The sequence below is a fragment of the Sphingomonas sp. CARO-RG-8B-R24-01 genome, from assembly GCF_022662295.1.
GTDB lineage: Bacteria > Pseudomonadota > Alphaproteobacteria > Sphingomonadales > Sphingomonadaceae > Sphingomonas.
Window position 1 is genome coordinate 227,712 of sequence record NZ_JAKNQI010000006.1, and the last position, 53,785, is coordinate 281,496.

Consider the following 53,785-nt stretch of genomic DNA (forward strand, 5'->3'; position numbering starts at 1 on the left):
GTTCGAGCGCATCCGCCTCGTCGCGCGCGGTGACGAGCGCGAGCGCGCTGTCGCCATCGAACGGGCGCATGATGTCGCGCAACTCGCCATCGACGCGCGCGGCGATCGCCGCCTTGGCGAGACCCGGACCGATCGCCGCAGCGATGTCCGCCGGGGTAGTCCCCGGGGCTACCTCGCGGACGGAACCGTCGGGTAGCGAGATGCGGAACAGCGCGGACATGAGGACAGGGTCTTTCCGTGATGGAGGGAAGCCGCGGCTTAAGCCGGGTGCGCCGATATAGGCAAGCGCGCGCGATCCGTCACCCTGTCGTGGAATCGGTGCCCCCGGCACGCGAAAAGGGGCACGCCCGGCGCGCCCCTTCCCGCTATCGGCGCAGCCCTGTCCGTTCAGGCATAGGCGCGACGCGCTGGCTCGACCTGGAACCGGTCCGCCTGCGACGCGAGCTGCACGACCTCATCGGTCAGGTTGCGCGCCGCCGCCGAGGTCTGCTCGACCATCGCCGCATTCTGCTGGGTCGAGGTATCCATTTCATGCACGGCGCTGCTGACTTCGCTGATCGCGCTCGCTTGCGCTGCATTGTCGTTGGCGATCTGCTCGGCAAGGCGTGCCGCCTGCTCGCCCGAGGTCAGGATGACGCCGAACGCGCTGTCGACTTCCTGCACCGCATCCACCGCCGCACCGATGTCGAGGCGGGTCACACTCAACTGGTCCCGCGCGCGCTTGGCCTCTTCCTCCGCGCGCATCGCCAGCGCACTGACGAGATCCGCGACCACCGCGAAGCCGCGTCCGGCATCACCGGCCCGACCCGCTTCCACCGCTGCGTTCATTGCGAGGACGCGGGTCTGGAACGCGATCTTGTCGAGCCCCTCGATCACGTCGTCGATCCCCTTGGCGCTGTCGAGCACACGAGTCATCGCCTGGACCGCGACATCGGTACGCGACCGACCCTCGAGCACTGCGGTCTTTGCCTGCTCGGACGTCTCGACCGACTGCGTCGCGGCGCGCGCTGTCGCCTTCAGCCGCGCATCGACCTGCTGGATCGCAGCGGCGGTCTGCTCAAGGCTCGCCGCGTTGCTTTCGGTCCGGCGCGCAAGGTCGCTCGCGGCCTGCGCGATTTCGCTCGAGCCGGTTTGGATGTTGCCGGTGCTCGACATCACCGAGCCGAGCAGCGTGCGCAAATTCGCAAGCGCCTCGTTGAACGCGGTCTTGAGCGGCTGATACACTGAGGGATAGTCCTCGACGATATCGGCGGTCAGGTCGCAATTCGACATCCGTGCGAAGTTTTCGGACATGCGCTGGACGATCTCGGAATTGCGCTGCGATTCTGCGTTGAGGGCGATCTGCTCCTGCGCGGTCGCGCGAAACGTCTGCATGGCCTTGGTCATCCGTCCGACGCAATCCTTATAGTCGGTAAAGGCGATCGGGGTATCGAGGTCACCCGCCGCAAGCCCCTCCATGCGCACCACCGTCGAGACATAGGGGACGCAGACCGCTTCCCGGAACAGATGCGCCAGAACGGCGCCCACGCCAGTCGCGCCGAGCGCGACCCACAATGCAACCGACGGCGACGCAAGCGCGGTCGCCAGTGTCGTCACGCCCAGCAACGCCACGAAAATTCCGTAAGACACCAACATTTTCATACGGATAGGCGCATCAGCCCGGAACCAGTTCATAAGAAATCCTCACGCTGTTGATGGCGTGCGACGCCACGCTGCCTCCATCATAGAAAGCGGGGTCGCCGGACGCGGCGCGGAGGAATCTTTTTTGCGTTAGGCGACGCCGAACGGCACCACACGATTGCCGCGATAATGACCGATCTCGGCGCGTCCCAAATACGGCACGCGCATTTCGCCGCACCAGCGCGTGATCATCGTCTCGATCGTCTCGCCCCACACCGGTTCGTTCGCCTGCACCTCGGTGATCTGCCCGAGCCGTACCCCGGCGATCCCCTTCAGCTGCGTCGCATGCGCCATGGTGAACAACATGCGGTCGATCCGGTACAGCGGCTCGGATACTTCTTCCACGATCAGGACGTGGTCCGTCAGGTCTGGCAGCCACGGCGACCCGATCAACCCGGTCAGGATCGCGAGGTTGAACGCCGCTGCGGGGCGCCCGTCCAGCCCGGGTTCCAGGACCGATCGGTCCTTCCTGGTCAGCCACAACAGCGCGCGGCTGAACCCGATCCCGCCGTCTCCGCTGCCGGCCGTGGAGACCATCGGCCCATGGACCGGCTGCCCGATCCGCGCGGCATAGAGCGCCCCGAGCAGGAACCCCATGTCCGAGAAACCGAGATAGGTCTTGCGCCGCGCCGCCGCGCCAAGCGCGGGGATCGCGGCCTGCAGGATCCGGTTGGAGCCATAGCCGCCGCGCGCGAACCAGATTGCATCGATCGTCGGATCGTTCGCCAGCTCGACGAAGGCCGCCGTCCGCACCGCGTCCGACCCGGCGAAATGCCCGTCCGACAGGAAACATTGCGGGTGGACGACCAGATCGACCTCGGGCGCGACCACCGCCGCAAGCCCTTGCGCGCGCGCCGCGAGCGCCGCGTCGATGCCCCGCGCGGGGGCCACCACTCCGATCTTCATCACATTTCCCGTGGCGATTTCCGTTGACCCGCGATAGCGCCGCAGGATGACCAACGGCAAACCCTACTTCTTCGTCGGCATTGGCGGCAGCGGGATGATGCCGCTCGCGATGATCCTGGCCGGGCGCGGTGCCACCGTGGCGGGCTCGGACCGGACGCTGGACGCCGGACGCCTGCCCGCGAAGTTCGACGACCTTGCCGCCAAAGGCGTCACGCTGTTCGCGCAGGATGGCTCGGGCGTCACCTCGGCCGAACAGATCGTCGTCGCCTCGGCCGCGGTCGAGCCGAGCGTCGCGGACATCGTGGCGGCGGAGCGCGTCGGCACGGCGCGGTTGAGCCGTCCCGAGCTGCTCGCCTCGCTCTTCAACGCGAGCACGCTGCCGATCGGCGTTGCCGGCACGAGCGGCAAGTCGACCGTGACGGGGATGATCGGCTGGATTCTCCACGCCTGTGGGCGCGACCCGACCGTGATGAACGGCGCGGTGATGAAGAATTTCGTGGCCGACGATGCCCCCTTCGCCAGCGCGCTGGTGGGCGATGGCGAAGCGTTCGTCAGCGAAGTCGACGAGAGCGACGGGTCGATCGCGCTCTATGCGCCGAAGATCGCGGTGCTCAACAACGTGAGCCTCGACCACAAGTCGCTCGAGGAATTGCGTACGCTATTCTCTGCTTTCGCGGCGAAGGCCGAGACGACGATCCTCAACGTCGGCGATCCCGAGGCAGCGGCACTGGCGCGCGGGTTCGATCCGGCGCGGCTGGTGACGTTCGCGATCGACCAGAGCGCGGACCTGCGCGCGACCGCCCTCGCCCCTGCCCCGTCCGCGATCACCTTCGACCTGGTGGCCAAGGGCGAGACGCAGCGCGTCCGCCTGTCGGTGCCCGGCGCGCACAACGTCTCCAACGCGCTGGCAGCGCTCGGTGCGGCCCGCGCAGCGGGGGTGCCGCTCAAGGAGGCGGTCAAGGCGATCGAGGGGTTCACCGGGCTCAAACGACGGTTCGAACTGGTCGGCGTTGCGGGCGGCGTCACCGTGATCGACGATTTCGGGCACAATCCCGACAAGATCGCCGCGACGCTGGCCACGCTCCACGCCTTCCCGGGGCGGTTGCTGGTGCTGTTCCAGCCGCATGGCTATGGCCCGCTCAAAATCATGCGCCATGAACTGATCGCGATGTTCCGCGATCATCTTCGCGACGACGACCGGCTGGTGCTGCCCGATCCGGTCTATCAGGGAGGCACCGTTTCGCGCGAAGTGACGAGCGCCGATATCGTCGCCGGGATCGGCGACCACGCACGCTACATCCCCGACCGCGCCGATGCCGCGACCTGGCTGGTCGAGCAGGCGTGCCCCGGCGACCGGATCGTGGTAATGGGAGCCCGCGACGATACGCTCAGCCAGCTCGCCGCCGACCTGCTGGCCCGGATCGCCACCAAGTCCGGCGCGCCTGCCGCCTGAAGGAGAAGCTCATGTTCCGACGCCTGTTCCTCGACCATCCCGCCACCGTCGGCGAAAGCTACACCGAGCATTTCGGCGTCGCGTCGCGCTTCGGGATGACGATGATCGTCGGCGGGCTGGGCGCCGTGGTCCATGCGTTCGTGCCGGCCTGGTGCAAGACCAGCGGCAGCAGCACGGTCGCCAAGTTGCATCGCCGGATGGTCGTCAAGCGTGGCGAGGTCGCGCAGGTGCGCAGCGTCGATTACGTGATCTGACGCGCCTTACTATTCAACGTCTTAGTTCCCCGGCGAAGGCCGGGGCCCAGGGTTGCCAGACCCTACGCCCGTAACCCTGGACTCCCGCCTGCGCGGGAGAACGACGGTCAGTGAGACCACGCCTTCCCCCATCCGCGAGTAATGCAATGACCATCACCAAAGTCGAACGCCCCCGGCTCGCGTTCCACCGCACCAAGGGCACCGGCCCGACGGTCGTCTTCCTGCCTGGCTACGGGTCGGACATGACCGGCAGCAAGGCGCTTGCGCTCGAAGCCTGGGCGGCCGCGAACGGGCGCGGGTTCGTGCGGTTCGATTATGGCGGCTGCGGCAGGAGCGAAGGCGCGTTCGAGGACCAGACACTCGCCGACTGGCGCGACGACGTACTGAACGCGCTCGACCAGCTCGTTACGGGCCCCGCGATCCTGGTCGGGTCGTCGCTGGGCGGGTGGCTGATGCTGCTTGTCGCGCGTGACCATCCCGCGAAGGTCGCGGCGCTGGTCGGCGTCGCGCCCGCGCCCGACTTTACCGACTGGGGCTTCACGACCGAGGACAAGCTTGCCTTGCTGTCCGAGGGCCGGCTCGAACGCCCGTCGCCCTACGGTCCCGCGCCGACCGTCTACACCCGCGCCTTCTGGCAGTCGGGCGAAGCCAACCGGTTGATGGCGGGGGTCATAGCGGTCGATTGCCCGGTGCGCCTGCTGCAGGGAATGGCGGATGCCGAAGTGCCCTACAACCGCACCGTCCGGCTTGCCGAGCTGATCCGTTCAGCCGACGTGCAGGTGTCGTTGATCAAGGACGGCGACCACCGCCTGTCGCGCGAGTCCGATATCGCGCAGCTGATCCAGGCGATCGAGGATGTAACGCCCGCCTTATGATCCTGCTGCTCCTCGCCCAAGCCGCCGCCACACCGATGGGGCCCGCGCCCGTCGGCCCCGCCTCGACCGAACGGACGCGCTACGAGCATTGCCTCGACCGTGCGAATAGCGATCCGGCCGGGGCCGAGGCGGAAGCCGGGCAATGGAAGCTCGGCGGCGGCGCGTTCCTTGCGAGCCAGTGCCTCGGCATGGCGTACAGCCGCGAGCAACGCTGGCCCGCCGCCTCCGCCGCGTTCGAAGCCGCGGCGACCGCTGCCGAAAAGGCGAAGGATGCGCGCAGTGCAAACTACTGGGCACAGGCCGGCAATGCCTGGCTCGCCGCGGGCGATCCCTCCAAGGCCCGCACGGCGCTTGATGCCGCCATCGCGAGCGGGACGCTGACCGGGCTCCCACTTGGCGAAGCGCATCTCGACCGCGCCCGCGCGCTGGTTGCGGCGAACGATACCGAAGGCGCGCGCGACGATCTCGACCGGGCGCTCGGCGAAGTGCCGGCGGATCCGCTGGCCTGGCTGTTGTCGGCGACCCTCGCGCGGCGCGACGGCGACATGCCGCGGGCCAGGAAGGATATTGTCGAGGCGCTGCGGCTCGGCGGCGACGACAGCGACGTCCAGCTCGAGGCGGGAAACATCGCAGCGAAGGCGGGCGATGCGACCAACGCCAAGGCCGCGTGGCAACAAGCGGTCGACCTGCGGCCCGATAGTCCCTCGGGCAAGGCCGCGGCGGCTGCGCTGCGGCAGTTCAGCGGGGCACCATAGCCCGCCGGCGAGTCCCTGCCGTCAACGTACAAGAGCCCTCCCGGGCGAAGGCCGGGGCAAAAGGGAGGTGCCCAATGGAACAATGCGCCGCCTTCTCACATCGACGTGTCGCGCTTGGGCACCCGCCTTCGTCGGGGGCGCATTCTCTGCAGCCAGATCACGCCCCAGCCTAGCGAAGTGCAAAGGGCACCCCTATCTGACCAGGCAACCAAGGGAGCCCCAGCACGATGAAATATCTGCACACAATGATCCGTGTCGCCGATCCGACCGCGACGATGGATTTCTTCAAACTGCTCGGGCTCGAGGAGGTCCGTCGGATCGACAACGACAAGGGCCGCTTCTCGCTGATCTTCCTCGCCGCCCCCGGCGATCATGACGCGCAGGTCGAGCTGACCCACAATTGGGATCCGGAAGAATATGACGGCGGCCGCAATTTCGGGCATCTCGCGTACCGCGTCGACAATGTCTACGAGACCTGCCAGCGGCTGATGGACGCCGGTGTGACGATCAACCGCCCGCCGCGCGACGGCTACATGGCATTCGTCCGCACGCCCGACGACATTTCGATCGAGCTGCTCCAGGATGGCGGCGCGCTCGAACCCGCCGAGCCGTGGGCCTCGATGCCGAATACCGGCGTCTGGTGATGGCGACCGATCTCGAGATCGTCTGCGTCCCCGCGCTCAGCGACAATTACGTCTGGCTGATCCACGATCCCGTCTCGAACGAGACGGTCGTGGTCGACCCGAGCGAAGCCGACCCCGTCATAGCGGCGGTCGGCGAGCGGGGCTGGACGATCTCGCAGATCTGGAACACCCACTGGCATCCCGATCACACCGGCGGCAACGCCGCGATCAAGGCGCTCGGCGCCAAGGTCAGCGGCCCATCGGCCGAAGCCGAACGGATCCCGACGCTCGACTACGGTTTGCGCGAGGGCGACAGCGTGCGCATCGGCTCCCATGTCGCGCGCGTGATCGAGACGCCGGGTCACACCGCCGGGCACATCGTCTTCCACATGGTGGACGATGCGCTGCTGTTCAGCGGCGACACGCTGTTCGCCATGGGCTGCGGCCGCCTGTTCGAGGGCAATGCGCCGCAGATGTTCGGCAACATGCAGCGCCTCGCCGCGCTCCCCGACGAGACCGTCGTTTATTGCGCGCACGAATATACCGCGTCGAACGGCCGCTACGCCGCCGCCGCCGAGCCTGACAACGCCGGCATCACCGCGCGGATGCGCGACGTCGACGCACAGCGCGCGCTCGGCAGGCCGACCGTTCCGACGACGATCGCGCTGGAGCGCGCAACCAACCCGTTCCTTCGCGCGTCCTCTGCACAACAGCTCGCCGAACGGCGCGCAGAGAAGGATGCTTTCCGCGGCTGATGGGAGTAGGATCACCGCCGGGGGCGACATCAGGAAGAGGATGATCGCGATGCTACGCTTGCTTTTGCCCGCCGCGCTGCTGGTCGCCGGCGGAACCGCCGTGTCGGCAGACAGCCGCGGTTTCCAGGAACGTCAGGCGGCAAAGGACCAGGCCGACCTCGCCAAGCAGCTGGCTGGACTTGTCCCCGGCAGGCCGCAGGAATGTATCCAGCAGCGCAACTACAATGACACGTCCCGAGTCGGCGACACGATCCTGTACAAGTTCAATCGCAACGACATTTATCGTACCGATACCAACGGTGGATGCTTCGGGTTGCGCCGGGGGGATGCGATCATCACCAAGAGCTACACCGGGCAATTGTGTCGCGGCGACATCATTCAGACGGTCGACCTCGTCTCGCGGGTGCCGAGCGGCAGCTGTACGTTCGGGCCGTTCGTCCGGTACCGCAAGCCGTGATCCGCCTAGCGCTGGCGATGCTCGCAATGGGCGCGACGACGGCTTCGGACACGCGTGATCTCGACAAGGCATTGGCAGGGCGAACCGCGGGCACAGCGGAAACCTGCCTGTCGACGAGCCGCCAGCTGACGCCGCAAGCGATGAACGATCATGTCCTGCTGTACCAGGACGGACCGCGGATCTGGCGAAACGACCTGCCGGCCGCCTGCCCCGGGCTCGATACCGACGCCATCATCGTGACCGAGATCCACGGCGGGCAATTGTGCCGCAACGACATGATCTACACGTTGCAACGCGGGGGCATCGGTATTCCGGGGCCACGGTGTCGGATCGGCATGTTCGTACCGTGGAACAAGGTGAAGACGACACGCTGACCGGCTCGCACCACGACTACCCTGCCCCGGGTTTACGATACATTGAAGCGTGCCCAATTCTACAGCACGAATCGGCTGAGGTCGGTATTGCGCGCGATCCCCGCCAGATGCGTCTCGACATAGCCCGCATCGATCGCGATCGTCTCTCCGCCACGATCCTCGGCGTTGAAGCTGATGTCCTCGAGCAGCTTCTCCATCACCGTCTGCAATCGCCGCGCGCCGATGTTCTCGACGTCGCCATTGACCAGTGCCGCCATCTTCGCGATCGCGCGGATGCCGTCGTCGGTGAAGGTGATCGTCACGCCCTCGGTCGCGATCAGCGCGACATATTGCTGGGTGAGCGATGCCTTGGTGTCGCTGAGGATCGCGACGAAATCGTCTTCGGTCAATGCCTTCAGCTCGACCCGGATCGGCAGGCGCCCCTGCAGCTCGGGCAGCAGGTCGGACGGCTTGGCGACATGGAACGCGCCGCTCGCGATGAACAACACATGGTCGGTCTTCATCGGCCCGTATTTGGTCGACACTGTCGTTCCCTCGATCAAGGGAAGCAGGTCACGCTGCACGCCTTCGCGGCTGACTGACCCGCCGCGCACGTCGCTGACCGCGATCTTGTCGATCTCGTCGAGAAAGACGATCCCGTTCGCCTCGGCATCCGCCAAGGCCACGCGGCTCACCTCGTCCTGGTCCAAGCGCTTGTCGGCTTCTTCCTCGACGAGCTTGTCCCAGGCGGCGGGCACGGTCAGCTTGCGGCGCTTCATCTGGCCGCTGCCGAACGCCTTGCCCATCATCTCGGACAGGTTGATCATCTGCGCGCCGCTGCCAGGCATCTCGAACGGCATCTGCGGCGCGGCCTCGAGCTCGATTTCGATCTCGGTGTCGCGCAGATGCCCGTCGTGGAGGCGTTGGCGGAAGGCTTCCCGCGTTGCCTCGCTCGCGCCCTTGCCGGTCAACGCATCGAGCAGCCGTGCCATCGCCGCTTCCTCGGCCTTGTCCTTGACCGCGCTACGGCGGCGCTCTTTTTCCAGCCGGACCGCTTCTTCGACCAGGTCGCGCGCGATCTGCTCGACGTCGCGGCCGACATAGCCGACCTCGGTGAACTTGGTCGCCTCGATCTTGATGAACGGCGCGTCGGCCAGCTTGGCGAGGCGGCGGCTGATCTCGGTCTTGCCGCAACCGGTCGGTCCGATCATCAGGATGTTCTTCGGGCTGACCTCGTCGCGAAGGTCATCACCAAGCCGCTGGCGCCGCCACCGGTTGCGCAGCGCAACCGCAACCGCGCGCTTGGCGTCGGCCTGCCCGATGATGTGCGCGTCGAGCGCGCGGACGATGGCCTTGGGGGTCAGGGAGTCGTTCATGGGTCTCTCTCAAGCCCGTCCCCTTCGGGAAGGGGTAGGGTCTCTCTTAGGCCCCTCCCCTTCAGGGGAGGGGTTGGGGTGGGGCAGTTCCTGGTGTTCGGCCGGGGGGCATGTTTCCCACGTCGCCACCCCAACCCCTCCCCTGAAGGGGAGGGGCTTTATAGGTTAGCTCGTTTCGAGGCTTTCCACGGTCAGCCGGTCGTTGGTGTAGACGCAGACCTCCGCCGCGATCGCCATTGCCTTGCGGCAGATCGTCTCGGCGTCGCTCTCGTAATCGACCAGTGCGCGTGCCGCCGCGAGCGCGTAATTGCCACCGGACCCGATCGCCGCGACGCCCGCTTCGGGCTCGAGCACGTCACCGTTGCCGGTCAGGATCAGCGTAACCTCCTTGTCGGCGACGATCATCATCGCTTCCAGGTTGCGCAGATATTTGTCGGTCCGCCAGTCCTTGGCCAGCTCGACCGCGGCGCGTAGCAGCTGCCCGTGATGCTGCTCGAGCTTGCGCTCCAACCGTTCGAACAGCGTGAACGCATCCGCGGTGGCGCCGGCGAAGCCCGCGATCACCGATCCGTCGCCGAGCCGCCGCACCTTCTTGGCGTTGGGTTTCATCACCGTCTGGCCCTGTGTCACCTGGCCGTCCCCGGCGACGACGACACGACCATTGCGACGCACGGACAGGATCGTAGTGCCGTGCCACACCGTTTCGTTTCCACTCATGGCAGCGATATGGGGCGGCGTTGGACGGGGTGCAATCGGTCGCTTGCGCAAGCGACCCTGGGTCGTCGATAACCGGCCGCAAACCCGGGGGAAAACGCACGATGTCGCATAACGGACATAAACCGGATCATCCGCTCGAACGCATGATCTTCTTCTCGGACGCCGTCTTTGCGATCGCGATCACGCTGCTGATCATCGAAGTCCATCCCCCGCATCTGCCGTTCGGGTCGCCGTGGCAGGCGTATGTCGCGGCGCTGCTGGCGCTGCTGCCCAATTTTGTCGGGTTTTTCGTCAGCTTCTTCGTCATCGGCGCGTTCTGGACAGGGCATCACCGCGCGTTCGGCCTTGCCGGCCATTATTCCGATCGTCTGGTCGGTCCCAATCTCCAGCTGCTGTGCGCCATCGTGTTCCTGCCGTTCGCGACGGCCTTCATGAGCGCCAATGCCGGCATGCTCGTGCCATCGATCGTCTATGCGCTTACGCTGGTCGTGAGTGGGTTGCTGAGCCTGCGGGTGACCCGCTTGGCCACGGCGACGGATATCGTACGGGACGATGTCCCTTCGGAAGCCGTGACATTGGCACGGACGCGCAGCTTTGGCGTCGTTGCAGGCGCGCTGCTGTCGTTAGGGATTGCGTTCGTCGATGCACGGTTCAGCCAGGCCGGCCTGCTGTCGATCATCGCGTTTCAAGCGCTCATCCGCCGCATCGTGCATCGTCGATACGCCGGACGCTGACCCGCCGACGCGGTCGGCCGCCAGCGCGCACGGCGGCCGATCCTGCAAGAGATGTTAGTTGGACGCGCCCGTCTGTGCGTTCATGGTACCACGCGACGCGACCATCGAGGGTGCCGGGCCGGTCGCAGGGCGAAGCGCCTCCCGTTCCGCAGCGGTCATCGGTGCCGACATGTCGGGACGGAAATCGGCGATAGCACGATCGTCGGCATTGCGCTTCGGGTCGAGCAAGTCGGTCGGAACATGGCCCTCGGCAGCGGACCCCGACAGCAGCGCCGCAATCCTGCCCCGCGTCAGAAACGCAGCGATACCCGCGCCGGCCGCGATCGCGGCCGCACCGATCGACCAGGCGGTTGCCGTGCTGATGGTCCGGGATGGACGCTTGGGCTCGGGCTTGCCGGCCGCATGCGGCGGTTTTTTCGGGTGATGTTTGTGCGTCTTGCTCATGATGGACCTTTGTCGGATGCTGAGGGTGGTCAACGGTCCATCGCCGGGAGCGTTCCGGTACGGCGGGAACGCGGTCCCTTCGGAACCGCGCTCCCTACCCACTCAACGGCAGCGGTTGTCGCTGCCGTTCTTGTCGATCGCCTTGCCCGCAAGCGCACCGCCCGCACCGCCGATCAGGGCACCGAGTAGGCCCGAGCCACCCGGGGCAATCGCCGCGCCCAGAACCCCGCCAGCGATGCCGCCGACCACGAGCCCGGTCGTGCCGTCGTTACGGCGGCAATAGTAGCGCCCGTCGCTGCCGCGATAGACCCGATCGTTCTCCGAGAGGCGACGCTCCTGATAATGGCGGCGATCGTCCCGATAATAGCGCGACGCATCATAACCGTTGTAGGACGGATCCGGCCGGTCATAATCATATTGCGCGTAGCGGTTATCGCCATAACCGCCCGGGCGGCCGCCATATTCGTCGCAACCGGCAATCAGCGTTGACGCAGCCAGCAAACCAAGAGTGAGTGCACGCATCGGATATCTCCCTGTTCGTTACGCTGGAGAAATGCATGGCCCGCCGAATGGTTGCCGCTCCACCTTTTGCATGACCCGGCAATGGCGCGCGCGTGTCACCGCCCCCACATGGGTCGGATGGCAAAACTCGGCGACTGGATCGATCCGCAACCCCATGGCATTCATGTCAAACCCGCCGACGTGTGGGTTGACCCGTCGCGCCCGACGCCGCGCGCGCTGGTGACGCATGGCCATGCCGACCATGCGCGCGGCGGGCATGGCGCGGTGTGGGCAACGCCCGAGACGCTCGCGATCATGGACGCGCGCTACGGCGAGCAGGCGGGGCATCCGGTCGCTTACGGCGAGACGCACGATTTCGGCGAGGTGCGCGCGACCTTCGTCCCCGCCGGGCATGTGCTGGGCTCCGCACAGATCGTGCTCGACTATCGTGGGGAACGGATCGTCGTCTCGGGCGACTATAAGCGTCGGCCGGATCCGACCTGCGCACCGTTCGAGCCGGTGCAGTGCGACGTGTTCATCACCGAGGCGACGTTCGGGCTGCCGGTGTTCCGCCACCCCGACACCGGGGACGAGATCGACAAGCTGATCGCAGCCCTTCACGCCAATCCCGACCGCTGCGTGCTGGTCGGCGCCTATGCGCTCGGCAAGGCGCAGCGCGTGATCGCGGAACTGCGCGTCCGCGGACATGCCGCGCCAATCTATATCCACGGCGCACTCGAACGGCTGTGCGCCTTGTATCAGGCGCATGGCGTAGATCTCGGCGAGCTTCGCCCAGCGACGGCGGCGAGCAAGGCGGAGATGATGGGGCACGTCGTCATCGCCCCGCCGGGTGCGCTGGCGGACCGTTGGTCACGCCGCCTGCCCGACCCGATCACCGCCATGGCCTCCGGCTGGATGCGGGTCCGCCAGCGCGCGGTGCAGCGCGGGATCGAGCTGCCGTTGATTCTGAGCGATCACGCCGATTGGGACGAGTTGACCGACACGCTGACCGAAATCGCCCCAAAGGAAGTGTGGGTCACGCACGGGCGCGAGGATGCGCTCGTACACTGGTGCGCCACCCGCCAGATGAAGGCGCGCGCGCTGGCGCTGGTGGGGTATGAGGATGAGGACGACTAGGCTGGCGTTACACCTTGGTCCGTATCGCTCCGCCTTCTATCCGCACTGATGCTCACCGTCCGCCACTGCGCCCGCGGCTTCACCCCGCCCCAAGCGCCCGCGCGCGGCGGCGCTGGACGGAACTGCCAATGCCGAGCGCCTCGCGGTATTTGGCGACGGTGCGGCGCGCGATGTCGAAGCCCTTGGCCTTCAACTGCTCGACCAGCGTATCGTCCGACAGGATTGCATCCCCCTCGGCCGCGATCAGCGCCTTGATCGCGGATTTCACCGCCTGCGCCGACACCGCATCCCCGCCTTCGGAGGACTGGATCGCGGAGGTGAAGAAATATTTGAGCTCGTACAGACCCCGCGCGCACGACAGATATTTGTTGCTGGTCACGCGACTCACCGTCGATTCATGCATCTCGATTGCTTCGGCCACCTGGCGCAGCGTCATCGGCTTGAGGTGCGCGACGCCATGGAGGAAGAACGCCTCCTGCTGCTTCACGATTTCGGTGGCGACCTTGATGATCGTCCGCTGCCGCTGGTCCAGCGCTTTGATCAGCCAATTCGCGCTCGCGAGCATGTCGCCCAGCCACGCCTTGGACGCCTTGTCGGTCTTTCCCGCTGACAGCTCGACATAATAGGTGCGGTTGACCAGCACGCGCGGCAGCGTGGCGGCGTTGATCTCGATGCCCCAGCCGTCATTGCGCTTGGCGACGTACAGATCGGGGACGACCGGTTGCGCCGGCTCCCCCCCGAAGCGACAGCCGGGCTTCGGGTCGTAGCCACGCAGCTCGCGGATCATGTCGGCGAGATCTTCGTCGTCGACATGGCAGATCCGCCGCAACCGTGAGAGGTCGCCCCGCGCGAGCAGATCGAGATGGTCGAGCAACCGCGCCATGCACGGGTCGTAGCGGTCCGCCTCCCGCGCCTGGAGCGCGAGGCATTCGGCAAGGTCGCGTGCGCCGACACCGGTAGGATCGAACGTCTGGATCGTTTCCAGCACCGCTTCGACCCGAGCCAGCGGCACCCCCAGCCGGGTCGCGATGTCGAGCAGCGGCGCAGTGAGATAGCCGCACTCGTCGATCTGGTCGATCAGATGCGCGGCGATGAACAAGTCAGGTCCGTCGACCGCGGTCCCGGCCTGCGCAAGCAGGTGATCCGACAGGCTGAGCGTGGCGGTCGTGAAGGAGTCGAGGTCGGGGCCATCCTCGCTCCCGGCGCCACCGCTTGTCGCGCCGTTCAGCCCTAGCGCACCGTCCATCCCCGCGCCGCCGGGCTGGTCCGCGACGCTGTCGTGGTGGAAGCTCTCTGCGGTAAAGTCGACGTCGAGCGATGCTTCCCCGGTGTCGCCACCCTGCATTAGCAGTTCGTCGGCGGGGGCGGGTTCGTCCCGCGGCGCGATATCGGGCTCGCGTTCCAGCGTCGGGCCATCGTCGTTCGGTTCACCGGATTCCAGCAGCGGGTTGCGCTCGATCTCCTCGGCGAGGAACCCCTCGATCTCGAGATTGGACAGCGCGAGCAGGCGAATCGCCTGCTGCAACTGCGGCGTCATCACCAGCGCTTGCGACTGGCGCAGATCGAGACGAGGCGCGAGCGACATCGCTACCGTGCGGCTCTGGTTGCAGGGAAGGAGACCGGGGTCATGCCATCACAGCGAGAAGCCCTCGCCGAGATACAGGCGCCGCACATTGGCATCGGCAACCAGTTCGGCAGGCGATCCGGTGAACAGCACGCGACCGTCATAAATGATATAGGCGCGGTCGACGATCTCGAGCGTCTCGCGGACGTTGTGATCGGTGATCAGCACGCCGATCCCGCGTCGCTTCAATTCGCAGATCAGGTCCCGGATATCCGCGATCGACAACGGATCGATCCCCGCGAACGGCTCGTCGAGCAGCATGATCGACGGATTGGCAGCAAGCGCGCGGGCAATCTCCGCGCGCCGGCGTTCGCCGCCGGACAGCGCCATCGCCGGGGAATCGCGCAGCCGTGTCAACCCGAATTCCTCGAGCAGCGTATCGAGCCGTGCCTTGCGCTCGGTCGCATCGGGCACCGCCAGTTCGAGCACGCTCAGGATGTTCTGCTCGATCGTCATGCCGCGGAAGATCGACGTTTCCTGCGGCAGATAGCCGAGCCCCAGGATCGCGCGGCGATACATGGGCAGGCCGGTAATGTCCTCGCCGTCGAGCATGATGCGACCCGAATCGGGCTTTACCAGGCCCATCACCGAGTAGAAGCAGGTCGTCTTGCCTGCTCCGTTCGGCCCGAGCAGCCCGACCACTTCGCCCTTGCCGACCGACACCGACACATCGGTCAGCACCGGGCGCTTGTCGTAGGACTTGGCGATCGACACGACCGACAGGCCGTTCATCACCGGCGCTTCCGCGATCGGCGGCGCGGTATCGAGCGTCAGGCCCGGCGTTGGGGTAAGCGTATCGGTCATCGCACGTCCCTGCTCGCATTTCGATCTTACCGAAGCGTTACCGGGCGGCATCTGGCAGGCTTCGTGCATGCATATCGCATGTCCGCTGCCGCATCTACGCCAATCGATGCGATCAGGAAAGCGCGACCGGCGGGGCGACGAGTCCGCCCGCGGTACGGCAGGCTCAGTTGCGCTTGGGGACCGAGAACGTGCCCGACACACGACCATTGCTCGTCGTGGTCGTGCCCGGAGCGCTCGACGACCCGCCGCCACCGACCGACGAGCCGTCGATGATTGCGCGACCGGTATCGAGATTGATCGTGAGGCGACCACCGTTGACGGTATTGCCCGCCTGGATCAGCGTCACCGCGCCGAGCATCGTGATCACGCCTTTTTTAAGGTCGTATACCGCGAAGTTGCTGCGCGCCGTCTGCGTCGGGCGCGTGACCGTGACGCCCCCCGAAGCATCGATCCGCTGCGCTTCCGGCGAGGCGCCGGTGCTGATCTGGCCGGCATAGCTGACCGTCATGCGCTGGGCGTTGAGGGTCATTTCGGCCTGCTTGACCACGACATTGCCCGAGAACAACGCGCGGTTGGCCTTGTCCTGCAACTCGATATGATCGGCGTTGAGGTTGATCGGCGCCTGCGAATTGCGCCCCTGCGCCAAGGCCGGGCTCGCGAGCGCGAGCGAAAGGGTCAGCAAGGTGAGGGTGCGGCGCATGCGGCCTATCTCGTCTTTCGCGGCACGATCCGCAAGCGCGCATTGCCGTCTAGCTTGACGACATGGCTATTGAGATCGACATTCATCTGGTTCGCGCTGAACGTGCCCTGCGGCACGGTACCGGTCACCGCCCCGCCGCTTTTCAGCGTCTTGCTCTTGAGATCGAGTGTCGCGTCCTGCGTTGCCAGGTGATAGCCGCCGGTGCTGTCGACCTTCAACGGCCCGTCGATCATGACCTGCTGCGTGTCCATGTCGTAATGGCCGCGATCCGCGACGACGTTGGCGGGGCCATCGGTCAGCCCGATCTGAGCGGACAGTTTGTTTAGCCGCAGGATCGGCTCGGCCGAACTCTTCTGCACCGCCGACCCGGCGTTTACGGCGAACGGCTGTCCCTTGTCGTCCTGGCCGCGATAGGTCGCGGACTGGATACGGATCCGCTCCTTGGCGACCTCCACCTTTGTCTTGTCGAGCAGGAAACTGACATCCCCGCCGGCGTATAGCGGCAGGACGACGACGAACGCTGCCATGATCCCGATCGCGACCGGCAGCACGACGCGCAACACCGCGACCGTACGGTCGTGGCTGCTGCCGGGCGCGGCCCAGCGCTGGCGCGCACTGCGGATCGCGCGGGGGTCAGGCATGCGCGAAGATGTCGGTCTCTGGCCAGCCCGCCAGATCCAGTTCGGCGCGTGCGGGCAGGAACTCGAAGCAGGCACGCGCCAGCGCCGTGCGCCCTTCGCGGGCCAGCCGGCGATCGAGTTCCTCGCGCAAGGCGTGGAGGAACCGCACGTCGGATGCAGCATAGTCCTTCTGTGCATCGCTCAGCACCGGGCCACCCCAGTCGGACGATTGCTGCGCCTTGGAAATGTCCTGCGCCAGCAACTCGCGCACCAGTTCCTTGAGACCGTGGCGGTCGGTATAGGTGCGGATCAACCGCGATGCGATCTTGGTGCAATAAACGGGGGTTGCGGTGACCTGCAGATAATGGCTGATCGCGGCGAGATCGAAGCGCGCGAAGTGGAACAGCTTGGTCCGGGCCGGATCCTCGAGCAGCGCGCGCAGGTTGGGCGCGGCATAGGTGCTCTCGGGTCCGAAGCGGACGAGATGCTCGTCGGGTCCGCCGTCGGACAGCTGGACCAGGCACAGACGATCGCGCGGGGTGATGAGACCCATGGTCTCGGTATCCACCGCGATGTCGACGCCAGGCGCGAACAGGTCAGCGGGAATGTCTTCTTCGTGGAGTGTTACGCTCATCGCCCGGCCCTAGCGACGAATCGGGTTGGGCTCAATGCCCGCGCGTGCGTGCACGACTGCGCCGGGCCGCGATGTTAAGCGCCTCGACCCCACCGGAAAAGGCCATGGCGACATAGATATAGCCCTTTGGCACATGCACGCCGAAGCCATCCGCGATCAGCATCGCGCCAATCATCAGCAGGAACCCCAGCGCCAGCATCACGACCGTCGGGTTGCGCTCGATGAAATTGGCGAGCGGGGTCGAGGCCCACAGCATCGCCCCGACCGCGACGACGACGGCCACCAGCATGATCGGCAACTGGTCGGTCATCCCGATCGCGGTCAGAATCGAATCGAACGAGAAGACGATGTCGAGCAGCAGGATCTGGAGGATCGCGCTGCCGAAGGAGATGGCGATCGAGGGCTTCTCGGCGGTCTCCCCGCCCGAGTCGTTCGGGTCGAGCGTGTGGTGGATTTCGCTCGTCGCCTTCCATAGCAGAAAGACCCCGCCCGCGATCAGGATCAGGTCGCGCACCGAAAACGCCGTTTCGAAAGATGGCTGGCCATGATCGCCAAGCGCGCCGGTCAGGCCCAGGTCGAACACCGGCTCGACCAACCCGGCGATCCACGCGATCGTCGACAGCAGGATCAGCCTGAGTACCAGCGCCAAGCTGATCCCGACGCGCCGAACCCGCACGCGCTGTCCCTCCGGCAGCTTGTTCGACAGGAGCGAAATGAACACGAGATTGTCGATTCCAAGGACAACCTCCATGACGATCAGGGTCGCCAGCGCGGCCCAGGCGACGGGATCGGACAGGAGCGCAAGGATCGACATAAGGGCGCAGCCTGTGCCGTGGTTGCAACGCTTGCGCAAGATCGGTGCGACCCACGCCCCAATTTGGACGAATTTGTTCGCAGCGTATGGAAAATTAGGCTAACACGAGTCGGTGGCACGAGCGGTTTGGTGCACGAAGCCTTGCGTCTTTCGTCCGATGCAATGGTTGCTATAATGAGGTCGGACGAAGCGGGAAGACGAACAGGGCATGAGTTTCGATAAAGGACGCCGCGGCGATCGTGGCGGGCGTGGGCGCGACAAGCGCGACGGTTTCGGCGACAGCGGCGGCTTCGACAGCGGCTTCGGTGGTGGCGATCGCTTTGGCGGTGGCGGCGATCGTTTCGGCGGCGGCGGTGACCGGTTCGGCGGCGGCGGCGGTGGCGGCGGTGATCGCTTCGGCGGCGGCGGCGGTGGCGGCGGTGGTTTCCGCAGCGGCGGTGGCGGCGGCTTCGGCGGTGGTGCAGCTGGCGGCGGTCGCGGGATGCCCCCGCAGGTTGTCGGCGAAGGCACGGGCGTCGTTAAGTTTTTCAACGGCCAGAAGGGTTTCGGCTTCGTCGTTCGCGACGACGGCGGCGAGGACGTGTTCGTTCACATCTCGGCGGTCGAACAGGCCGGCCTGACCGGTCTGGCCGAAGGCCAGCCGCTTGGCTTCACGCTGGTGGACCGCGGTGGCCGCATCTCTGCAACCGATCTCAAGATCGACGGCGAGCCGATGGCCGTCACCGACCGCGGTCCGCCGCGCGAGCGTGATGCAGCGGCCCCTGGTGGTCGTCCGGCCCCCGGCGGCGCGCCGCAGCGCCAGCTGACCGGCGAGAAGGCTACCGGCACGGTCAAGTTCTTCAACGCGATGAAGGGCTTCGGCTTCATTCAGCGCGACGATGGACAGCCCGATGCGTTTGTCCACATCTCGGCAGTCGAGCGCGGCGGCATGACCTCGCTCAACGAGGGCGATCGTCTCGAGTTCGAACTCGAAGTCGACCGTCGCGGCAAGATGGCAGCCGTCAACCTGACGTCGATCGCGTAAACCCTACGCATCGATACCGGTTACGAAAAACCCGGCGGGCTTTATGCCCGCCGGGTTTTTCTTTGTCGTTCAACGCGCTGAGGTGCCTTACCGGAATGGATCGCCCGAACCTGTCGGTTCGAGGGCGTCTGCTCCCAGGAAAGTCCTCGTTATGCGCCTGCTGAAGCCTGCAACCCTCCTTGCGCTGACCCTTGCCACTCCGATCGTGGCCGCGCCCGCGCCGAAGATTGCCGCAACCAGCTTCGCGCAGCTCAAGACGCCGCTGCCCCTGCCGTATGACGAAGCCGCCAACGCCAGGGCGCAGATCGCTGCCGCCCGAGCGCGGGCAAAGGCCGGGCACAAGTTTTTATTGGTCGACCTGGGCGGAAACTGGTGCCTCGATTGCCGCATTCTCGCCGGCACGATGGACCTGCCCGCGCTCCACAGCTTCCTGGCGCGACATTACGAGATCGTGACCGTGGACGTCGGACGATTCGACAAGAACATGGACATCGCAGCGCATTATGGGCTCGACGGCCATTTCGGTGGTGGCGTGCCAAGTGTGCTGATCATCGATCCCCGCACCGACACCCTCCGCAACGCCGGACGGACCGCCGCCTTGGCCGACGCCCGGACGCTGACGCCGCAAGCGCTGGCGGACTGGCTGGCGCAATGGACGCGCTGAGCGGAGATTACACGGCCAGTGACGTCCGCCCCGTTCCTCCGCGGATGGGCAGTTGGGGTCTGCGCAAAGGATCCGCTGCTGGCGTTCGGGACTCCTGCGCCCATGCTTTCGCAGGCGAACCGGGCAGGGTTGGCGAAGCCTTTACCGTCCGTAGCGCCTGATACTCACCAGCGTCCCTGGTCCGTCAAATCCCTTTGGGCCCCGCCCGCGCGCCGTTCTCAGCCGTTGGCGAACCGGTCGGTCGCGCGGATCAACTGGTCGAGAATGCCCGGCTCGCTATAAGCATGGCCCGCACCCTCGACGAGATGAAAATCGGCCTCGGGCCAGGCCTTGTGCAACGCATAGGCATAGCGCGACGGACACGGCATGTCGTACCGGCCATGGACGATGGTGCCGGGAATTCCCGCCAGCCGCCCGGCATTGCGCAGCAGCTGTCCGTCCTCGAGCCAGCAATCGTGGACGAAATAGTGATTTTCGATCCGCGCGAACGCCAGGGCGAAATGGCCATCGCTAAACGCTTCGGACATGGCCGGATCGGGAAGAAGCGTGATCGTCTCCCCTTCCCAGATCGTCCATGCCTTGGCCGCTGCCAGTTGCCGCGCGCTATCGTTTCCGGTCAGCAGGCGATGGTAGGCGCGGACCATGTCGTTCCGCTCGGCGGGAGGGATTGGCGCGACGAAGCCCTCCCATTTGTCGGGGAACATCTCGGACACGCCGAACTGATAATACCAGGCGATCTCGGCCGGCGTCGCAGTGTAGATCCCGCGCAGGATCAGCGCGCTGACCCGCTCCGGATGGGTTTCGGCATAGGCCAGCGACAAGGTCGACCCCCATGACCCGCCAAACACCAGCCAGCGGTCGACCCCCAGCATCGCGCGCAACCGCTCGATGTCCGCGACGAGATGCCAGGTCGTGTTCGCCTCCAGCGACGCATGTGGGGTCGAGCGGCCGCATCCCCGCTGGTCGAACAGCAGCACGTCGTAGCGCGCCGGGTCGAACAGCCGGCGATGGCTCGGCGCGATCCCGCCCCCCGGGCCGCCGTGCAGGAACACCGCCGGCGTGCCCCCCGGCGTCCCGCAGCGTTCGTAATAGACGCGATGACCGTCGCCGACGTCGAGCATCCCCGTCGCGTAAGGTTCGATCTCGGGGTACAGCGTGCGCAAGTCGGTCATGAGAGAGAGGTAACGAGGGGGACAGGCGCTGTCACCTGTAACCACCGCGCGTCGCCGGCGGCCGGGGTTCTTGCACCTTCGGAACCCCAAGCGCGTTCGGAAGGCCGATGTGGTGACACGGCGGATCCCTTGCTAAAAACGAAACCGGTCCGACACCCCGACCGCGCGCGCGAGACGACAGGAGTGCAGCGGTCGGACATGCAAACGTCGTGGTTCTGCCGAACTGTGGATTCCCGCTTCAACGGCAAAACGGGAGGCAGAACCGACTTTCGCACAGAACGCGCACCGGTCCAGGCAAGTCGCGCTACCGCAGCGGAATCGCGCGACCTTCCACCATCACATAGCTGACATGCGTCACCGCAGCCGGATCGGTCAGCGGGTCACCCGTCACGGCGATCAGGTCGGCGGACTTGCCGGGCTCGAGCGTCCCGGTCTCGCGCGACAGTCCGAGCAGATCCGCACCCCCCTTCGTTGCCGCGATCAGCGCGTCGCGCGGAGTCATCCCGCCCTTGCTGACCATCAGCCCGACCTCCTCGCCGTTGCGACCGTGTGGGAAGACGGCGGCATCGGTGCCAAGCGCGATCGGGACGCCGGCCTTGTACGCACGGTTCAGCGCCTTGCCCCACACGAGCAGCGTCTGCCGCGCCTTGATTTCTGTATTGGCGGTGTAGATGCCCTTGCCGAGATACAGTTGCAGCCCGCTGAACGCCATCAGCGTGCCGACATAATACGTCCCGCGCGCCTTCATCAGCGCGACGTCGGCATCATCGGCATAGGTGCCATGCTCGATCGAATCGACCCCGGCACGCACTGCCGCGCCGATCCCCTTCGCGCCATGCGCATGTGCCGCGACTTTGAGCCCGAGCTGGTGCGCGGTGTCGCAGATCGCTTTCATTTCCTCGTCGGTGAAATGCTGTTCGAGCCCGATCTTCCCGTCGTCGAGCACCCCGCCGGTCGCGTGGAACTTGATCACGTCGACGCCGTAAGCGGCAATCTTGCGGACCGCCTTCCCGCATTCGAGCGGCCCGGTGCAGACCCAGAATTGCTCACCCGTCGCCTCGATCGCCGCGCGAAGGTTGGGCGCGAGCCCCACGGTCGCATCGCCATGCCCGCCGATGATCGACAGCGCCGGGCCAGCGACCTGGATTCGCGGCCCCGGGAAACCCCCTTCCTTGATCGCATCCCGCATCGCGATGCTCGCAAGTGGCGGCCCGCCGAGATCGCGGACCGTGGTGAACCCCGCCCGCGCCGTGATAAGCGCATTGCGAAGGCCGACCGTGGCGGCATAGGGTTCGGAATATTTCGGGGTCAGTCCCTGGTACCAGGGCTCGCCCGAATTGCTGGTGAGATGGACATGGACGTCGATCAATCCGGGCATGACGGTCTTGTCGCGCAGATCGACGACGGTCGCGCCGGCGGGTGCAGTCGCTCCGTCCTCGATCCGGGCGATTCTGCCGTCGGTGACCACGACCGTGGAGGCGCCCCGCGCCGGCCTGGCGGCATCGACGATCACATGCCCCGCCTGGATCGCGAATGTCTCGGCGTTCGCGGCCGTCCCCGCCAACAGCGCGGCAATCGCCGCCATGACTAATTTGTGCACGCCTTACTCCCCTTTTGGGGAGCAGATTATCAACCTACCCGCGCGTGTCGAGCGGTCAGGTTATCAATCGTTTGAGGCCGTCCAACGTGTCGGCCTCGGCGGCGGGCTTGTCGGTACGGATCCGCGCGATGCGGGGAAAGCGCATCGCCACGCCCGACTTGTGCCGCTTCGATTCATGGATCGAATCGAACGCGATTTCCAGCACCAGCGTCTTGTCCACCTCGCGCACCGGGCCGAACCGTCCGGTCGTATGATTGCGCACGAAGCTGTCGAGGAACTTCAATTCCTCGTCGGTGATCCCGGAATAGGCCTTCCCGACCGGAAGCAGCGCGCCGTCCTTGGTCCAGCAGCCGAACGTATAGTCGCTGTAGAAAGACGACCGCCGCCCGCTGCCGCGCTGCGCGTACATCATCACGCAGTCGGCGGTGAGCGGATCGCGCTTCCATTTGTACCACAGTCCGGTCTTGCGGCCACCGACATAGGGGGAATCGCGGCGCTTGAGCATCACCCCCTCGATCGCGCCGTCGCGCGCGCCAGCGCGAATCCCCTCGAGCGCGGTGAAGTCCTCCGCCGCGATCACGGTGCTGAGATCGAACCGTTCGGGGTCGAGCCGGCCCGCGAACCCCTCGAGCCGCTCGCGCCGCGCGCTCCATGGCAGCGGACGCAGATCCTCCTCGCCATCGAACAGGATGTCGTAGAGCCGCACGAACGCCGGGGAGTCCGCCAGCATCTTCGCCGAGACGATCTTGCGCCCGAGTCGCTGCTGCAACGCGTTGAAGCTGGCTGCCCCACCTTCCTCGGTCGCGGCGCCCTGCGCATCGCCCTTCACCATCAGTTCGCCGTCGACCGCACCGACGGTCGTAAAGTCACGCGCGACTTCGGGAAAGCTCGCGGTGATGTCGTCACCGGTGCGGCTGTAGAGCCGCGTTTCCCCGGCGACGTGGACGATCTGGACGCGGATGCCGTCCCATTTCCACTCCGCGGCATAATCGGCGAGATCGACCCGCCCGTCCTCGAGCGGATGCGCAAGCATGAACGGGCGGAACACCGGCACGTCGGCGGCAGTCGGCTGCGCGCCGCGCCCCTCGGCCCAGTCGAACAGCGCCGTGTAGGGTGCCGCGATTCCGTGCCACACTTCCTCGACCGCCTCGACATCGAGATCAAACGCCTGTGCCAGCGCCGTCTTGGCGAGCCGCGACGAGACGCCGATCCGAAGCGCCCCGGTCGCCATCTTGAGCAAGGCGAAGCGTTCGTCCGAATCGAGCTGGTCGAGCATCTTGCCGAGGACGGCGGGCGTATCCGAGCGCGACAGCTTCGCCAGCCGCTCGACCGCGTCGGCCATGCCGAGTGGTGCCTCGACCACGGTGCCCGGCGGAGTCGGCCACAGCAATGCAACCGTTTCCGCGGTATCGCCGACATAGTCGCGGCTCATCCGGAACAGCACGGGATCGACCCGCGCTTCGATCAGCGCGCGAATCACGGCGGGTTTCACCCCCGGCAAGTCGAGCTCCCCGGTCAGCGCCGCCATCGCCCAGCCGCGGTCGGGATCCGGCGTCGTGCGGAGATAGTCGACGATCAGGCGCAGCTTGGCATTGCGCGACCGCGTGTAGATCAACCGATCGAGAAGGTCCGCAAACGCCCGCATCGTGCCACAACATGGCCGTGCTGCGGATGTTCCGCCAGACCCATCGCTGGGGGGTGGTAGCGCCACCCCGCTACGGCGCCGGCATGGCCCTGATTCGATCGCGGATCGTGCTCGCCGTCCTTGCCATCGTCGCCGTGTTTGGCTGTGCGCATCACAACGTCTGCATCGCGCTTGGGATCGCCTAACCGATGCGCCGTTTCCCGTGCGGGATCGCCCGCAACCGCAACCGGGTCACTCTGACGTCGACGGAGGTCGGTACGAGCATCCTCGCGGCTGGTCTCGAACGGGAACCAGGCGCGCCGTTGGGCCTGGGCGGTCCCCTAGATCAGACGCATCGCGGCCAGCGCCTGGATCGCTCCTACAATGATCAGCACCGCCGCAGCGACACGTCGCACCGGGGTCAGCGGCAAGCGACCCCATCCCCCTTCGCCCAGGAACACAGCCGGGACATTCACGGCAATCGCGCCGATCGTCGCACCGACGGCAGCGAGCGCTGGGGTGCTGCTGCGGGCGGCGAGCGCGGCGGTGATGCATTGCGTGCGATCGCCGATCGCGAGCAGACCGATCGCCGTAAGGGCCGCCGGGAATGCCCCGAGGCGTTGCGGAACGCCCCGCGATCGAATCGGCCAACACGCAGCAACGCCCGCCGACAGCACCGCGAACGCCACGAGCAGGTCCGCTGCATCGGGCGAGACATAGGGCGCGGCAAGCCACCCCCCGATGGCCCCGGCGGCATTGCCCAGCGCGATCGCAAGGGCGATGCCAGCGAGCACGGCACGCTTGTCGGCGAAGCGCGTACCGAGCAGGGCGCTGGAGAACGGGGTACGATCGCTCGCCTGAACAAGGAGCGCCGCGACCAGCGCAGCCATCAGGGCATCCATGACCTGTGCGAATCAGCCCGCGAGTCGCACCGAACAGGCCGCACCATAGGTATCGCACGCGCGCTGATCGTGACGTCCGGACAAGACCGCATCCCGCAGCACGATGATCCACGCCTGGACCAAGGCACCCCGCTCGCCCCGCTCCAGTGCCGCCGAAATTGCCTGGGTAACCGCAACCGCCGGGAAGTTGCCGCACGCCGCAGCAGCGGCGCGGATCGCTTCGATCTCCGCGGCGAGCGCCGGAATCGGTGCCCGTGCGGCACGCACGGCGATCAGGCTGACCCGTTCGGCAAGAGCGATGACATCGGGTGTCTCGGTGGCAGAAGCTGGCGTCATGGCAGGACACTCCCTAGATCCGCAATCTGGACCCAGTTCGGTAAAGGGCACGTTAAACCCGTTCCCGACCCCGCAGACGCCTTGGCTTCGGCTTGACATTCCCGACTACATCCGCCATCGGACAGCGCTTGAGAGCGGCGACCGGTTCGCCGCTTTTGCATTTTCAGATCACAGGAATTCAGGTCATGGCAAAGCCGACCACGGTCAAGATCAAGCTCGTCAGCACGGCGGACACTGGCTTCTTCTACACCACGAAGAAGAACCCGCGTACCAAGACCGAGAAGCTGAGCTTCAGCAAGTACGACCCCGTCGTGCGCAAGCATGTCGAGTTCAAGGAAGCGAAGATCAAGTAAGCCGCATTTGCGGTTTGCCTTCCCCGGGCTCGCCCGGGCCAGAAGCCGCGGGCGCAAGCCTTGCGGCTTTTTTGCGTACCGCTCTTGGCTGGCGATTGCGTGCGGCTGTCAAAGCAGCGCGGCTACCGCATCGACGAAGCGAATCAGCGAAATCGGCTTGGACACATAGGCGTCGGCCCCGGCGGCGCGAATCCGTTCCTCGTCCTCGCGCCCCGCATAGGCGGTCACGGCCATTACGGGGATCCCGCTCAGGACCGGATCGGCCTTGAGTTGCAGGATCAGGTCATATCCGCTGACATGCGGCAGCTGGATGTCCATGACGATCAGGTCCGGTTTAAAATTCCGTGCGCGCAGAACAGCTTCCCGGCCATCCCGGACGCCTTCGGTGGCATATTCGTGCGCCTCCAGCAGGTCGCAGAAAAGTTTGAGATTGAGTTCGTTGTCCTCGACAACAAGCACCCTTTTTGCCACGCCAGCGCTTTCCTCGTCCATGGGCCAGATGAATACGCAATGCGCGCCTCGCTGACAAACTCCGATCCTGCGCAGCTTGCGCTCCGTGCGCTGGTCTGGACGCTGGCCGAGCCGGACCGCGCGATGCGCCTGCTCGACGTGACCGGCCTGACGCCCGCAGACTTGCGCGCGCGCGCAGGCGAGCCGAGCGTACTGTCCGCCACGCTTGCCTTCCTGCTGGCGCATGAACCCGATCTCATCGCCTGCGCCGAGGGACTTGACGTCCCGCCTCAGGCTTTTGCCGAAGCCCATGCCGCGCTCGACGGCCCGAACACTTCCGGAGACTTTGCGTGAAAGGCCTGTTGATCTGCGATTGCGACGAGGTGCTGCTGCACATGGTGCGGCACTTCGGCGTGTGGCTGCACGAAACGCATGACATCGATTTTGCGATCGAGGGTGGCGACTTCGCCAACAGCATGACGCGGCGTGACGGCGCCCCGCCTCCGACGCGCGAGGAGATGTGGGGCCTGCTCGACCAGTTCTTCCCGCACGAAATGGGGCGCCAGACGCTCGTCCCGCATGCGCGCGAGGCGCTTGCCGCTTTGTCGACGATGGCCGACGTGGTGATCCTCACCAATCTGGGCGATCATAATCGCGAACCACGGATCGCGCAGTTGCTTGGTCACGACATGCCCTATCGGGTCGAGACGAACCAGGGTGGCAAGGGCGATCCGGTCGCGCGGCTCCAGGCCGAATTCGGCAACCCGGTTACGGTGTTCGTCGACGATCTCGCGGTCCACCATGCGTCGGTCGCCAAGCACGCGCCCGGCGTTCACCGCGTCCACATGATTTCCGAGCCGAAGCTCGCGGTCAACGTGCCCCCAGCCCCCGATGCGCACGTTCGCATCGACGATTGGCAAGTCGCCGAGCGCTGGATTGCGGATCGCTTCGCCAGCGGCCAGCCTGCCTAACCCCCTTACCATCAGGAGCTATTCCATGACCGACCGTATCGACCACAAGCTCGCCGAACTCGGCCTGACGCTTCCCGCGGCCGCTGCGCCGGTTGCCGCCTATGTGCCGACCGTCGAGGTCAATGGCTTGCTTCATATCTCCGGGCAGCTGCCGTTCAAGGACGGCGCGGTCATCACGGGTCGGCTCGGCGCCGACGTCAGCCTCGAGGATGGTGCCGCGGCGGCACAGGCGTGCGCACTGATGCTGGTCGCGCAGGTCAAGGCAGCGCTTGGCGGTCTCCACCGGGTCGAGCGGATCGTGAAGCTCGGCGTGTTCGTCAATTCGACCGCGGACTTCACCGATCAGCCGAAAGTCGCCAATGGCGCGTCCAACCTGATGGTTGAACTGTTCGGTGAGGCTGGCAAGCACGCGCGTAGCGCCGTCGGCGTGACCAGCCTTCCGCTTGGCGCGGCGGTCGAGGTCGATGCGATCGTCCAGATTTCGATGCCGTAACCACCGCAGGGCGGGCCGTTCCACCAGGGAACGGCCCGCGATACGGTCATGCGACCGTCGGCTTGCGGGTAAAGATCCCGTAGGCGGCAATGATGAGATAGCACAGCGCCGGCACCAGCAGCGCGAACTGCAGCGTCGAATGATCGGCGAGAACGCCGGTCAAGGGCGGCACGATTGCCCCGCCGACGATCGCGGTGGCAATGATCCCCGATCCCTCCGCGGCGCGTGCGCCCAGGCCTTCGCTGGCAAGGCTGAAGATCGTCGGGAACATGATCGAGTTCATCAGCCCGATCGACAGCAGCGACCAGCCCGCAACCGCGCCCGTGCTGTGCGTTGACAGAGCGATCAGCAGGATCGCCCCCGTTGCCACGCCCGCCAGCACCTTGCCCGGCGACAGGACGCGCAGCACGAACGCGCCGATGAAGCGGCCGATCATGGCACCGCCCCAGTAATAAGCGACATGCTTGCCCGCGGTGACCGCGTCGAAGCCCATCGTGGTCGATTGCTCGAGATAGCTGACGATCAGCGACCCGATCGCGACTTCCGCGCCGACATACAGGAAGATGCACGCCGTCCCGAAGGCGAAGCGCGGACGCTTGAGAAGGTCGAACGCCTGGAAGATGCTGCCATTCTGTTCCACCGTATGCGGCAGGCGCTTGCGGCGCGACCACACGACCACCGCGACCAGCACCAGCGCGATCGCGAGGCCAAGATAGGTGTGGACGACGGTTTGCGTCTCGGCGGTGCGATAGGCGTCGAGCGCCGCGCCCGACAGCGTCTTGGGGTCAACCTTCGCGAGACTGCCGAGGATCAGGATCGATCCGACGATCGGAAAGATCGTCGTGCCGAGCGAATTGAAGAATTGCGCGAAGGTCAGCCGGCTCGATGCGGTACGGGGCGCGCCCAGCAGGCTGATCAGCGGGTTGGCGACGACCTGCACCGTGGTAATGCCGATCGCGAGCACGAACAGCGCCATCAGGAACACCACGAACAACCCGGACGACGAAGCCGGGATGAACAGCACGCAGCCCACCGTCATCAGCAACAGCCCGATCGAAGCGGTCTGCATATAGCCGAGCCGCCGGACGATCGCCGCCGCCGGGAGCGAAAAGACGAAATAGGCCGCGAAAAATGCCGACTGGACGAGCAGCGCCTGCCCGTAATTGAGCGTGAACAGATCCTTCAGCTTGGGGATGATCACGTCGTTCAGGCTGGTGATGCCACCGAAGATGAAGAACAGCGCGAAGACGAAGACCTGCAGGTCGGGCGCGTTGACGCCGTGGTCGGCATCCCCCCCGGCGGCGGGTGCGGCGGGCTTGGCGCCCGGGTTCAAGGCCATGAAATGCTCCTGGTTCAGATCGATGCGGCACGGCAGCGATCACAAAAGACGCGGTCGAAAGATGCGGCACCGTCTGCCATCGGTTGGCGCGCGGGTACAGCGCGATTGCGCCGCTGCTCGCGCGACGTGGTCGGTTGCGATGCTATTCGGCTTCGCGCACCCGCTCGTGGTGGCGGATCACCTCGTCGATGATGAACCGCAGGAATTTCTCGCTGAAATCGGCGTCCAGTTGCGCATCGTCCGCCAGGCCGCGCAGACGCGCGATCTGCGCTTCCTCGCGCCCGGGGTCCGCCGGCGGCAATCCGGCGCGCGCCTTGTAGCGCCCGACCGCCTTGGTCACCTTGAACCGTTCGGCCAGCAAGAAGACCAGCGCAGCATCGATATTGTCGATACTTTGGCGGTATCCGTTGAGCGTTTCGTCGGACACCAGCATACTCCCGTCCCGTGAGGCGTCTTTTTGCGGGACCCAGCCGCCCTGTGCAACCCGCAAAGGGTTGCGTTTGCGACGCCACGCGGCCACATCGCAGTCCACATGACCGCCACGATCCACCGCCTGGGCGAAACACGGCCCACCCCGTCGCTCGAACCCATGGTTCAGCTCGTCACGGGCGACATGAACATGGTCAACGCGGTGATCCTGTCGCGCATGCAATCGCAGATCCCGTTGATCCCCGAACTGGCGGGTCATCTCATTGCCGGCGGCGGCAAGCGGATGCGCCCGATGCTGACGCTCGCAAGCGCGCGCCTGCTCGGCTATACCGGCACGCGGCATCACCGGCTCGCCGCGGCGGTCGAGTTCATCCACACCGCGACACTGCTCCACGACGATGTCGTCGACGGCTCCGACCTGCGGCGCGGCAAGCGCACCGCCAATTTGATCTGGGGCAATCCGGCGAGTGTACTCGTCGGCGACTTCCTGTTCAGCCGCTCGTTCGAGCTCATGGTCGAGGACGGGTCGCTCAAGGTGCTCGGCATTCTTGCAGGCGCGAGCGCAATCATTGCGGAGGGCGAGGTCAACCAGCTGACAGCGGCACGCCGGGTCGACACGCCCGAGGAACGCTATCTCGACATCATCGGCGCCAAGACCGCCGCGCTGTTTGCCGCCGCATGCCGGGTGTCCGCCGTCGTCGCCGAACGTCCCGAGTCGGAAGAACTCGCGCTCGACGCCTATGGCCGCAACCTCGGCATTGCGTTCCAGCTGGTCGACGATGCGATCGATTACGTCTCGGACGCGGGCACGATGGGCAAGGACGCGGGTGATGACTTCCGCGAGGGCAAGGCGACGCTACCCGTGATCCTCGCTTATGCGCGCGGCGGGGCCGAGGACCGGACCTTCTGGAAGGCGGCGATCGAAGGCCATCGCAATCGGGACGAGGATTTCGCCCGCGCGATTTCCCTGGTCCGTTCGACTCGCGCGGTCGAGGACACGCTTGCGCGCGCCCGGCATTACGGACAGCGTGCGATCGATGCGCTTGGCGTCTTTGCCAATGGCAAGGCAAAGGACTCGATGATCGAAGCGGTCGAGTTCGCGGTCGCGCGCGCCTATTGACGCTCGAAGGCGCGCGATACCGTAGAGATACGGAGGCGCGCGCCCAACTCCTGGCAAGCTTTCGGCGTCACCAATTCCCCGTCAATGCGGCAGGGGAAACGACATGAAGCGATTTTGGAACGAACGGCGTGGCGCCACCGCGATCGAATATGGTTTGATCGCGGCGCTCATCGCCGTGGCGTCGATGACCGCGATGCAATCGCTGGGGAGCAAGCTATCGGCGACCTTCACCACCGTCACGACCAGCATGACCGCGTCTTGAATCGCCCTAGTTCGGGTCGGCAGGCCATTAATGCGCGTGACACTGCGGCTCCGGCGACATGTCCGACGTCGTCAGTTCGACCTGCAAGGTCGCGTGGCCGATTCCGAAATGGTCCTTCAGCATCGCTCGCGCGGACTCGAGGAAGGCGTCGCCTGGATGCCCGCCCGGCATCACCAAATGCGCCGTCAGCACGGTCTCCGTCGTGCTCATCGGCCAGATATGGATGTGGTGAACGCGGGCGACCCCAGGCAGCTCCTGCAACTCGTCGCGAACCAAGTCAGAATCGATTCCGCGCGGTACGGCGGCGAGCGACATTTCGACCGATTCGCGCAGCAATCCCCAGGTTTGCAGGAAGATCAGGACCGCGATGACGATGCTGACCACAGGGTCCAGCCACATGGCGCCGGTCCACCAGATCAACACCCCTGACACCACGACTCCGGCCGACACCATCGCGTCGCTGGCCATGTGGAGATAGGCACCGCGGATGTTGATGTCGTCGGCGCTGCCGCGCAGGAACATCAGCGCGGTGATCCCATTGATCAGAATTCCCGCGCCCGCGACCCAGGCGACCAGCGGGCCATCGACCGCCGCGGGCATGGCGAGCCGCTGCGCGGCTTCCAGAACGATCGCCCCGAGCGCGACGAGCAACAGCAGGGCGTTGAGCAACGCGGCGAGGATCGTCGAACCCTTCAGCCCATAGGTAAACCGCTTGGAAGGCGACCGCCGCCCGAGCGCGATCGCCGCCCATGCGGCGCCCAGACCGAGCACGTCCGACAGATTGTGTCCGGCATCCGCCAGCAGCGACACCGAATGGGCCATCAGCCCGAACACGACCTCGCCCACGATGAAGCTTAGATTGAGCGCAATCCCGACCGCAAAGGCACGATCGTGCCCGCTCGCGGGCGCATGGCTGTGGCCGTGCCCGCCATGGCTATGCCCATGATCGTTATGCTGACCATGATGATGATTGTGTTGATGACCAGCCACGCGTTCCTCCGTCCGGAACGCGCCCTATCATTGCCTGCCAATGTGATACTAGGACGCCGAAGCCGACGTCAGCCAGCGATCTGCTGCGGCAACGCTGTCGGCTGGCGTCGTGTTGAAGGCGATCGCCGTATCGGGCGCATGGATGCGCAACGCATTCACGACTTGCTCGAACAGCGGCAGGTTGCGCTGCGGCCGCCGGATCCCACCACCGATCACTATACAGTCATAAGCCTCCCGCTCGGACGCACGTGTCGACGTGGTCGCCGCGCGCGGCGAAGGCCGCATCGACCTCTACCAGACCGGCGTGAACCCTTGCGGCTTCCATCCCGGGGGGCAGATCGGGATCGGCATAATCGACGAGATCGGGGTCGAGTCCGACGATCAGTACGCGCGCGCCCATCACCCATCCATTCGGTTCGGTACCGGAACGATATAGCAAATGGCATCTCGCTTGCCACCCCGCCGGATTTGGCTGTCCCCCGACGCCGTGGGATGGCACGGACGACGGCATGAGCGGGCTTCCGATTTTCGCCGTCCTTCCCGACTTGCTCGCGACGTTGCGCGACGGCAGCAACGCCGTTCTCGTCGCGCCCCCTGGGGCCGGAAAGACCACCGCGGTCGCACCGGCGTTGCTGGGCGAGTCGTGGTGCACCGGCGAAATCCTGCTGCTGTCGCCACGCCGCCTCGCGGCACGCGCGGCGGCCGAACGGATGGCGGCGCTGGCGGGCGAGGCGGTCGGCAAGACCTTTGGTTACGCGACCCGGATGGATACGAAGCGCTCCGCCGTGACTCGCGTGACGGTGGTGACCGAAGGAATCTTCGTGGCGCGGATCCAGGACGACCCCGAGCTCGCGGGCATATCGGCGGTATTGTTCGACGAAGTCCACGAGCGGAGTCTGGACAGCGACTTCGGTCTGGCGCTCGCGCTCGATGCACAGGGCGGGTTGCGGCCTGATCTGCGGCTGCTCGCGATGTCGGCGACGCTCGACGGGTCGCGCTTTTCCGGGCTGATGGGCGACGCGCCGGTGATCGAAAGCGAAGGCCGGATGTTTCCGCTGACGCTGCGGCATCTCGGCCGCGCGGGCGAGCAGCGGATCGAGGATTCGGTTGCTGCGGCGATCCGGCTTGCGTTGCGCGAGGAAAGCGGCGGGGTGCTCGCCTTCCTGCCCGGCGTTGCCGAGATCGAACGGACCGCCGAGCGGCTCGAGGGACTTGGCAGCGGCATCGTGCTCCACAAGCTCCACGGCAGCCTCGATCCCGCCGCGCAGCGTGCCGCGATCGCGCCCGATCCGGGCGGTATGCGCAAAATCGTACTGGCGACCGCGATTGCGGAGACCAGCCTGACGCTCGACGGCATTCGCGTTGTGGTCGATTCGGGGCTGGCGCGGCGACCGCGCTACGACCGGGCGGCGGGAATGACTCGGCTCGTCACCGAGCGCGCGAGTCAGGCGGCGGTTACGCAGCGCGCGGGCCGCGCGGCGCGCCAGAGGCCGGGGGTCGCCTATCGCTTGTGGGAGGAAGCCGCCACCGCCGGATTGCCGCGGTTCGACCCGCCCGAGATCCTCGAAGCCGACCTGTCCGCGCTGACGCTCGACTGTGCCTTATGGGGCGTCGCCGATCCGCGCGCGCTGGCGTGGCTCGATCCGCCGACCGAGGCGGCGGTGCAGGAGGCCCGGACCCGACTGATGGCGCTCGACGCGATCGACGCCGATGGCCGCCCCACCGCGCATGGCAAGGCGATCGCGCGACTCCCGTTGGCGCCGCGGCTCGGCCACATGCTGGTGCGCGCGGGCGATCTGGGATTCGCGTCGACCGCGGCGGAGGTTGCAGTGCTGCTCGGCGAGCGCGGGCTCGGCGGCAGCGACGTCGACCTCGAATCGCGCCGGCGCCGATGGCATGGCGAACGGGGACAACGCGCCGAGGCCGGGCGCAAGCTGGCCAGGCGCTGGGCCGCGCTTTCTCCGACCCGCCTTCCCCCCGCGAGCGGAGAGCGGGACAAAGCGACCGCCACCGCGATCGCGCTGGCCTTCCCGGACCGGATCGCGCGCCGCCGTGACGCCTCGGGCGAGACCTGGGCGTCGGTCGGCGGGCGCGGGTTCAAGCTCGACCCGACCGCGAGCCTAGCCCGCGCGGAATGGCTGGCAGTGGCCGAAACGCAGGGACTCGCCTCGGGGGCGCGGATCCTGTCCGCTGCCGCGATCGACCTGCCGACGATCGAGACGCTGTTCGGCGACCGGATCGCGACGCACCGCACCGTCACCTTCGACCCTACGACCGGGGGTGTCGTGACGAAACGCGAGCGCAGGCTCGGCGCGTTGCGGCTGTCGAGCGGACCGGACGCCACCGCCGACCCCGCTGCGATCACCACCGCGTTGGTCGACGGGATCAGGACGCATGGCCTTTCCTGTCTGCCGTGGAGCGACTCGGCGCAGGCGCTGCGCCACCGTGCCGCCTTCGCCGCCGCGCATGGCGGCGCGGACCTCGCGCTCGACGATGCCGCGCTGCTGGCGCGCGCGGACGAATGGTTGGTCCCGCTGCTCGAAGGCAAGCGGCGGCTCGACACGATCGAACAGGGGGCGCTGACCGATGCGGTGCGCGGGGTGATCGGCTGGGACGCGCTGACCGCGATCGACCGGCTTGCGCCGACGCACTTTCACAGTCCGGCCGGGAGCGGCCATGCTATCGATTACGCCGCCGAGGGTGGCCCGCGCGTCGAGCTTCGCCCGCAGGCACTGTTCGGGCTGGCGGCGCATCCGATGGTCGGCGGCGGGCGCGTGCCGCTGGTGCTGAGCCTCACCTCCCCCGCCGGCCGCCCGATCCAGACCACGCGCGACCTGCCCGGTTTCTGGGCGGGCAGCTGGGCGGACGTCGCGCGCGAAATGCGCGGGCGGTATCCGCGCCATCCGTGGCCCGACGACCCTGCCGCCGCTTCGGCGACGCTGCGAACGAAAAACGCAGATGCGCGCGCGCGCGAAGCACGATAAGGAGACGCCATGTCGACCGCCCGAATCTATCAGCGCCCCAAGAACGCCATGTCCTCCGGGCGTGCCCGCACCTCGATCTGGGTGCTCGATTTTGCACCCGCCGAACCCAAGGTCCCTGATCCGCTGACGGGCTGGGCAGGATCCGGCGACACGCGCGACCAGGTGCGCCTGACCTTTCCGACGCAGGAAGCCGCAGTCGCTTATGCCGAGCGCGAGGGGCTTGCGTTCACGATCGTTCCGGCGCCCGAACGTACGCTCAAACTGCAGAGCTACGCCGACAACTTTCGGTAGGACCGCCGTTACTTCAGACCATGGCCTGCGCGTTATCGAACGCCGTGTGAGAGTAACCATGCGGCCCCGGTCTGCGCCGGGGTGACGCGCATGACCCTTGCGGTGGTCGTCAGAACTGCCGCCGTCACCCCGATGAAGGCCGGGGCCGGCGCGCTATCGAATGCCACGCGAGCACAGTGACGCCGCCCCGGCCTACGCCGGCATAACGGGCTTATGTCGCCAGCATCCCCGCCCCGAGCAACAGCAGCAACTTCACATCCATCGCCACCCCCGCTGCGCGCTTGGCTGCGACGAACGCTGCGATCTCGGCGACCGGGACGCGGTGGACGGTGATGTTCTCGCCTTCGACCCCGCCGCCATCGCCAATCCGGCGCAACCCGCGCGCGCGGACCAGCGTGAAGCCTTCCGACACCATCCCCGGCGAGGAATAGAAGAACCCGAGCGATTCGACGGAGTCCGGGCGATATCCGGTCTCTTCCTCCAGCTCGCGGGCGGCGGAATCGAGCACGTCCTCCCCCGCTTCCTCGTCGCCGACCAGACCGGCCGGCAACTCCAGGCATGGCTTGCCCAGCGGCACACGATATTGCTCGACCAGCAGGACATGCCCGTCGTCGATCGCGAGGATCACCGCCGCCTCGATTCCGCGGGCGCGGCCGACATATTCCCAGGTCCCGTCCTTGATGACCTTGATGTACTTGCCCGCCCACACCGTCGCTGCGGTCATAGTTCGATCAGCCTGTCGGGAAGTTCGTTGCGGTCGGTCTCGGTCTTGGGGAAGCTCTCGGACAGGATCGCGCCGATCCGCTCGACCGCCGCCGCCATGCCCGCGCCCGGCCTGCCGTCACGCGTCTCGTGCACCAGCGCCGCCATCGCGTCGCCCCAGCGCTCGGCCGGGACCGCACGGTGGATGCCCTCGTCCGCAACGATTTCGGCCATCCGTTCGTCGCGCGACAGATACAGCAGGATGCCGACCCGCGCTTCGGTCCGCCGCTCCGCGCCGACCTTGAAATACTGGATCGCCCGCCGCCGCACCCGCCGCCGCCGCGTCGCCTTGGGGACCAGCGCGAGCCGCAAGGGCATGTAGGACAGCGCCAGCCGCACCAGAAGGAACACCAGCGTCTCGACCACCAGCAACGCGCCGAGCAACAGCCGTGGATCGGGTGCCGCGTCCCACCCTTGCGTAAAGCCGCTGAGCCACAGCTCCATCCGCAGCGGATCGACCGCGGCGAGCGCGACGACCAGCAGCATCGCGAGGATCGCCACCTGCAGCGCCGCATCATGATAGGAATCAGAGCGTTCGGTGACGATCGTCACGATCTCGCCGTCGGTGCCATGTTCGGCGGCCTCGACTGCGGCAAGCACGCGCGCATGATCGTCGGGCGTCAGCCGTGGTGTCCGTGCCATCACCAATCCCCCGATGCGCCGCCGCCGCCGAACGATCCGCCGCCGCCGCCGGTAAAGCCGCCGCCGCCCCAGCTGCCGTCGGATCCGCCATCGGATCCGCCGCTGCCACTACCGCCGCCCCAGCCACCACCTCCACCGGCCCCGGTGCCTCCGCCCCAGCCGCCGAGCGTCGCGCCCCAGAGAATCGCGGGCGCGATTCCGCTCCGATACTGCTGCCCACCACCGCCGCGCCGCCGCAAAGCGGAGAGCAGGACGAAACCGATCACCATGCCCCAGAAGATCAGTCCGAACGGAATCCCCCCGCCGCTGTTGGTCGAGCGGCGATGTGTCTTGTCGAACGCCGCCGCCGCGGCATCGGTCGCCGCCTTGGCTTCCTCGGGCGAGGCGCGCAGCTGCTTGATCAGCGCATCGGTGCCCGCTTCCATCGCGCCGGGAATGTCCCCCGACTGCGACAGTTTGGGGATCATCTGCTCGCGGATCACGCGCCCGGTGAAGGCGTCGGTCAGGAACGGTTCGAGCCCGTAGCCGACCTCGATCCGCGGCCCGCGATGCCCCTTGGGTTCGTTGGGCGCGATGAACAGGATCGCGCCATTGTTGACGTCCTTCAGTCCGACGCCCCAGGCGCGGCCGAGCCCGACGCCATATTCCTCGAGCTCGCGCCCCTCGAGGCTGGGAATGGTCGCGACGATCAGCTGGCGCTTGGTGTCCTTCTGCAACGCCTCGAGCTTGGCGGTCAGGTCCGCCTCGGTCGCGGGCGGCAGGACGTTCGCCGCGTCGACGACCAACCCGGTGAACTTCGGATAGGTCTGCGCGTCGGCGGCGGTGGTGACGGTGCCGAACAGCACCGCCACCGCGAGCAGGAACGATTTCAGGATCTGCATCGGACGGGCCCTCTGAGCCCCATGATCAATTGCTGTTGCCGAAGTTCACCGTGGGCGCGGCTTCGGCACCGGGGGTCGTCGCCTTGAACGGAACGAGCGGCTTCGCCCCGTAAAAAATCTTCGCACCGATCGCATCGGGGAAGGTCCGGATCGTGGTGTTATAGCTCTGCACCGCGCCGTTGTAATCGTGGCGGGCGGTCGAGATACGGTTCTCGGTACCCTCGAGCTGGTCCATCAGGGTCGCGTAATTCGCCTGGCTCTTGAGCTCGGGATAGGCTTCCTGGAGCCGCTGGAGCGACACGGTCACGTTGGACTGCGCCTTCTCATAAGCGGCGACCTTGGCCGGATCGTTGAGCTGGTCGGGCGTCAGCTTGACCTGGTTCGCGCCCGCGCGCGCCTGTGTCACTTCGACGAGGATGCTCTTTTCCTGTGCGCCGGCGGCTTTCACCGTGGCCACGAGGTTCGGAATGAGGTCGGCCCGGCGCTGGTAATAATTCTCTACGTCGGCCCATTTGGCCTTGGCGTTTTCTTCCTGCGTCGGGACGCTGTTGAGCCCGCAACCGGACAGCGATGCCGTGAGCGCCAGACCGGCCGAGGCGACGAACAGGGTGCGGTACTTCATTGTTAGGATCCCTCCAGACCTTGCGCCCCCATGATAGCGGGGTACGATGGCCACGCGAAACGAAATCGGTTGGGGACGATGTATGTTCAAGGAGTTCAAGGCCTTCATTGCGCGCGGAAACGTGCTGGACCTGGCCGTCGCGGTGATCATCGGCGCGGCGTTCGGCAAGATCGTGACGTCGCTGACCGACGACGTGATCATGCCGGTGATCGGGCGCCTGACCGGGGGGCTGGACTTTTCGAGCTATTTCCTGGTGCTGGGCAAGGTGCCGGGCGCGCTTGCCGGGTCGTCGGATTATGCCGCCCTCAAGAAAGCCGGCGTGCCGTTGCTGGGGTATGGCGCGTTCCTGACCGCCGCGGTCAATTTCGTGATCGTCGCGTTCATCATCTTCTTGATCGTGCGTGGCGTAAACCGCCTGATGCCGAAACCGCCGGAAGTCCCCGCCGAGCCGGTCGAACCCGCCGACGTGACGCTGCTGCGCGAGATCCGGGATGAACTGAAGCGGCGGTAATCCGCCCGTCACCCCGGCGAAGGCCGGGGCCGCCGTGTTATGTGGCGCGACCGACAATACGGCACGCCGCCGCGCCTGGGTAACGACACGGCCCCGGCCCTCCCTAGGGTGACTCGAGTATCATCCTGCAAGCGCCCGGTCAGGCCGCGACCAGATCCTCGGCGATCGAATCCGCGAGGCTGGTCCCGTCGAGGATCCGCGCGGTCTCATCGCGGACGCGCATCATCGCGTGGCGGATTGCGCAGGTCGCCTCGTCCTTGCAGTCCTTGCACGAGCGATAAGCGGTACGGCTGACGCACGGGACCAGCGCGAGCGGCCCCTCGATCACGCGGATGATCTCGCCCAGTGAAATCAGGTGGGTCGGACGCGACAGGCAGTAGCCGCCCATCTTGCCGCGGTGGCTGTGGAGGAACCCCGCCTCGCGCAGGTCGGCGAGGATCAGTTCGAGAAACTTGCGCGGGACGTTTGCTTCCGCGGCGATCCGGTTCATCGGGATCGGCGGGCTCCCCTTGGGAGCACCAGCCAGGAACATCATCGCGCGCAGGGCGTAGCGGGACCGTTGGGTAAGCATGATACTATAGCCCATGCACCGCTTTTGTGGCGAGTCAAAGGCGCTGACCTAATTTTGTACGCTTCCCATTCGTGCGGCAATGCCTATATCGGTTCTGCCGGGTTCGCCCGGCTATGGCGATAAAGTGCGGCGTGCAATAGATACAACGGACCCGGGGGCAGTACCCGGCGGCTCCACCACAACCGGCCACGGCTTTCAGCCAGACCGGTCATGACGGGGCCGAAGCAGGATCGACGTGTTTCGAAAAGCGCTGTTTTTTCCCGGGCTGAGTAACCTGTAAAAGGCTCAAAACCACAAGTGCAAACGATAACGAAGCACTCGCGATTGCAGCGTAACTCAAGGCCTCACGGTCTAGGTTACTAAGCTAAGCGCGGTTCGGGCCGCACCGGGCAACAGAAGCGGACACCGGCGGTACGGGGAGCACCGAGCAACAGAAGCTCCCCACCTTTCCTTATCATAAAGAATGACGGTTCCTCCGGGCTCGGCCCAAGGTCTGAACTCGACCTTAAAAGCCTTGGAGAGGGGGGCTACGACCCTCCCACCTACTGTTTTCCCGCGAAGGCGGGAACCTAGGGCCAGGCAAAACAACAATCGATAGCGTTCGCGACTCCTGGGCTCCCGCTTTCGCGGGAGAACATGCGGTTTGCAAGAAGCCTCGCTTTACGGCTTGAGTCTCACCCGACAAACCCCGCCACCCCGGCCCCCGCCATCCGCAGATCCTCGACGAACCGCCCGAACTCCACCTCTGCGGCCGCCGGATCGGGCAGGCGCAGCAGGTAGCTCGGATGCACCGTGATCCAGCACGTCCCGCCATCGGCCAGCGCAATCGGCCGCCCACGCTCCTTCGAGATCGTCACCACCCGCCCGAGCAGACTCCGCGCCGCGGTCGCCCCCAGCGCGACCGTCACCTGCGGCTTGACCAGCAACCGCTCCTGCTCGACCCACCAGCGACACGCCTCGATCTCCCCCGCACCGGGCTTCGAATGGATTCGCCGCTTGCCGCGTTGCTCGAACTTGAAGTGCTTGACCGCATTGGTGACATAGGTGCGCGTTCGGTCGACCCCAGCCGCCGCCAATGCACGGTCGAACAATTGCCCCGCTGGACCAACGAACGGCCGTCCTGCCAGATCCTCCTGGTCGCCGGGCTGCTCACCGACGAACATCAGCGGCGCATCGACCGGGCCTTCGCCGAACACGGTCTGCGTCGCCGGCCCATAAAGCGGGCAGCGCGTGCATGCGGATGCCTCGTCGCGCAGCGCATCCCACGCGATCACACTATTGCCGCCGACCTCGTCCCTTGCCTTCGCGATCATGCCTGACTCCCGTGCCTGCGCCGAGGCGATCAGCCCTGGGACCAGCGCGGTCTCGGGCATGTTCTTCCAGTATTTCCGCGGCATCTCCTTGAGCATCGCACCGATCTTGACGCGCGCCGGGTTGAAGATCGACGCGTAATAGGTCTTCCACACATCCTCGATCGGGTCGCCCGCTGGCGCATCCGCCTTCGATGCGCCCGGCCCCTCGGCAAGCGTCGTGCCGTCCCAGTGGATAGCGATCTCGGGGGTCAGGATCGACCAGTGCATGCTGGCGAAGCGATCGAGGAAGAAGCCGGCATTGTAACGGACGATATGATGCTCGGGCTCGAACCATGCGACGAACCGCGCCTTCTCCTCCTCCTCGACTTCGCGAAAGCGCACGAACGCGCGCATCTTGTGGATGTCCTTGCGCACCTCGCGCGCGAAGCCTTCGAGCTTGCGGACCAGCGGGTCGGCCTTGTCCTCGACCGCGCCGGGCCGGTCGCGCAGCCGCACCAGCAGCGTATAGAGCAACGCAAACCGCTCGGGATCGCTGTGCAGCAACGCCTTGCGCGCAAGATCGACGAAGCCGCGCGATACCGAGAAGGCGGGCGCGTCGCTGTGCGGCAGCGGCAGATCCTCGCCGAACAGGTCGACCGGCGCGTCGCCGACCTGCCACGTCACGTCCGAAGGCGCGACCCCGGCCACCGCCAGCCCGCGCGCAGCCTCGCGCCAGCCGTCGAAATCGTCCGGCTCGGCCAGCGTTACCCTGTGCATCGTATCATCCTCCCGATCGGGCCTTTGCCCGTCAGGCGAACAACTCCAGTTGCTTCACCTTGGGTGCAACGACAGGCCGCAATTCCGCCTTGTCGCTGAGCGCAAGCGGTCGCCAGTCCTCCGCGATCAGGAACGGGCGCAGCTTGGTGATCGACACGGTCAGTCGCGCGACATCCGCGAGGTGCAGCCGCCGCCAGCGGCGTGCGGCGAGGATCGAGTTGACGGCCTTCACCCCCAGCCCTGGCACGCGCAACAACCGCTCGCGCGGCGCGCGGTTGACGTCTACCGGGAAGATCGCGCGATGCTTGAGCGCCCAGGCGAGCTTCGGGTCGATGTCGAGCGGGAGCATCCCCGTCGTCTCGTCCGCCGCCGACACGACTTCCGTCGAGGTATAGCCGTAGAAGCGCATCAGCCAGTCCGATTGATACAGCCGATGCTCGCGCATTAGCGGCGGGCGCTGGAGCGGGAGCACGGTACTGGCATCCGGGATCGGGCTGAACGCCGAATAATAGACTCGGCGCAGATCGAAGCTGTTGTACAGCGACGAGGCACGCATCACGATGTCGCCGTCGGTCGCGGCATCCGCGCCGACGATCATCTGGGTCGATTGCCCCGCGGGCGCGAAGCGTGGCGCGGACTTGAACTTCTTGCGGGCATCAGTCGCGTCGATGATCGAGGTCTTGGTCTCCGCCATCGCATCCTCGATCCGCACCGCCGACTTTTCGGGCGCAAGCCGCTTGAGCCCCGAGACGGTCGGCAGCTCGACGTTGATCGACAGGCGATCGGCATGGAGCCCAGCCTGCTCGACCAGCGCGGGATCGGCATCGGGAATCGTCTTGAGATGAATATAGCCGCGGAAATTATGATCCTCGCGCAGGGACCGCGCGACCTCGACCATCTGCTCCATCGTGTAGTTGGACGAGCCAATGATCCCCGAGGAGAGGAACAGCCCCTCGATATAATTGCGCTTGTAGAAGGACAGGGTGAGGTTGACGACCTCCTGCGCGGTGAAGCGCGCACGGCGGACATTCGAGCTCTTGCGGTTGATGCAATAATGGCAGTCGAAGATGCAGCTGTTCGTCAGCAGGATCTTGAGCAGCGAAATGCACCGTCCGTCGGGCGCATAGGCATGACAGATCCCCATCCCGCCATCGGTCGACCCGACGCCCTTTCCGTCGCGTGACGTCCGCTTGACGGAACCCGAGGAAGCGCAGGAAGCATCATATTTCGCCGCGTCCGCAAGGATCGCAAGCTTTTGCTGGACATCGAGTTGCGCCATGATGTTCTCTCTACGTTCTTTTTCACCTTCTGTCGACGGTTTAATCCCGGCGATATAAGGCGTTGCCTTCGAAGGGGGCGATCATGAACGGCTGGACGAAGCGGATCGATCCACGCTGGGTGCTGGCAATCACCTGCCTGCTCGGCTGGGCGTTCAAGGGGCATTGCGGCGCCTATTGGCTCGGCGACATCCAGTATCTCACCGGATGTTACAGCGACGCGGTGCCGTTCTGGGGACTGCGCGGGGTTTCGGCAGGGCAGATCCCGTACCTCGAGGCGCGGATGGAATATCCGGTGCTCACCGGTTGGCTGATCTGGGCGGAGGGGCTCGTCACGCGAACGCTGTTCGGGTCGGGCGCAACGGCGGCGCATTTCCTGTTCGTTGTCGCTGCGGTCAATGCCGGGCTGGCGTTCCTGGTCCTCGCAATGATGCGACGGGCCAGAGTCGATCGCACACGGCAATTTGCATGGGCAGGCGCGCCGCCGCTAGTCCTGTATCTCGGGCATAATTGGGACATGCTTGCGGTGACGTTTGCGGTCGCCGCGGTGCTGTTCGCGCGGCGCGGCGGCCTGCGGATCGCCACCGCGCTGGCGGCACTGGGCAGTGCCGCCAAACTGTTTCCGGTGCTGCTGCTTCCGGTCTTCGGGCTGGCAGCGCTGTTCGCTCGCGGGGGCGGCGGGGTCTGGCGACGGGTCGGCGCAGCGACAGTCCTGGCGGCCATAGCCATCGGTAGCTGGGGCCTGGTGAATGCACCGATCGCGGTTCAAGCCTTCGCCAACTGGTCGGAATTCTACACCTTTTCTTCCGCGCGATCCGGCACGGCGGCGTCGGTCTGGGAAATCCTGGCGCAAGCGGGCTGGTGGGTCACGCCGGTCCCGACACGCAACCTGTGGTCCGGCCTGGTCTTCCTCGGCGGGGCCGCGATGATCGTCGGGCTGGGCTGGATCCGCCACCGAGCGCGGCCGTGGCTGCTGTTCGCGCCAGTGCTCGCCTGGTTCCTGTTGACCAACAAGGTCTATTCCCCCCAGTTCGACTTGTGGCTCTATCCGATGCTGGTCCTGACGAGTTATCGGCTGTGGCCGGTGGCGTGGTTCGCGCTGGGCGATATCGCGGCGTATTTCGCCGAATTCTGGTGGTTCGCGGGGATCGATGGATATCATCCCGCGGCATCGTCGTCGGACATTGCCGTCGCAGCGACGTTCCGCGCCGCGTCGATGCTGTGGCTTATCGGGTCGTCGTTGCTACGACCGGCGCCCGCATGGGTTCTGTGTCCGCGGACGGCCCCCGACACGGCTTGACGTCGAGCGCGCGTCCCTGCGCCGCCCACAAGGCGCGTTCGAACGTCACGTCATGCTTAGATCCGAACAAGCGGACCGCCTTGCCATCGACCGCCTCGGCTTGCGCGACGATCCGGATCCAGCGCGCCCCGCCCGATACTTCGATCTGCGCATCGAGCATGAATCCCGTGCAATCGCGGATCGCCTCCAGTCGCGCGAGTTCGAGATCGATCCGCGACTGACGCGTATAGCGCGCCGCAACTTCACGGCGGTCGATCTTTACGCCGCGCGGAAGTCCGAACAGGTCGTACACGCCGTCGCTCCATGCCAGCGCGTGCGACAGCAGGTCGCATTCCCACAACCCCATGGTCGCAGATACGGGCGCAGGGATCGGGGTCAGCGGGGCGCAGGCGCTGCGCACCCGCAACGGCGCATCTCCGACGCTCGCGGTGCGCTGACGCTCGGTTGCATTGGCGGGATCTTCCCGAATTTCGTACACCGTAGGCACTCACTTATGTGGCACTGCAACTTAATCGACATCAACACGTTGCGCCTTAACAACAAGTTTCCAGGGAACCCCTCATGCGCAAATTCCTCCTCTCGCTCGCGGCCGCATCGCTGGTCGTTCCGGTCAGCATGACCCTGCCGACGACCAAGGCCGAAGCGAAAAAGCGCTATTACGGGCATGCGCGTCGCCATTACCGTACCTGCCGCCATTCGAGCGGAACGACCGGCCTTGTCGCGGGCGGCGTCGGTGGTGCGCTGCTCGGCAATTCGGTGCTTGGCCATGGTGCGCTTGGTACGATCGCCGGTGGTGTCGGCGGGGCGTTCGCGGGTCGCGCGATCGATCGCACGATCACCGCAAAGAACCGCTGCCGCTAATGCCGCCTCCGTCACCCCGGGTTGGCCCGGGGTGACGGCCCGGCGCCTATTCCGCCGCCAGTAAGGTTTCGGCCGCACTGAGATCTACCGAGACCAGCCGGCTTACACCTTGCTCCATCATGGTCACGCCGAACAGCCGGTGCATCCGGCTCATTGTCACCGCATTGTGGGTGACGATCAAATAGCGCGTTTCGGTTTCGCGGGTCATGACGTCGAGCAGGTCGCAGAACCGCTCGATATTGGCGTCGTCCAATGGCGCATCCACCTCGTCGAGCACGCAGATCGGTGCGGGGTTGGTCAGGAACAGCCCGAAGATCAACGCTACGGCGGTCAACGCCTGTTCCCCACCCGACAGCAACGTCAACGATTGCAGCTTCTTGCCCGGCGGCTGCGCCATGATCTCGAGCCCGGCCTCCAGCGGATCGTCGGAATCGACCAGTTCGAGATGCGCGCTACCGCCGTTGAACAGCGTCGTGAACAACCGCCGAAAATGCCCGTCGACCGCCTCGAACGCAGCGAGCAGCCGCTGCCGCCCCTCGCGGTTGAGCGTGCCGATTGATCCGCGCAGCCGGTTGACCGCCAACCCCAGTTCCTCGCGCTCGGCGGCATTCCCCTGCGACGCTGCCTCCAGATCGGCGAGCTCGCTCTCCGCGACGAGGTTGACCGGGCCGATCCGCTCGCGATCGACGTTCAGTTTCTCATGGGTCGCGGATTCCTCGGCCGGCGCGCGCACCGTCGCGCCGTCAAAGCCGACTCGTTCGGGCAACAGCACCGAGGGGCATTGGAAGCGCTCGCCAGCGAGCCGGTTCATCTCGATCCGGCGCAGTTCCTGGTTCTCCGCGCGCGCCGCCGCGCCAGCGCGCGCCTCGCGCGCCTGCGCGAGTGTTTCGGCAGCGGCGGCGGCGGTTGCTTCGGCGTCGCGGAGCGCCACGTCGGCGCTGCGTTCGGCCGCCTGCGCGGCATCGGCATCGGTGCGCGCGGTGGCGTGGGCCACTTGCAGCGCGACGACGTCGGCCGCCAGCGCCTCGGGACGACCGGCCAGCGCTTTCGCTTCCACCAAAAGCGCCGCGTCGCGCTTGTCCATGTCCGCGATCCGCTTGGCTGCCTCGCCCGCGCGCGTACGCCAGCCCTTCACTTCTGCCGCCATCGCCGCGAGGCGTTCACGCGCGCTGCCAAGGTCACGGTCGACCCCGGCGCGGTCGGCACGTGCGGTGGCAATCTCGGCGCGACGGTGCTCGGCTTCGCGCGAGAGGTCAGCCACGCGCGCGCGCGTGGCGCTGCCATCGGGAAGCGCTGCGTGCGTCGCGGCGGCGCGCGTTGCTTCAGCGGCGGCTTCGGCATGATCCGCCTCGACCCGCGCGCGCCGTGCCGCCAGGTCGGTGCGTTGCGCCTCGATCCGCTCGATCGCGGCGGTCGCGCGGTCTTCGGCGCGCGCTGCGTCGCGCGCGCGGCTCTCGGCGCTCTCGAGCAACCGCCGTGCCGCGACCGCCGCAGTTCGCGCCTCGGCGATCGCCGCATCGATCCGTGCGAGTTCGGCATCGGCGGAATCGACCGCACGCACTGCCGCCGGCCGCTGATCCTCGATCGCGCGTAACCGGTTCATCCGCTCGAGCCGCTCGGCCGCCGCAGCCCCGCCCGATTTCGCTACATAGCCGTCCCAGCGCCGCACGCTCCCGCGCAGCGTCACCAATCGTTGCCCGACCGCGAGCGCGACACCGTCATCGCTGTCCACCACGAACACCTGCGACAGCCGCCGCGCCAGCGCCGGCGGGGCCACGACGTGGGTCGCGAGCGGCACGGTGCCTGGCGGCACGGCCGGATCGTCGGGCTGCGCGTCGGCCCCCGCCCAGAACCGCTCGGCCGCCGGATCGAGCCCGGCCTCCAGATCATCCCCCAACGCCGCCGCGAGCGCGCGTTCATAGCCCGGATCGGGCCGCATTCGGTCGAGCACACGGTCGCGCCCGTCGCGTTTCGTCGCGCGAGTCAGCGCCGCCGCCTCGCTGTCGAGCGCCGCCAGATCGGCATGCGCGCCCGACCGCGTCGCCTGCGCCCGGTCGCGCTGATCGCGCGCACCGCGTTCGTCGGCATCCGCGCGCGCGAGACCGGCGCGCGCATCTTCCCCATGTTGCAACGCCTGCGCGCGGGCTTCCTGCGCCATCGCGCGATCCTTCAGCAGCGGTGCCGCATCGCCCAACGCAGCCGCTTCCGCCGTCACCCGGGCGAGATCGCGCGCGCTGCGATCGGCGCGCGCGCGCGCTGCGGCGAGCGCCGCCTCGGCCACGCGCGCGTCCGCTGCCTCGGTCGCCTGTGCGGCAAGCCCCTGCGCCAGCGCCACCTCCGCGTCGCGCCCGGCGCGTTCCGCTTCGGCCTGGCGCGCCTCCAGCGCCGGAACGCGCGCCGTCATTTCGGCCAGCCGCGTCTCGGTGGCACGCGTTTCCTCGGTCAACCGCGCGATCGCCCCGGCGGCATCGTGCGCAAGCGCGCCTTCGCGCAACCGGTCCTCCGCCAGCCGCGCGCGTCCGGCCGCAAGTTCATCACGCCGCCGCACCGCCGCCGCCTGCTCGCTCCGCAAGGTCGCCAGGCGATGCGCCGCATCGCTTGCCGCATCGCGCATCGCCTGTGCGGCCGCGCGCGCGGTCCCCAACGCCTCGGTCGCGGCAAGCGCATAGACCGCCGCCGCGCGCTGCGCCTCGGCCGCATCGGACACACGCGCCTCGCAGGTTGCCGCCTCGGCCTTCGCCGCATCGGCTGCCGCCTGCGCATCGCGCCAGCGCGCGTAGATCATGCGCGCTTCGGCGGTGCGGATCTGGTCGGACAGCGCGCGATAGCGTTCGGCCTGCTTCGCTTGCCGCCGAAGCGATGCGGCGCGCGCGTCCTGGTCCGAAATCAGTTCGTCGAGCCGCGCGAGATTGGCCTCGGTCGCGCGCAGTTTCTGCTCTGCATCGCGGCGACGAACGTGGAGCCCCGCGATCCCGGCGGCTTCCTCGAGCATCGCGCGGCGCTCGGCGGGCTTGGCGGCGATGATCGCGCCGATCCGCCCCTGGCTGACCAGCGCGGGCGAATGCGCGCCCGTCGCCGAATCCGCGAACAACAGCGCAACGTCTTTCGCGCGGACGTCACGCCCGTCGATCCGGTAGGCCGACCCCGTCCCGCGCTCGATCCGGCGGACGACTTCGCTCTCCTCCGGCCCCGCCGCCCCGGGCGTTTCGATCAGCATCGAAACTTCGGCGAAATCGCGCGCCGGACGGGTGGACGTCCCTGCGAAGATCACGTCGTCCATCCCCGCCCCGCGCAGCGACCGCGCGGACGTCTCCCCCATCGTCCAGCGGAGCGCCTCGAGCAGGTTGGACTTGCCGCAGCCGTTGGGCCCGACGATTCCGGTCAGCCCGGGTTCGATCCGCAGATCGGCGGCGTCGACGAAGCTCTTGAACCCCGACAGCCTGAGCCGCTTGATCTGCATCCCCCCGGGCCTCCCGCCCCCTGCCGGATCAGCCGCCGGCGCGCTTGAGCGCTTGTTCCAGCTGCGGCCAGGCCGGACCGGTCGGCTGCAGCTCGACCGGCTCGTTGTTGATCAGGAAGGTCGGCGTGCTCTGGACGTTGTGATCCGCATTGGCCTTGGCGGTCGCCTTGGTCAGTGCATCGAGCTGAGTCGAATCTGCCAGGCACGCGCGCGCCTTGGCGTCCGGAACGCCGCGCTGCTTGACGAAGTCGAGATAGCCGAGATCCTGCGCGAAGGTCGTCGCGATCGTTTGCGGCGAGGCGCCCTGCATGCCCTGGACCTTCTGGCCGACCTCCTGCTCCTTCGCGAGCAGGGTCTGCTGGTTCGCCATCATCGCCTCGAGCAGCGGGAAGAACGCGCTTTCATCGACGCAGTGGCCGAGCAGGATCGGCGCGATGTCGAGCGCGCCATGGATCGGATAATCGCGGAACTCGTAGGAAACCTTGCCGTTCGCAACATATTGCGCCTTGAGCAGCGGGAAGCCTTCGGCCTCGAACTGCGCACAGAACGGGCAGGCGCGCGAGCCATATTCGACCAGCTTGATCGGCGCATCGGGGTTGCCCATGCGATAGCCATAGTCGCCGGTCTTGACGACCGTGTCGGTCCAGCTCTTGCCGGCGGGGGCGGCCTTCGCGGCGACCGGTGCGCTGGCGGCGGTGGTGTTGCCGCTGCCGGACGTGCCGCTACCGCAGGCTGCCAGCACGAGAGCGGGAAGCGCGAGCGCCAGGATACGGGTTTTCATCGTGGAATAGCTCCTAGGGTGACGGGGTTATCGGGCGGCAAGCGCGGTCTTGAGCACGGGTTCGAGCGCATCCCAGCTATACACGTTGGGCAGCAGCTTGCCTCCAAGGACAAAACTCGGCGTCCCGCTGATCTTGTAGCTCGTCTGGGCGGCATTGGCGCGAGCGACGATTCCGTCGACCGCCTTGGTATTGGCGAGGCAGGCCGCCGCCGCCGGACGCGTCAGGCCCATCTTCACCGCCAGATCGGTATAGCCGTAGAATTCCGCGAGATAGGCCGCTACCGCATTGGGCGTCGCTTTCTCCAGTTCCTTGCCCTTGGCGTCGGGGATCTGCGCATCGCGCCCGACCAGCGTCTTCTGCTGCGCCATCATCGCCTGCAACAGCGGGAAAAACCGCGGCAGCGGCACGCAATCGCCGAGCAGCATCGGCCCCAGATCCAGCGCGCCGTGCACCGGGTAATCGCGGAATTCGTAGCTGACCTTACCCGTCGCGACATAACCCGCGACGAGCTTGGGCGCGCCGTCGATCGCGAAGGCGGCGCAGGTCGGGCAGGTGCGCGCACCATATTCGACCAATTTGACCTTGGCGTCCGCATTGCCCATCCGCACGCCGCCTTCCGGCGTCCGCACCACCGTCCGCGTCCAGTCGACCGCAGCCCGGCGCGCCGGCGCGTGCCGCACGGGTGCCGCGCCCAGCGGCGCGACCATCGCAACGGTCGCCAGCGCGGCGACCCACCCCAAGTTCCGCATCCGTTATTCCCCGATCACCGGCGCGCCGCGCGACGCCGCCACCCCTGCCGCAAGCGCTTCGAGCACCGCCTTCAATTCCGGATCCGCGATCGTCCGCAGGCTCGCGCCGAGCTCGACCGGCGCGGGCGGGAGCACCGGCGGCGGCGTGCGCCTGGGCCGGCTGATCACGTCGCCCTGCCGGATCTGCACCTTGGCGATCGCGGCATAGCCGAAGAAGCGATTGACCCGCTCGATGATCTCGGGCGCGATATGCTGCATCATCGTCGCATGCGCGCCGCGCACGACCAGGTTGAGCGTCCCGCCGGTGCGTTCGCCGTGCGGGAACTTGATCGATTCGGGCGCGGAGACGTTGGCGTAGCGCGGCCCGACGATCTCGCCCCAGCGCGTGACGACCGCGCTCTGGACGAAGCCGAAACGGCGGAAGGCGGCGCGTCCGGCGTCGGGCAAAAGCTCGGCGACCGAACGCGCGCGGCCGCCGCGGCGATGCTCTGGCTGCGCGGGCGGGAGCTTTGTCTTGGTGGGGGCCTTGGTGCCGCTGGTGCTCATTGCGCCGTCCATGCCATAGCGGGGCCGTGTCCGCCAAGCGTCCTTCCCATATCGCCCGTCATTTGCCCCTACATCTGCTCGCCTGGTATGACGCGCACGCCCGCACGCTGCCGTGGCGTGCCGCCCCCGGCAGCAACGCGCCCGACCCGTATCGCGTGTGGCTGTCCGAGATCATGCTCCAGCAGACGACGGTCGCCGCGGTCACGCCGCGCTTCGCCGAATTCGTCGCGCGCTGGCCGAGCGTCGAGGCGCTCGCCGCCGCGCCCGAGGCGGACCTGATGGCGGCGTGGGCGGGGCTCGGCTATTATGCGCGCGCCCGCAACCTCCATGCCTGCGCGCGCGCGGTAGTGGCGGCGGGCGGGTTCCCCGAAACCGAGGCGGGCCTGCGCGCGCTCCCCGGGGTCGGCGCCTATACCGCCGCCGCGATCGCCGCGATCGCGTTCGGGGAGCGCGCGGTGGTAATCGATGCGAACGTTGCACGTGTCGTCGCGCGGCTGTTTGCTATAGAAACCCCTCTTCCCAAAGGGTTAGGCGAAATACGTGCGGCGACCGACACGATCACCCCGGACACGCGCGCGGGTGATTTCGCACAGGCGATGATGGACCTCGGGTCGAGCGTCTGCACCCCGCGCGCACCGCGCTGCCTCGCCTGCCCGCTGTCGGCGGAATGCGCCGCCTACGCCCGGGGCAATCCCGAGGGTTTCCCGATCAAGCAGCCAAAGGTAGTCAAGCCGCAGCGCCACGGCACGATCTTCTGGCTCGAGCAGGACGACCGCGTGCTGCTCGTCCGTCGACCGCCGCGCGGGTTGCTCGGCGGGATGCGCGCCTTGCCGACGGGGCCGTGGACAGAAGCACCGCCCGGCCTCGCCGATCCGCCGGTGGCCGCCGCCTGGACGCTGCTTCCCGATACGGTGGCGCATGTTTTCACGCACTTCCGGCTGGAACTGTCGCTTGCCGTGGCGCGCGGGCGTGGGCATGGCGATTCGGGTGAATGGTGGCCCGTCGCCGAGCTCGACTCGGCCGGGCTGCCGACGGTCTTTGCCAAGGCGGCGACGACGATACGGGCGGCAAACAGGAGAGCGTGATGATTCGGTATCTGGTTTCAGGAACTACCCTTGCCGCCCTCATGGCCGGCACCGCATTTGCCCAGCAACCCGCGCCGACGATGGCACCCCGCCCCGCCGCGCAGACCGAAGCGCGCGGCGCGACCGCGCCGGCGCTGCCCGCCACGCAGAAGCTGTTCGCCGACTATATCGCCGCCAACAAGATGCCCGGCATCGTCGGCGTGATCGGGCGCGGCGATGCGCCCCCCGCTGTCATCGCCGACGGCAAGCTGGGCGACGAACCCGGCGCGGCGATGACCGATGCCGACAGCCTGTGGCGCGTCTATTCGATGACCAAGCCGATCACCGCGATGGCGGCGATGATCCTGATCGAGGAAGGCAAGATCGGCCTCGACCAGAAAGTCAGCGATTTCATTCCCGCCTTCAAATATATGAAGGTCCAGGTCAGCCCGGATTCGCTGGTCGCGCTGCCCGCTACGCATGCGATCACGATCCGCCAGTTGCTCACCCACACCGCCGGGCTCGGCTACACCATCATCACCAAGGGCCCGCTGCTCAAGGCCTATGAGGACGCGGGCATCACCCCGTTCACCTCGGACGCGAAAAGCGAGGCGCAGATGCGGCTCAAGCGCCCCGCGACGCTGGAGGCGTTCGCCAACAAGGTCGCGACGCTGCCGCTGATCGCCGAGCCGGGCACGCGCTGGAGCTATTCGATCGGGCTCGACGTGATGGGCCGCGTGATCGAGGTCGCGAGCAAGATGCCGTTCGACCGCTTCCTCGAGACGCGGATCTTCAAGCCGCTCAAGATGAAGTCGACCTATTTCACCGTGCCGCAAGCGGACGCGCGCCGGCTCGCGACCGGCTATGCGATCCTCGGCGCGAACCGTGTCCCGCTCGATCCGGCCGCGACCTCGGTCTACCTGCAGAAGCCGAGCTTCCCTTATGGCGGCGCGGGGCTGGTGATGTCGGCGGGCGATTACGACCGCTTCCTCCACATGCTCCAGAACGGCGGCACGCTCGACGGCAAGCGGATCCTCAAGCCAGCGACCGTCGCGCTCGCGATGTCCAACCTGCTCCCGCTCGGCGTGGTCTATCCGGGCGCGGTCTCGGCGACGGGGGGCACGACCAGCCCGCAGGGCTTCGGCGCGGGGGGCTCGGTCACGCTGTACGACGCGCCCGGTGGTCCGGCGAAGGGCACGTACGGCTGGGGCGGCGCTGCGGGGACGATCGCCTGGGTAGACCCGGTCAACAAGGTTCGCGCGACGATCATGGTCAACTATCTGCCGAGCGACAAATACCCGCTCCGCGCGGATGCGACCAGGGCGATCTACGCCGACCTCGCACCGGTCCTGGCCAAGCGGTGATCGCTCCGGGGTTTACGGGCGGGACGCTCGACCGGGCGGACGCGCTGCGCCACGACGAAGCGAAGCTCGCCGCGCTGACCGGGGACTGGCGCTCGCGGCTGCTCCGGCTCGACGGGTTCGATCCGGTGCTGATGGGCGACGGCACGCTCGGCTGGACGACGCTCGCCGACGTGCCCGACGGGGCCGAGCTCGTGCTGCTCGGGCTGGACGATGCCGGGCGCGGGCATTTCGCGGCCTACATCCCCGGCATGCGCGCGCCGCCCGGGCGCTCGCCCCGGCTGTTCGGGCTGCTCGGCCAATTCGCGCCGGGCGAGGCGGCAACCTATGCCGCCGCGCGCAGCGTGCTCGACTGGCACAGCCGGCATCAGTTCTGCGCGAATTGCGGGACGCAGACCGCGCCGTTCCGCGCGGGCTGGGGCCGCCGCTGCCCGAATTGCAACGCGGAGCACTTCCCGCGCGTCGACCCCGTCGTCATCATGATCGCGGAGCATGACGGGCGCGCGCTGCTCGGTCGCCAGCCGGCCTTCCCGCCGGGGCGCTATTCGGCGCTCGCGGGGTTCCTTGAACCGGGCGAATCGATCGAGGAAGCGGTCGCGCGCGAGATCATGGAGGAAGCGGGGGTGCGGGTGCGCGACGTGCGCTATATCGCGAGCCAGCCGTGGCCGTTCCCCTCCTCGCTGATGGTGGCGTGCGTTGGGATCGCGGAGAACGACACGATCACGCTCGACACCAACGAGCTGGAAGATGCGATCTGGGTCTCGCGCGAGGATGTGCGGACGGTGCTCGCCGGGGGCGACGGACCGTTCCTGCCGCCGCCTGCCTATGCGATCGCGTTTACGCTGCTGACGGCGTGGGCGGAGGGGTAACGTCCTTTCTTCTCCCCTCCCTGGAAGGGAGAGGCTGGGGGTGGGTCAGCCCGTTATTCGAACGTCGCCAGCCCCGGCGAGCGACCCACCCCCAACCCCTCCCTTCCAGGGAGGGAGCAAGGCGCACCCCGCCTGCCTCCGCCCTCGCGCTCACGCTGCTGACCGCGTGGGCGAAGGGGTAACGTCCGTTCTTCTCCCCTCCCTGGAAGGGAGGGGACGGGGGTGGGTCGGCCCGTTG

Annotated in this window: 63 protein-coding genes and 1 other RNA gene (1 of these 64 running past the window's edge); 28 read left to right on the forward strand and 36 right to left on the reverse strand. The window is 67.0% G+C overall.

All coding sequences use genetic code 11. From position 1 onward, the window contains the following. The 3 genes from thrS to L8G49_RS13485 all read right to left on the reverse strand — a co-directional run. Nucleotides 1-220 carry the start of a threonine--tRNA ligase gene (gene thrS / locus L8G49_RS13475; RefSeq protein WP_242186327.1) on the reverse strand. Its footprint begins 1,772 nt before the window's first position, so 220 of the gene's 1,992 nt are visible here — the first part of the coding sequence; its start codon is at nt 218-220; its stop codon lies off the left edge, out of view. A gap of 167 nt (nt 221-387) precedes the next feature. After that, nucleotides 388-1,635, reverse strand: a complete 1,248-nt coding sequence (locus tag L8G49_RS13480; protein ID WP_242186328.1) for a methyl-accepting chemotaxis protein — start codon at nt 1,633-1,635, stop codon at nt 388-390. 135 nt (nt 1,636-1,770) lie between these two features. Further along, nucleotides 1,771-2,586: an LD-carboxypeptidase gene (locus L8G49_RS13485; protein ID WP_242186329.1), complete on the reverse strand. Its 816-nt coding sequence runs from the start codon at nt 2,584-2,586 to the stop codon at nt 1,771-1,773. Nucleotides 2,587-2,632: 46 nt separating this feature from the next. Between L8G49_RS13485 and L8G49_RS13490 the strand changes: the two genes are divergently transcribed. The 8 genes from L8G49_RS13490 (at nt 2,633) to L8G49_RS13525 (ending at nt 8,132) form a co-directional block, all read left to right on the forward strand. Then, a complete protein-coding gene (locus L8G49_RS13490; RefSeq protein WP_242186330.1) occupies nt 2,633-4,039 on the forward strand; it encodes a Mur ligase family protein in 1,407 nt (468 codons plus the stop codon). Between the two features lie 11 nt (nt 4,040-4,050). Beyond that, nucleotides 4,051-4,293: a DUF6356 family protein gene (locus tag L8G49_RS13495; RefSeq protein ID WP_242186332.1), complete on the forward strand. Its 243-nt coding sequence runs from the start codon at nt 4,051-4,053 to the stop codon at nt 4,291-4,293. Between the two features lie 146 nt (nt 4,294-4,439). After that, complete coding sequence (locus L8G49_RS13500; RefSeq protein WP_242186333.1) at nt 4,440-5,168, forward strand: alpha/beta hydrolase; 729 nt, start codon at nt 4,440-4,442, stop codon at nt 5,166-5,168. Continuing rightward, nucleotides 5,165-5,923 carry a tetratricopeptide repeat protein gene (locus L8G49_RS13505; protein ID WP_242186334.1) on the forward strand — a complete coding sequence of 253 codons (759 nt, stop codon included), beginning with the start codon at nt 5,165-5,167 and terminating at the stop codon, nt 5,921-5,923. The genes L8G49_RS13500 and L8G49_RS13505 overlap by 4 nt, the downstream gene beginning before the upstream one ends. Before the next feature lie 227 nt (nt 5,924-6,150). Further along, complete coding sequence (locus L8G49_RS13510) at nt 6,151-6,567, forward strand: VOC family protein (RefSeq protein WP_242186336.1); 417 nt, start codon at nt 6,151-6,153, stop codon at nt 6,565-6,567. Further along, entirely contained in the window at nt 6,567-7,301 is a 735-nt protein-coding gene (gloB, locus tag L8G49_RS13515) for a hydroxyacylglutathione hydrolase (protein ID WP_242186337.1), read from the forward strand. Before L8G49_RS13510 ends, gloB begins: the two co-directional genes overlap by 1 nt. A gap of 49 nt (nt 7,302-7,350) precedes the next feature. Further along, complete coding sequence (locus L8G49_RS13520; RefSeq protein ID WP_242138529.1) at nt 7,351-7,758, forward strand: hypothetical protein; 408 nt, start codon at nt 7,351-7,353, stop codon at nt 7,756-7,758. Beyond that, nucleotides 7,755-8,132 (forward strand): hypothetical protein, encoded by a 378-nt coding sequence (locus L8G49_RS13525; protein WP_242186338.1) that lies wholly within the window; start codon nt 7,755-7,757, stop codon nt 8,130-8,132. The genes L8G49_RS13520 and L8G49_RS13525 overlap by 4 nt, the downstream gene beginning before the upstream one ends. 59 nt (nt 8,133-8,191) lie before the next feature. On the opposite strand, the gene hslU is transcribed toward L8G49_RS13525, so the two are convergent. Together hslU and hslV are read right to left on the reverse strand one after the other, a co-directional pair. Continuing rightward, nucleotides 8,192-9,487 carry an ATP-dependent protease ATPase subunit HslU gene (hslU, locus tag L8G49_RS13530; protein WP_242186339.1) on the reverse strand — a complete coding sequence of 432 codons (1,296 nt, stop codon included), beginning with the start codon at nt 9,485-9,487 and terminating at the stop codon, nt 8,192-8,194. Nucleotides 9,488-9,652: 165 nt separating this feature from the next. Continuing rightward, on the reverse strand, nt 9,653-10,204 hold the full coding sequence (gene hslV, locus L8G49_RS13535) for an ATP-dependent protease subunit HslV (protein ID WP_242186340.1): 552 nt from the start codon (nt 10,202-10,204) through the stop codon (nt 9,653-9,655). A 101-nt stretch (nt 10,205-10,305) separates the two neighbouring features. Here hslV and L8G49_RS13540 point away from each other — a divergent pair, with 101 nt between their 5' ends. Next, complete coding sequence (locus L8G49_RS13540) at nt 10,306-10,938, forward strand: TMEM175 family protein (RefSeq protein WP_242138525.1); 633 nt, start codon at nt 10,306-10,308, stop codon at nt 10,936-10,938. Nucleotides 10,939-10,992: 54 nt separating this feature from the next. Here L8G49_RS13540 and L8G49_RS13545 read toward each other — a convergent pair whose 3' ends face one another. Both L8G49_RS13545 and L8G49_RS13550 read right to left on the reverse strand, forming a co-directional pair. After that, nucleotides 10,993-11,382, reverse strand: a complete 390-nt coding sequence (locus L8G49_RS13545) for a hypothetical protein (protein WP_242138524.1) — start codon at nt 11,380-11,382, stop codon at nt 10,993-10,995. Nucleotides 11,383-11,484: 102 nt separating this feature from the next. Further along, nucleotides 11,485-11,904: a hypothetical protein gene (locus tag L8G49_RS13550; protein WP_242138523.1), complete on the reverse strand. Its 420-nt coding sequence runs from the start codon at nt 11,902-11,904 to the stop codon at nt 11,485-11,487. Between the two features lie 117 nt (nt 11,905-12,021). Between L8G49_RS13550 and L8G49_RS13555 the strand changes: the two genes are divergently transcribed. Then, nucleotides 12,022-13,020, forward strand: a complete 999-nt coding sequence (locus tag L8G49_RS13555) for a ligase-associated DNA damage response exonuclease (RefSeq protein ID WP_242186341.1) — start codon at nt 12,022-12,024, stop codon at nt 13,018-13,020. Nucleotides 13,021-13,099: 79 nt separating this feature from the next. On the opposite strand, the gene rpoN is transcribed toward L8G49_RS13555, so the two are convergent. The 6 genes from rpoN to L8G49_RS13585 all read right to left on the reverse strand — a co-directional run bounded on the left by rpoN (nt 13,100) and on the right by L8G49_RS13585 (nt 18,216). Then, nucleotides 13,100-14,605, reverse strand: coding sequence for an RNA polymerase factor sigma-54 (gene rpoN / locus L8G49_RS13560; protein WP_242186342.1), 1,506 nt, complete (start codon nt 14,603-14,605; stop codon nt 13,100-13,102). 48 nt (nt 14,606-14,653) lie between these two features. After that, entirely contained in the window at nt 14,654-15,376 is a 723-nt protein-coding gene (lptB, locus tag L8G49_RS13565) for an LPS export ABC transporter ATP-binding protein (protein WP_242138756.1), read from the reverse strand. A gap of 235 nt (nt 15,377-15,611) precedes the next feature. Further along, the gene (locus L8G49_RS13570) at nt 15,612-16,148 is read right to left on the reverse strand and encodes an LptA/OstA family protein (RefSeq protein ID WP_242138520.1); all 537 of its coding nucleotides are present in this window, start codon (nt 16,146-16,148) and stop codon (nt 15,612-15,614) included. Nucleotides 16,149-16,153: 5 nt separating this feature from the next. Next, on the reverse strand, nt 16,154-16,789 hold the full coding sequence (lptC, locus tag L8G49_RS13575; protein WP_242186343.1) for an LPS export ABC transporter periplasmic protein LptC: 636 nt from the start codon (nt 16,787-16,789) through the stop codon (nt 16,154-16,156). Then, a complete protein-coding gene (locus L8G49_RS13580; protein WP_242138518.1) occupies nt 16,782-17,402 on the reverse strand; it encodes a ribonuclease D in 621 nt (206 codons plus the stop codon). Before L8G49_RS13580 ends, lptC begins: the two co-directional genes overlap by 8 nt. A gap of 31 nt (nt 17,403-17,433) precedes the next feature. Continuing rightward, nucleotides 17,434-18,216 (reverse strand): TerC family protein, encoded by a 783-nt coding sequence (locus tag L8G49_RS13585; RefSeq protein ID WP_242186345.1) that lies wholly within the window; start codon nt 18,214-18,216, stop codon nt 17,434-17,436. 208 nt (nt 18,217-18,424) lie between these two features. Here L8G49_RS13585 and L8G49_RS21020 point away from each other — a divergent pair, with 208 nt between their 5' ends. Together L8G49_RS21020 and L8G49_RS13605 are read left to right on the forward strand one after the other, a co-directional pair. Next, entirely contained in the window at nt 18,425-19,240 is an 816-nt protein-coding gene (locus L8G49_RS21020; RefSeq protein WP_277923266.1) for a cold-shock protein, read from the forward strand. 151 nt (nt 19,241-19,391) lie between these two features. Continuing rightward, entirely contained in the window at nt 19,392-19,904 is a 513-nt protein-coding gene (locus L8G49_RS13605; protein ID WP_242186346.1) for a thioredoxin family protein, read from the forward strand. Between the two features lie 218 nt (nt 19,905-20,122). On the opposite strand, the gene pip is transcribed toward L8G49_RS13605, so the two are convergent. From pip to L8G49_RS13620, 3 genes are all read right to left on the reverse strand, one after another. Further along, nucleotides 20,123-21,076: a prolyl aminopeptidase gene (pip, locus tag L8G49_RS13610; protein WP_242138515.1), complete on the reverse strand. Its 954-nt coding sequence runs from the start codon at nt 21,074-21,076 to the stop codon at nt 20,123-20,125. 304 nt (nt 21,077-21,380) lie between these two features. Continuing rightward, a complete protein-coding gene (locus L8G49_RS13615; protein WP_242186348.1) occupies nt 21,381-22,676 on the reverse strand; it encodes an amidohydrolase family protein in 1,296 nt (431 codons plus the stop codon). Between the two features lie 55 nt (nt 22,677-22,731). Continuing rightward, nucleotides 22,732-24,321: a cisplatin damage response ATP-dependent DNA ligase gene (locus L8G49_RS13620; protein WP_242186349.1), complete on the reverse strand. Its 1,590-nt coding sequence runs from the start codon at nt 24,319-24,321 to the stop codon at nt 22,732-22,734. An 11-nt stretch (nt 24,322-24,332) separates the two neighbouring features. Between L8G49_RS13620 and L8G49_RS13625 the strand changes: the two genes are divergently transcribed. Beyond that, on the forward strand, nt 24,333-24,506 hold the full coding sequence (locus L8G49_RS13625; protein ID WP_242186350.1) for a hypothetical protein: 174 nt from the start codon (nt 24,333-24,335) through the stop codon (nt 24,504-24,506). A 135-nt stretch (nt 24,507-24,641) separates the two neighbouring features. On the opposite strand, the gene L8G49_RS13630 is transcribed toward L8G49_RS13625, so the two are convergent. Both L8G49_RS13630 and L8G49_RS13635 read right to left on the reverse strand, forming a co-directional pair. Then, nucleotides 24,642-25,190, reverse strand: a complete 549-nt coding sequence (locus L8G49_RS13630; protein ID WP_242186351.1) for a TMEM165/GDT1 family protein — start codon at nt 25,188-25,190, stop codon at nt 24,642-24,644. Nucleotides 25,191-25,214: 24 nt separating this feature from the next. Continuing rightward, entirely contained in the window at nt 25,215-25,538 is a 324-nt protein-coding gene (locus L8G49_RS13635) for a hypothetical protein (protein ID WP_242186352.1), read from the reverse strand. Nucleotides 25,539-25,723: 185 nt separating this feature from the next. On the opposite strand from L8G49_RS13635, the gene rpmG reads away from it, so the two are divergent. Beyond that, nucleotides 25,724-25,891, forward strand: coding sequence for a 50S ribosomal protein L33 (gene rpmG / locus L8G49_RS13640; protein WP_010162189.1), 168 nt, complete (start codon nt 25,724-25,726; stop codon nt 25,889-25,891). Between the two features lie 108 nt (nt 25,892-25,999). Here rpmG and L8G49_RS13645 read toward each other — a convergent pair whose 3' ends face one another. After that, nucleotides 26,000-26,362 (reverse strand): response regulator, encoded by a 363-nt coding sequence (locus tag L8G49_RS13645; RefSeq protein ID WP_242138754.1) that lies wholly within the window; start codon nt 26,360-26,362, stop codon nt 26,000-26,002. A gap of 39 nt (nt 26,363-26,401) precedes the next feature. On the opposite strand from L8G49_RS13645, the gene L8G49_RS13650 reads away from it, so the two are divergent. The 3 genes from L8G49_RS13650 to L8G49_RS13660 are packed head-to-tail and all read left to right on the forward strand — an operon-like array spanning nt 26,402 to nt 27,805. Next, on the forward strand, nt 26,402-26,695 hold the full coding sequence (locus L8G49_RS13650) for a DUF3572 domain-containing protein (RefSeq protein WP_242138511.1): 294 nt from the start codon (nt 26,402-26,404) through the stop codon (nt 26,693-26,695). Next, nucleotides 26,692-27,312, forward strand: a complete 621-nt coding sequence (locus L8G49_RS13655) for an HAD family hydrolase (protein ID WP_242138510.1) — start codon at nt 26,692-26,694, stop codon at nt 27,310-27,312. The genes L8G49_RS13650 and L8G49_RS13655 overlap by 4 nt, the downstream gene beginning before the upstream one ends. Nucleotides 27,313-27,337: 25 nt before the next feature. After that, on the forward strand, nt 27,338-27,805 hold the full coding sequence (locus tag L8G49_RS13660; RefSeq protein WP_242186353.1) for a RidA family protein: 468 nt from the start codon (nt 27,338-27,340) through the stop codon (nt 27,803-27,805). Between the two features lie 46 nt (nt 27,806-27,851). Here the strand turns inward: L8G49_RS13660 and L8G49_RS13665 are convergent, their stop codons facing one another. Both L8G49_RS13665 and L8G49_RS13670 read right to left on the reverse strand, forming a co-directional pair. Next, nucleotides 27,852-29,144, reverse strand: a complete 1,293-nt coding sequence (locus L8G49_RS13665; RefSeq protein ID WP_242186354.1) for a sugar MFS transporter — start codon at nt 29,142-29,144, stop codon at nt 27,852-27,854. A gap of 142 nt (nt 29,145-29,286) precedes the next feature. Next, complete coding sequence (locus L8G49_RS13670; protein ID WP_242186355.1) at nt 29,287-29,571, reverse strand: chorismate mutase; 285 nt, start codon at nt 29,569-29,571, stop codon at nt 29,287-29,289. A gap of 105 nt (nt 29,572-29,676) precedes the next feature. On the opposite strand from L8G49_RS13670, the gene L8G49_RS13675 reads away from it, so the two are divergent. Further along, on the forward strand, nt 29,677-30,693 hold the full coding sequence (locus tag L8G49_RS13675) for a polyprenyl synthetase family protein (protein WP_242138507.1): 1,017 nt from the start codon (nt 29,677-29,679) through the stop codon (nt 30,691-30,693). A 103-nt stretch (nt 30,694-30,796) separates the two neighbouring features. After that, nucleotides 30,797-30,955 (forward strand): Flp family type IVb pilin, encoded by a 159-nt coding sequence (locus tag L8G49_RS13680; protein ID WP_242138506.1) that lies wholly within the window; start codon nt 30,797-30,799, stop codon nt 30,953-30,955. Nucleotides 30,956-30,982: 27 nt separating this feature from the next. Here L8G49_RS13680 and L8G49_RS13685 read toward each other — a convergent pair whose 3' ends face one another. Genes L8G49_RS13685 through L8G49_RS13695 form a run of 3 tightly spaced genes read right to left on the reverse strand, consistent with a single transcriptional unit; the run spans nt 30,983 to nt 32,345 of the window. Then, a complete protein-coding gene (locus L8G49_RS13685; RefSeq protein WP_242186356.1) occupies nt 30,983-31,945 on the reverse strand; it encodes a cation diffusion facilitator family transporter in 963 nt (320 codons plus the stop codon). A 48-nt stretch (nt 31,946-31,993) separates the two neighbouring features. Beyond that, the gene (locus L8G49_RS13690; RefSeq protein ID WP_242186357.1) at nt 31,994-32,161 is read right to left on the reverse strand and encodes a hypothetical protein; all 168 of its coding nucleotides are present in this window, start codon (nt 32,159-32,161) and stop codon (nt 31,994-31,996) included. Between the two features lie 7 nt (nt 32,162-32,168). Continuing rightward, nucleotides 32,169-32,345, reverse strand: a complete 177-nt coding sequence (locus L8G49_RS13695; RefSeq protein ID WP_242186358.1) for a hypothetical protein — start codon at nt 32,343-32,345, stop codon at nt 32,169-32,171. A gap of 109 nt (nt 32,346-32,454) precedes the next feature. Here L8G49_RS13695 and hrpB point away from each other — a divergent pair, with 109 nt between their 5' ends. Then, nucleotides 32,455-34,929: an ATP-dependent helicase HrpB gene (gene hrpB / locus L8G49_RS13700; protein ID WP_242186359.1), complete on the forward strand. Its 2,475-nt coding sequence runs from the start codon at nt 32,455-32,457 to the stop codon at nt 34,927-34,929. A 9-nt stretch (nt 34,930-34,938) separates the two neighbouring features. Further along, entirely contained in the window at nt 34,939-35,220 is a 282-nt protein-coding gene (locus L8G49_RS13705) for an ETC complex I subunit (RefSeq protein ID WP_242138501.1), read from the forward strand. Nucleotides 35,221-35,431: 211 nt separating this feature from the next. Here L8G49_RS13705 and L8G49_RS13710 read toward each other — a convergent pair whose 3' ends face one another. Genes L8G49_RS13710 through L8G49_RS13725 form a run of 4 tightly spaced genes read right to left on the reverse strand, consistent with a single transcriptional unit; the run spans nt 35,432 to nt 38,127 of the window. After that, entirely contained in the window at nt 35,432-35,944 is a 513-nt protein-coding gene (locus L8G49_RS13710) for an NUDIX hydrolase (RefSeq protein WP_242138500.1), read from the reverse strand. Then, on the reverse strand, nt 35,941-36,624 hold the full coding sequence (locus L8G49_RS13715; protein ID WP_242186360.1) for a TPM domain-containing protein: 684 nt from the start codon (nt 36,622-36,624) through the stop codon (nt 35,941-35,943). Before L8G49_RS13715 ends, L8G49_RS13710 begins: the two co-directional genes overlap by 4 nt. Then, nucleotides 36,624-37,505, reverse strand: coding sequence for a TPM domain-containing protein (locus L8G49_RS13720; protein ID WP_242138498.1), 882 nt, complete (start codon nt 37,503-37,505; stop codon nt 36,624-36,626). Before L8G49_RS13720 ends, L8G49_RS13715 begins: the two co-directional genes overlap by 1 nt. 25 nt (nt 37,506-37,530) lie before the next feature. Further along, a complete protein-coding gene (locus L8G49_RS13725; protein ID WP_242138497.1) occupies nt 37,531-38,127 on the reverse strand; it encodes a LemA family protein in 597 nt (198 codons plus the stop codon). Nucleotides 38,128-38,209: 82 nt separating this feature from the next. Here L8G49_RS13725 and mscL point away from each other — a divergent pair, with 82 nt between their 5' ends. Then, nucleotides 38,210-38,638: a large conductance mechanosensitive channel protein MscL gene (gene mscL, locus L8G49_RS13730; protein WP_242138496.1), complete on the forward strand. Its 429-nt coding sequence runs from the start codon at nt 38,210-38,212 to the stop codon at nt 38,636-38,638. A gap of 139 nt (nt 38,639-38,777) precedes the next feature. Here mscL and L8G49_RS13735 read toward each other — a convergent pair whose 3' ends face one another. Continuing rightward, nucleotides 38,778-39,209 (reverse strand): Rrf2 family transcriptional regulator, encoded by a 432-nt coding sequence (locus L8G49_RS13735; RefSeq protein WP_242138752.1) that lies wholly within the window; start codon nt 39,207-39,209, stop codon nt 38,778-38,780. 58 nt (nt 39,210-39,267) lie between these two features. Between L8G49_RS13735 and ssrA the strand changes: the two genes are divergently transcribed. Continuing rightward, nucleotides 39,268-39,616: a transfer-messenger RNA gene (gene ssrA, locus L8G49_RS13740) on the forward strand. A gap of 267 nt (nt 39,617-39,883) precedes the next feature. Here ssrA and L8G49_RS13745 read toward each other — a convergent pair. Further along, entirely contained in the window at nt 39,884-41,278 is a 1,395-nt protein-coding gene (locus L8G49_RS13745) for a UdgX family uracil-DNA binding protein (RefSeq protein ID WP_242186361.1), read from the reverse strand. A 31-nt stretch (nt 41,279-41,309) separates the two neighbouring features. Further along, complete coding sequence (locus tag L8G49_RS13750; RefSeq protein WP_242138494.1) at nt 41,310-42,557, reverse strand: putative DNA modification/repair radical SAM protein; 1,248 nt, start codon at nt 42,555-42,557, stop codon at nt 41,310-41,312. Nucleotides 42,558-42,640: 83 nt separating this feature from the next. On the opposite strand from L8G49_RS13750, the gene L8G49_RS13755 reads away from it, so the two are divergent. Beyond that, the gene (locus tag L8G49_RS13755) at nt 42,641-43,855 is read left to right on the forward strand and encodes a hypothetical protein (RefSeq protein WP_242186362.1); all 1,215 of its coding nucleotides are present in this window, start codon (nt 42,641-42,643) and stop codon (nt 43,853-43,855) included. Here the strand turns inward: L8G49_RS13755 and L8G49_RS13760 are convergent. Then, a complete protein-coding gene (locus tag L8G49_RS13760) occupies nt 43,782-44,342 on the reverse strand; it encodes a hypothetical protein (protein WP_242186364.1) in 561 nt (186 codons plus the stop codon). The two genes, L8G49_RS13755 and L8G49_RS13760, sit on opposite strands and share 74 nt — an antisense overlap. A gap of 74 nt (nt 44,343-44,416) precedes the next feature. On the opposite strand from L8G49_RS13760, the gene L8G49_RS13765 reads away from it, so the two are divergent. Next, nucleotides 44,417-44,716: a hypothetical protein gene (locus L8G49_RS13765; protein ID WP_242138491.1), complete on the forward strand. Its 300-nt coding sequence runs from the start codon at nt 44,417-44,419 to the stop codon at nt 44,714-44,716. A 46-nt stretch (nt 44,717-44,762) separates the two neighbouring features. On the opposite strand, the gene smc is transcribed toward L8G49_RS13765, so the two are convergent. Genes smc through L8G49_RS13785 form a run of 4 tightly spaced genes read right to left on the reverse strand, consistent with a single transcriptional unit; the run spans nt 44,763 to nt 50,265 of the window. After that, complete coding sequence (gene smc, locus L8G49_RS13770) at nt 44,763-48,176, reverse strand: chromosome segregation protein SMC (protein WP_242186366.1); 3,414 nt, start codon at nt 48,174-48,176, stop codon at nt 44,763-44,765. Between the two features lie 28 nt (nt 48,177-48,204). Next, nucleotides 48,205-48,957: a thioredoxin domain-containing protein gene (locus tag L8G49_RS13775; protein ID WP_242186368.1), complete on the reverse strand. Its 753-nt coding sequence runs from the start codon at nt 48,955-48,957 to the stop codon at nt 48,205-48,207. Nucleotides 48,958-48,984: 27 nt separating this feature from the next. Further along, nucleotides 48,985-49,707, reverse strand: a complete 723-nt coding sequence (locus tag L8G49_RS13780; RefSeq protein ID WP_242138488.1) for a thioredoxin domain-containing protein — start codon at nt 49,705-49,707, stop codon at nt 48,985-48,987. A gap of 3 nt (nt 49,708-49,710) precedes the next feature. After that, nucleotides 49,711-50,265: a DciA family protein gene (locus L8G49_RS13785; protein WP_242138487.1), complete on the reverse strand. Its 555-nt coding sequence runs from the start codon at nt 50,263-50,265 to the stop codon at nt 49,711-49,713. Between the two features lie 62 nt (nt 50,266-50,327). Here L8G49_RS13785 and L8G49_RS13790 point away from each other — a divergent pair, with 62 nt between their 5' ends. The 3 genes from L8G49_RS13790 to nudC are packed head-to-tail and all read left to right on the forward strand — an operon-like array spanning nt 50,328 to nt 53,547. Then, nucleotides 50,328-51,338 (forward strand): A/G-specific adenine glycosylase, encoded by a 1,011-nt coding sequence (locus L8G49_RS13790; RefSeq protein WP_242186395.1) that lies wholly within the window; start codon nt 50,328-50,330, stop codon nt 51,336-51,338. Beyond that, nucleotides 51,338-52,681 carry a serine hydrolase domain-containing protein gene (locus tag L8G49_RS13795; protein WP_242186369.1) on the forward strand — a complete coding sequence of 448 codons (1,344 nt, stop codon included), beginning with the start codon at nt 51,338-51,340 and terminating at the stop codon, nt 52,679-52,681. Before L8G49_RS13790 ends, L8G49_RS13795 begins: the two co-directional genes overlap by 1 nt. Next, entirely contained in the window at nt 52,678-53,547 is an 870-nt protein-coding gene (nudC, locus tag L8G49_RS13800) for an NAD(+) diphosphatase (RefSeq protein ID WP_242186371.1), read from the forward strand. The genes L8G49_RS13795 and nudC overlap by 4 nt, the downstream gene beginning before the upstream one ends. Nucleotides 53,548-53,785 lie beyond the last annotated feature (238 nt).

Coding starts and splice junctions, on each gene's coding strand:
- L8G49_RS13480 (WP_242186328.1), bottom strand. CDS start 1,635: ATGTTGGTGTCTTACGGAATTTTCGTGGCGTTGCTGGGCGTGACGACA.
- L8G49_RS13485 (WP_242186329.1), bottom strand. CDS start 2,586: ATGAAGATCGGAGTGGTGGCCCCCGCGCGGGGCATCGACGCGGCGCTC.
- L8G49_RS13490 (WP_242186330.1), top strand. CDS start 2,633: ATGACCAACGGCAAACCCTACTTCTTCGTCGGCATTGGCGGCAGCGGG.
- L8G49_RS13495 (WP_242186332.1), top strand. CDS start 4,051: ATGTTCCGACGCCTGTTCCTCGACCATCCCGCCACCGTCGGCGAAAGC.
- L8G49_RS13500 (WP_242186333.1), top strand. CDS start 4,440: ATGACCATCACCAAAGTCGAACGCCCCCGGCTCGCGTTCCACCGCACC.
- L8G49_RS13505 (WP_242186334.1), top strand. CDS start 5,165: ATGATCCTGCTGCTCCTCGCCCAAGCCGCCGCCACACCGATGGGGCCC.
- L8G49_RS13510 (WP_242186336.1), top strand. CDS start 6,151: ATGAAATATCTGCACACAATGATCCGTGTCGCCGATCCGACCGCGACG.
- gloB (WP_242186337.1), top strand. CDS start 6,567: ATGGCGACCGATCTCGAGATCGTCTGCGTCCCCGCGCTCAGCGACAAT.
- L8G49_RS13520 (WP_242138529.1), top strand. CDS start 7,351: ATGCTACGCTTGCTTTTGCCCGCCGCGCTGCTGGTCGCCGGCGGAACC.
- hslU (WP_242186339.1), bottom strand. CDS start 9,487: ATGAACGACTCCCTGACCCCCAAGGCCATCGTCCGCGCGCTCGACGCG.
- hslV (WP_242186340.1), bottom strand. CDS start 10,204: ATGAGTGGAAACGAAACGGTGTGGCACGGCACTACGATCCTGTCCGTG.
- L8G49_RS13540 (WP_242138525.1), top strand. CDS start 10,306: ATGTCGCATAACGGACATAAACCGGATCATCCGCTCGAACGCATGATC.
- L8G49_RS13545 (WP_242138524.1), bottom strand. CDS start 11,382: ATGAGCAAGACGCACAAACATCACCCGAAAAAACCGCCGCATGCGGCC.
- L8G49_RS13550 (WP_242138523.1), bottom strand. CDS start 11,904: ATGCGTGCACTCACTCTTGGTTTGCTGGCTGCGTCAACGCTGATTGCC.
- L8G49_RS13555 (WP_242186341.1), top strand. CDS start 12,022: ATGGCAAAACTCGGCGACTGGATCGATCCGCAACCCCATGGCATTCAT.
- rpoN (WP_242186342.1), bottom strand. CDS start 14,605: ATGTCGCTCGCGCCTCGTCTCGATCTGCGCCAGTCGCAAGCGCTGGTG.
- lptB (WP_242138756.1), bottom strand. CDS start 15,376: ATGAACGGCCTGTCGGTCGTGTCGATCGCCAAGTCCTACGACAAGCGC.
- L8G49_RS13570 (WP_242138520.1), bottom strand. CDS start 16,148: ATGCGCCGCACCCTCACCTTGCTGACCCTTTCGCTCGCGCTCGCGAGC.
- lptC (WP_242186343.1), bottom strand. CDS start 16,789: ATGCCTGACCCCCGCGCGATCCGCAGTGCGCGCCAGCGCTGGGCCGCG.
- L8G49_RS13580 (WP_242138518.1), bottom strand. CDS start 17,402: ATGAGCGTAACACTCCACGAAGAAGACATTCCCGCTGACCTGTTCGCG.
- L8G49_RS13585 (WP_242186345.1), bottom strand. CDS start 18,216: ATGTCGATCCTTGCGCTCCTGTCCGATCCCGTCGCCTGGGCCGCGCTG.
- L8G49_RS21020 (WP_277923266.1), top strand. CDS start 18,425: ATGAGTTTCGATAAAGGACGCCGCGGCGATCGTGGCGGGCGTGGGCGC.
- L8G49_RS13605 (WP_242186346.1), top strand. CDS start 19,392: ATGCGCCTGCTGAAGCCTGCAACCCTCCTTGCGCTGACCCTTGCCACT.
- pip (WP_242138515.1), bottom strand. CDS start 21,076: ATGACCGACTTGCGCACGCTGTACCCCGAGATCGAACCTTACGCGACG.
- L8G49_RS13620 (WP_242186349.1), bottom strand. CDS start 24,321: ATGCGGGCGTTTGCGGACCTTCTCGATCGGTTGATCTACACGCGGTCG.
- L8G49_RS13625 (WP_242186350.1), top strand. CDS start 24,333: ATGGCCGTGCTGCGGATGTTCCGCCAGACCCATCGCTGGGGGGTGGTA.
- L8G49_RS13630 (WP_242186351.1), bottom strand. CDS start 25,190: ATGGCTGCGCTGGTCGCGGCGCTCCTTGTTCAGGCGAGCGATCGTACC.
- L8G49_RS13635 (WP_242186352.1), bottom strand. CDS start 25,538: ATGACGCCAGCTTCTGCCACCGAGACACCCGATGTCATCGCTCTTGCC.
- rpmG (WP_010162189.1), top strand. CDS start 25,724: ATGGCAAAGCCGACCACGGTCAAGATCAAGCTCGTCAGCACGGCGGAC.
- L8G49_RS13650 (WP_242138511.1), top strand. CDS start 26,402: ATGCGCGCCTCGCTGACAAACTCCGATCCTGCGCAGCTTGCGCTCCGT.
- L8G49_RS13660 (WP_242186353.1), top strand. CDS start 27,338: ATGACCGACCGTATCGACCACAAGCTCGCCGAACTCGGCCTGACGCTT.
- L8G49_RS13665 (WP_242186354.1), bottom strand. CDS start 29,144: ATGGCCTTGAACCCGGGCGCCAAGCCCGCCGCACCCGCCGCCGGGGGG.
- L8G49_RS13675 (WP_242138507.1), top strand. CDS start 29,677: ATGACCGCCACGATCCACCGCCTGGGCGAAACACGGCCCACCCCGTCG.
- L8G49_RS13680 (WP_242138506.1), top strand. CDS start 30,797: ATGAAGCGATTTTGGAACGAACGGCGTGGCGCCACCGCGATCGAATAT.
- L8G49_RS13695 (WP_242186358.1), bottom strand. CDS start 32,345: ATGGGCGCGCGCGTACTGATCGTCGGACTCGACCCCGATCTCGTCGAT.
- hrpB (WP_242186359.1), top strand. CDS start 32,455: ATGAGCGGGCTTCCGATTTTCGCCGTCCTTCCCGACTTGCTCGCGACG.
- L8G49_RS13705 (WP_242138501.1), top strand. CDS start 34,939: ATGTCGACCGCCCGAATCTATCAGCGCCCCAAGAACGCCATGTCCTCC.
- L8G49_RS13710 (WP_242138500.1), bottom strand. CDS start 35,944: ATGACCGCAGCGACGGTGTGGGCGGGCAAGTACATCAAGGTCATCAAG.
- L8G49_RS13715 (WP_242186360.1), bottom strand. CDS start 36,624: ATGGCACGGACACCACGGCTGACGCCCGACGATCATGCGCGCGTGCTT.
- L8G49_RS13720 (WP_242138498.1), bottom strand. CDS start 37,505: ATGCAGATCCTGAAATCGTTCCTGCTCGCGGTGGCGGTGCTGTTCGGC.
- L8G49_RS13725 (WP_242138497.1), bottom strand. CDS start 38,127: ATGAAGTACCGCACCCTGTTCGTCGCCTCGGCCGGTCTGGCGCTCACG.
- mscL (WP_242138496.1), top strand. CDS start 38,210: ATGTTCAAGGAGTTCAAGGCCTTCATTGCGCGCGGAAACGTGCTGGAC.
- L8G49_RS13735 (WP_242138752.1), bottom strand. CDS start 39,209: ATGCTTACCCAACGGTCCCGCTACGCCCTGCGCGCGATGATGTTCCTG.
- L8G49_RS13745 (WP_242186361.1), bottom strand. CDS start 41,278: ATGCACAGGGTAACGCTGGCCGAGCCGGACGATTTCGACGGCTGGCGC.
- L8G49_RS13750 (WP_242138494.1), bottom strand. CDS start 42,557: ATGGCGCAACTCGATGTCCAGCAAAAGCTTGCGATCCTTGCGGACGCG.
- L8G49_RS13755 (WP_242186362.1), top strand. CDS start 42,641: ATGAACGGCTGGACGAAGCGGATCGATCCACGCTGGGTGCTGGCAATC.
- L8G49_RS13765 (WP_242138491.1), top strand. CDS start 44,417: ATGCGCAAATTCCTCCTCTCGCTCGCGGCCGCATCGCTGGTCGTTCCG.
- smc (WP_242186366.1), bottom strand. CDS start 48,176: ATGCAGATCAAGCGGCTCAGGCTGTCGGGGTTCAAGAGCTTCGTCGAC.
- L8G49_RS13775 (WP_242186368.1), bottom strand. CDS start 48,957: ATGAAAACCCGTATCCTGGCGCTCGCGCTTCCCGCTCTCGTGCTGGCA.
- L8G49_RS13780 (WP_242138488.1), bottom strand. CDS start 49,707: ATGCGGAACTTGGGGTGGGTCGCCGCGCTGGCGACCGTTGCGATGGTC.
- L8G49_RS13785 (WP_242138487.1), bottom strand. CDS start 50,265: ATGGACGGCGCAATGAGCACCAGCGGCACCAAGGCCCCCACCAAGACA.
- L8G49_RS13795 (WP_242186369.1), top strand. CDS start 51,338: ATGATTCGGTATCTGGTTTCAGGAACTACCCTTGCCGCCCTCATGGCC.